This window comes from Pseudomonas sp. FP2294, from assembly GCF_030687625.1.
Classification (GTDB): Bacteria; Pseudomonadota; Gammaproteobacteria; order Pseudomonadales; family Pseudomonadaceae; genus Aquipseudomonas; species Aquipseudomonas shahriarae.
In genome coordinates this window covers 4,971,685-5,027,547 of record NZ_CP117441.1, presented here as the reverse complement: position 1 = coordinate 5,027,547, position 55,863 = coordinate 4,971,685, and the positions used below count along the sequence as shown (strand labels likewise).

Genomic DNA, 55,863 nt, shown 5'->3' with positions numbered 1-55,863 from the left:
ACCGGTCGCCCCCATGGCGGCAACTCGGCAGAGCGGGTGTTTCCCAGCCCGTATCTCAAGGCTGAAGAGTCGCGGGATTGGGAGATGGGCGTCAATGTGTTCAAGGAGGGGCTGTTTTTCAACGACGACCGCCTGGGCATCTGCGGTTACAACCCGGCATTTGAAGCGGTGCCAGTCGTTACTAGTCTGTGAGGCAGCTCTGGCAATTTGAAGAGGCCGGCTGTCGGCTGGGGCTGGATAAAGCATTGGTCGGCGACAAATAACCTAACGGATGGGTTACGATGAAAGTAGGCACTTACAAGGGATATGTGATTGCAGTGTTGCTCAGGGATGAGCATTGCCCGCCGCACGTACATGTCATGGGCAAGGACTGGGATGCGCGTTTTCGCTTCAGTTTCCTGGATGGGGACGTGGCGTTGTGGGATGTGTATCCCGAGCGGCGGCGACCAGCCACTAGCGTTCTGGAAGGCATTCGCCAGACCTTGATGCAGCCGCATTATCTGGCGCGGGCACAAAGGATCTGGTGGGAGAAGCTGCAAACAGTCTGCCTGGAGAACCATTCCTGGGATTGGGAGGCCGACGAGGTCGTGCCGGGGTTGGTCATCCGGCGAGGTGTCTACGTGATCGCCAGGGCCCGGCACGATGTGGCGGGGCGGCGAACCATCTTGAACCTGGTGAGGGCGCCAGGATCCGTGGAGATTGAGTTATGAAAACGGTAAAAGCCAAAGTCCGGCCTGATGCACCGATCACTGACGCCGATGTTGATAAGGCCGTGGCCCGTGGGCGCAAGCTCAAGCGGGTGTACGCCAATGCCAGCTCCGTGCACTACCAGGACGACTGCATTTCCATCGGCTTCGGCGACGGCAGCCGCATCCTGTTGCCGGTGGCCGGTCTCTCTGAATTCGAAGGTTTTTCTGCGCAGGACTTCCAGGCGCTGGAGGTCGGTTTTGGCGGCAAGGCACTGTGCTGTGAAGCTCGTGATCTGCATGTTTCCATCACTGGCCTGGTCGCTACGAGTCAGCCCCTGATGGACCTGGCGGCGAGCATGGTGGCATCGCGCAACGGCCGTAAAACCAGCGCCGCCAAGTCCGCAGCCGCCCGTGCTAATGGCAAGAAGGGCGGGCGGCCACGCAAGGAGGAGTGATGCACAGCCGGGGGAGTGGGCTTATGTGGGAGCGGGCAAGCCCACTCCCACATTTTTCTAGGTGTGCCGGGGCAGAGGGTTAGCGCCGGGTCAGCAGCACGCCTGATTCCATATGGTGGGTCCACGGGAACTGGTCAAACATTGCACACTGGGTAATGCGGTGCGTGTCGTGCAGTTGCGCGATGTTCGCCGCCAGCGTCTCCGGGTTGCAGGAGATGTACAGGATGTTCTCGAAGCGCCGGGTCAATTCGCAGGTGTCCGGGTCCATGCCTGCGCGGGGCGGGTCGACGAAGACGCTGCCGAACGCGTAGCTCTTGAGGTCGATACCGTGCAAGCGTCGGAACGGCCGTACTTCGTTCAGGGCTTGGGTCAGTTCTTCAGCGGACAGGCGCACCAGGGTGACGTTATCCACCGCGTTTTCATCGAGGTTGCTCAGGGCGGCGTTGACCGAGGTCTTGCTGATCTCGGTGGCCAGCACTTTGCGCACGCGGGTGGCCAGGGGCAGGGTGAAGTTGCCGTTGCCGCAATACAGCTCCAGCAGGTCATCGCTGCGATCGCCGAGGGCCCCATAGGCCCAGTTGAGCATCTTCTGGTTCACCGTGCCGTTGGGCTGGGTGAAGGCACCTTCGGGCTGACGATAGCTGAAGGTGCGACCGCCGACATCGAGTTTCTCGACCACGTAGTCGTGGCCGATCACATCGCGCTTGCCCTTGGAGCGGCCGATGATGCTGACGTTCAGATCGGCAGCCAGTTTGTTGGCCGCCGTGTGCCAATGCTCGTCCAGCGGGCGGTGATAGCACAGCGTGATCATCGCGTCGCCGGCCAGGGTGGTGAGGAACTCCACCTGGAACAGTTTGTGGCTCAGGGCAGCGCTGGCTTGCCAGGCGGCCTTGAGTTGCGGCATCAACTGGTTGATGCGCAGGCTGGCGATGGGGAATTCTTCGATCAGGATCGGCGTGCGCTTGTCATCCTGGGAGAACATCGCGTAATGGCGCTGACCCCCTTCGCGCCACAGGCGAAACTCGGCGCGCAGGCGGAAGTTCTGCAGGGGCGAATCGAACACCTGCGGCTCGGGCGCGTCGAACGGCGCGAGCAGGTCACGCAAGCGCGTGACCTTTTCTTGCAGTTGCAGGGCGTAACTTGCTGCGTCAAAAGTCATGCGGGGAACCAGCCTAGCTTGATCACGAACAGAATCGACAGGATCACCAGCGCTGGGTTGAGTTCACGGTAGCGGCCCGTAAGCAGCTTGATACCGGTCCAGGCGATGAAGCCGAAGGCGATGCCGTTGGCGATGGAGTAAGTGAAGGGCATCGCCAGGGCGGTGATTACCACGGGCGCTGCAACGGTGATGTCGTCCCAGTCGATTTCCGCCAGGCCCGAGGTCATCAGCACCGCGACAAACAGCAGCGCGGGGGCGGTGGCAAACGCCGGGACGCTGGCCGCCAGCGGCGAGAAGAACAGTGCCAGCAGGAACAGGATTGCCACGACGATGGCGGTCAGCCCGGTGCGGCCACCGGCACTCACGCCAGCAGCCGACTCGATGTAGCTGGTGGTGGTCGAGGTACCCAGCAGCGAGCCGGCCATGGCTGCGGTACTGTCGGCGATCAGGGCGCGGCCCATTTTCGGCATGTGACCGTCCTTGCCCATCAGGCCGGCGCGCTTGGCAACGCCGATCAGGGTGCCGGAGTTGTCGAACAGGTCCACGAACAGGAAGGCGAAGATCACGCTGATCAAGCCCACGTCCAGGGCGCCGGCGATATCCAGTTGCAGGAAGGTCGGGGCCAGGGAAGGTGGCATTGATACCACGCCGCCAAAGGGGGTGACGCCCAGCGCGATGGCGGCGATGGTCACCGCGAGGATGCCGATCAGTACTGCACCGCGCACTTTTAGCGCTTCCAGGGCCACGATCAGGAAGAAACCCAGGGTGGCGAGGATCGGTGCCGGCTTCGCCAGGTCGCCCATGCCCAGCATGGTCGCTGGGTTGCTGACCACGATCCCGGCGTTATGCAGGGCGATCAGCGCCAGGAACAGGCCGATACCGGCAGCAATCGCCGAACGCAGGGGCAGGGGGATGGCATTGATGATCCATTCGCGGATGCGGAAGATCGACAGCAGGAAAAACAGCACGGCAGAGATAAATACCGCACCCAGCGCCACCTGCCAGGTATGGCCCAGGTGCAGGACCACGGTGTAGGTAAAGAAGGCGTTCAGGCCCATGCCCGGTGCCAGGGCAATCGGGTAGTTGGCGATCAGACCCATGATCGTCGAGCCGATGGCCGCTGCCAGGCAGGTGGCGACAAACAGCGCGCCCTTGTCCATGCCGGTCTCGCCGAGAATGCTCGGGTTGACGAACAGGATGTAGGCCATGGCCAGGAATGTCGTGATACCGGCCAGAATCTCGGTACGCACGTTAGTGTTGTGTGCCTTGAGTTGAAACAGCTTTTCCAGCATGCCTGCTCCCTGTGGCGCATTCGGCGCCGTGATTTGTTGACCTCAAAGTCAAAGCACAAACTGCGCCAAGCGCCGCGTGTTTTCTACAGAGGATCGGAAAAAGCGGCGCATCATACCAGCAGGTCGACGACCTGTGGCGCCCGGCCTCGGTTTTGTTGAGTGTGGCCTTGAGGCATACTCCGTCGACGTTCAGTCCAGGGTCATCCAGAGCATGAAAAAAGCCATCGCGTGGAGTCTAGCTCCGTTCGCCTGTCTCGGCCTGTGGCTGGCGGTGGCACCGGCGTGGGGCGCGCCTGCACCGGCCTTGAGCGAAGTGCGGGTGTTCCAGGTGCAGTCCCAGGGCTGCAGCGAGTCCATCGCCGAGGGCGCCGACCGTACCCGGCAGTGCCAGCACCGTGGGGCGACGCGGGTCTCGGTGATGGAAGTGGGGCTGGGCAACAATTCCATCGCGACCTTTGATGGGGCGCGGCTTGCGGGACAAAAGACGGCGATTTGCCAGGTCGGCTCCGTCAGCCAGGCCTGCAATGGCGCTGGTACATTGATGGGCTACATCTATGTATTTGACGTGGATATCCGCGCCGCAGGCTGGTTCGAGTACAGCAACACGTCGATCAACGCGCCCCGCAATACCCTGGTGACTCAGTTACGCATCCAGTGATGGCTCCTGCAGGTTCAGGGCGCTTCGGCCGGCATATGCATGCGGTCCCGATTGGCCAGGGTCGGGAACAGCTTGATCCACACCCCGGTCACCACCAGCGTCCCGACCCCGCCCAGCACCACGGCGGGTACCGTGCCCAGCCAGTGGGCCGTGACGCCGGACTCAAATTCGCCCAACTGATTGGACGCGCCAATAAACAGCCCATTGACCGCGCTGACCCGCCCGCGCATTTCATCGGGGGTTTCCAGCTGTACGAATGAGGCACGGATCACCATGCTGATCATGTCCGCCGCCCCCAGCACCACCAGCACCGCCAGGGAGAACCAGAACGAGGTGGACAGGCCAAAGGCAATGGTCGCCACGCCAAACACGCCGACCGCGGTAAACATCACCCGGCCCACACGCCGGTCCACGGCAAACCGTGCCAGCCACAATGACATCAACAGCGCGCCGACTGCCGGAGCCGAGCGCAGCAGCCCCAGGCCCCAGGGGCCGGTCAACAGGATGTCCTTGGCAAACACCGGCAGCAACGCCGTGGCGCCGCCCAACAACACGGCAAACAGGTCCAGGGAAATTGCCCCGAGGATGTCCGGCCGGCTGCGGATAAAACGAATCCCGGCGAGCAGCGAGTCGAGGGTGGCCTTGCCCTTGTTCAGCGGGGTCTGCCGCGCGGGGAGGTTGAGGGTCAGCATGCAGGCAATCAGGTACAGCAGCACCGTCGGGCCATACACCCAGGCGCTGCCGAAGGCATAAAGCAGGCCGCCCAGGGCCGGCGCGACGATGGTTGCCGATTGCTGGGCCGACTGCGCCGCCGCCACTGCCCGAGGGAACAGGGCGCTGGGCACGATGCTCGGCAGCAGGGCCTGGGTTGTGGGCATTTCGAAGGAGCGGGCAGAGCCCAGCAGGAAGGCGAGGATAAAAATCATCTCGCGGGTGACATTGTCCGTCAGGCTGCCAATCACCAGCGCCAGAGCAATCAATGCTTGCAACGTCTGGCAAATGGCAGCGACTTTACGCCGTTCATAACGGTCCGCCACATGCCCGGTGTGCAGCATAAACAGCACCCGCGGCACAAATTCCACCAGGCCCACCAGCCCCAGGTCCAGCACATTGCCAGTCAGTTGGTAGAGGTTCCAGCCGATGGCCACGGTGAGCATCTGGAAGCCGCTGGCGGTAAAAATCCGCGCCAGCCAGAACGCGATGAAAGGGCGGTGATGACGTAACAGCAGCGGGGTTTCACTGGGCATCGGCAAGGACTGGACTGAACCTGGGAAGCGCCGAGATTAGCATCAAGCTGTAACAAATAGTTGCTGGAAAAGAAATATCCTTAGCAAGACATCTATTTCGCTGAGTCAACCTGTCACGCGGCAAAAGACCACACAGTCCAACCTGGAAAATGGGACTACTCTTTCATCGATGCTTGATCCAGATCAATGCTGATTGCAGCGCTGGTGTGGCGGCCAACAGGCCAGAATCCCTACGTGGTTGGTAAAAAAAGAACGAATTGCAATTCGCCACACTCCATATCCGTGGGGGCAGTGGGTGCAGGCCCCCAGCCAGCAGCCGGTATTACCTGACAGAGGAAGACTTATGTTCGGTTTGGAGGCGCTAGATCTCGCCCGAATTCAATTCGCATTCACCATCTCGTTCCATATCCTGTTCCCGGCCATCACCATTGGCCTGGCCAGTTACCTTGCGGTGCTGGAAGGTCTGTGGCTCAAGACCCACAACGATACCTACCGTGACCTCTACCATTTCTGGTCGAAGATCTTTGCCGTCAACTTCGGCATGGGGGTGGTCTCGGGCCTGGTCATGGCCTATCAGTTCGGTACCAACTGGAGTCGTTTCTCGGACTTCGCCGGCTCCGTCACGGGGCCCTTGCTGACCTATGAAGTACTCACCGCGTTCTTCCTCGAAGCCGGCTTTCTTGGGGTGATGCTGTTCGGCTGGAACAAGGTCGGGCGCAAGCTGCACTTCTTTGCCACGGTGATGGTGGCCGTCGGTACGTTGATCTCGACCTTCTGGATCCTCGCCTCCAACAGTTGGATGCAGACCCCCCAAGGTTTTGAAATCGTCAATGGTCAGGTGATTCCAACCGACTGGATGGCGGTGATTTTCAACCCTTCGTTCCCCTATCGCCTGGCCCACATGGCCACGGCAGCGTTTGTCGCCACCGCGTTCTTCGTCGGCTCCTCGGCGGCCTGGCACCTGCTGCGGGGCAAGGACAACCCGGCGATCCGCACCATGTTGTCGATGGCGATGTGGATGGCCTTGATCGTTGCGCCGATCCAGGCGGTGATCGGTGACTTCCACGGCCTCAACACCCTCAAGCACCAGCCGGCGAAAATTGCGGCGATTGAAGGCCACTGGGAAAACGTCGGTAACGAGCCGACCCCGCTGATCCTGTTCGGCTGGCCGGACATGAAGGAAGAGCGCACCAAGTACAAAGTGGAAATCCCCTACCTGGGCAGCCTGATCCTTACCCACTCCCTGGACAAGCAAGTGCCGGCCCTCAAGGAGTTCCCGCCTGAGGATCGCGCCAACTCGACCATCGTGTTCTGGTCGTTCCGCATCATGGTCGGCCTGGGCCTGTTGATGATCTTCACCGGCCTGTTCAGCCTCTGGCTGCGCAAGGGCGACAGGCTGTACACCAACAAACCGTTCCTGTACCTGGCGCTGTGGATGGGCCCGTCGGGGTTGATTGCGATCCTGGCCGGCTGGTTCACCACCGAAATCGGGCGCCAGCCCTGGGTGGTCTACGGCTTGATGCGCACGGCGGACGCGTCCTCCAACCACAGTGTGATGCAGATGAGCATCACCCTGGTGCTGTTTGTGGTGGTGTACTTCGCCCTGTTTGGCGCCGGCCTGGGCTACATGATGCGCCTGGTGCGCAAAGGCCCGGTCACCCACGAAAGTACCGAACCGGCCCACGGCGGCCCCGGGCAGAAACGCACCCCGGCGCGTCCATTGTCGGCGGCCGATGACAGCGGCGACGCCGATCACGGCGACACTCTGAACAAGGGGAATTGAGTCATGGGTATTGATCTTCCGCTGATCTGGGCCGTGATCATCATCTTCGGCATCATGATGTACGTGGTCATGGACGGTTTTGACCTGGGGATCGGCATTCTCTTCCCGTTTATCCCGGGCAAGACCGACCGTGACGTAATGATGAACACCGTCGCCCCGGTGTGGGACGGCAACGAGACCTGGCTGGTGCTGGGGGGCGCGGCGTTGTTCGGCGCGTTCCCGCTGGCCTACTCGGTGGTGCTCTCGGCGCTGTACCTGCCGCTGATCCTGATGCTGATCGGCCTGATCTTCCGTGGTGTGGCTTTTGAGTTCCGTTTCAAGGCCAAGGATGACAAACGCCACCTGTGGGACAAGGCGTTTATCGGCGGCTCGCTGGCGGCGACTTTCTTTCAGGGCGTGGCGCTGGGGGCATTCATTGAAGGCATCCCGGTGGTTGACCGCCAGTTCGCCGGCGGCTCACTGGACTGGCTCTCGCCGTTTGCCCTGTTCTGCGGCGTGGCCCTGATCGTGGCGTATGCGCTGCTGGGCTGCACCTGGCTGATCATGAAGACCGAAGGCAAGTTGCAGGAGCAGATGCACAACCTGGCGCGGCCCCTGGCGTTCGTGGTGTTGGCGGTAATTGGCATTGTCAGCATCTGGACGCCCCTGGCCCACCCGGATATCGCCTCGCGCTGGTTCACCCTGCCGAACCTGTTCTGGTTCCTGCCGGTGCCGATCCTGGTGTTGGTGACCATGTATGCGCTGGTGCGTGCCGTGGCCCGCAATGCCCATTACGCGCCGTTCCTGTTGACGCTGGTGTTGATCTTCCTGGGCTACAGCGGCCTGGGCATCAGCCTGTGGCCGAACATCATCCCGCCGTCGGTCTCGATCTGGGAGGCTGCCGCGCCGCCACAGAGCCAGGGCTTTATGCTGGTGGGCACGCTGTTCATCATCCCGTTCATCCTGGGTTACACCTTCTGGAGCTACTACGTGTTCCGCGGCAAGGTGACCCATGAAGACGGCTATCACTAGGAGGCTTGGACCATGACCGGTAAACCTTCACTGGACGAGATCGAACAGGCCGAGAAAAAGCCGCTGTGGCAGCGCCTGGGCTGGCTGGCGATGATCTGGACCGGCAGCGTCCTGGCCCTGTTCGTGGTGGCCAGCCTGATGCGCATGTTCATGAACGCCGCGGGCCTGAGCACCCACTGAAATCCCGCACCTTTATGACCCTCCTTGCGGAGGGTTTTTTTTGCCTGGGTTTACTTGCGTGCCTTGAGGATCACGAACTTGGGCGTCGCCGCGACCTGCTCCACACCACGGAACAGCCGCGCCAGCTTGCTGTGATAACCCAGGTGACGGTTGCCGACGATATACAAGGCGCCGCCCACCACCAGTGCCTCGCGGGCCTGCTGGAACATGCGCCAGGCGAGGAAGTCCCCCACCACCTGTTGCTGGTGGAACGGTGGGTTGCACAGCACCACGTCCAACGATTGCGGCTCCTGGTCCGCCAGGCCGTCGCCGGGGCGAATCGTCACTGGCCGCTCACCCAGCGCCGCGCGCCAGTTCTCGGCGGCCGATTGCACAGCCATATAGGATTCGTCCACCAAGGTGTACTGCGCCTCGGGGTTTTGCAGGGCACTGGCGATGGCCAGGACCCCATTGCCGCAACCCAGGTCCGCCACGCGGGCGCTGCCCAGGTTGGATGGCAGGTGCGGCAGAAAGGCACGGGTGCCGATGTCCAGGCCCTCACGGCAGAACACATTGGCGTGGTTGAGCAGCTCGATGGCCGGCGCGTCCAGGCGATAACGCGTGGGGTAGGGCGAGACCACCCGGGGCCGATCAGCCAGGGTGGCAATCAGCAACCGGGCCTTTTTCACAGCCAGCGACGCGTGCATCGGCCCGATGTAGCGCTCCAGCAGTTCACCGGCGGCGCGGGGCAGATGCTTGACCATGGCGCCTGCGATCACTTCGGCGCCGGGCGCCAGTTGGCCTTGCAGGCGGATCAGTTGTTCTTCCAGCAGCGCCAGGGTTTTCGGCACTCGGATCAGCACGCGGTCGAAGGGCCCGCTCGGCACCTGGCTGGCAGGCACGAACGACACGGCATCGAAGGTCTTGTGGTTGCGTACCAGGTTTTTTTGCAACGCTTGGGTGCCTAGAAACGAATCGCCACTGGTGGTGACACGCATCTGCCCTTCAAGGCTGGCCGCCAGCGCGCCAAAGCTGTCATTGAGCACCAGCACGCGGGTGCTGCTGGCCGGTTGCTGCTCCGCCAGATAGGCGAGCAGATACTCGTCAGCCGCATCGAAGGCTTGCAGCGGTTCGTTTGGCTGCTCGGGCTGGCGGATCAGGTCGAGTTGGGCGAAGGGGCTATCGAGCAGGGGCATGGCGGGGGAAACTCTGGATAATCGACGGGTGTTCCAGGCTAGGCGAGGAACCTTCTGAGTGGACTGCGACGCGGGCTTTGACGAGCGGCGTCATCACTCAGAACTGGCCGTAAATGTTACGTTTTTTTCTCCGGGATTACATTCGGTGTTTTCAAGAGGATTTGAGCCGGTTGCGCTTAAAAAAGACCGTTTCTCACGGCGCTGATCACGGCGGCGATTTTATTGCTGACCCCCAGCTTTCTCATCGCACTGCTGATGTGAAAACCGACGGTACGTTCCGATAGGCAGAGAATTGTGGCGATATCAGCCGCAGTTTTGCCCAGTGCCGACCATTGCAGGATCTCTGTCTCGCGGCTGGTGAGTTTGGCGGGGCACTGGAAGGTCGGCCCCTGGCTGTAGGTTTGCGCCGCCACCGTATGCAAGGCATGGCATATCCACAGAACCTGGCCCGCTTTTTCATAGAGCTCATGGGCCTGCACCGGCCCCTTGCGTCGTCCCAGGTTGATCATACTGAAGAAGCCCCGGAAGTCGTGCACCGACTGGGCCCAGCCGAAATTCAGGCCTTGGGCATGTACGTGAGCCCACATGTCAGGTACTGCGGAAAAGGTTTTCTCTTCCCATACAAGCGGTAGCACATCGCGCTTACAGTGAATAACCAAAGGGTCCATTTCAAAGTAGTTTTCTGTTTTGTAGATTTTGTTCCATTCATCCGGATAGTTGTTGAGATGGATGCTTCTGTTAGGGCGGTAGAGAGCATTGGAACCCATTATAAAACCGCAGTATTCGAAGCCTAGCTCATAGGTAATGTTCAGAGCGGCTTCAAACATCGTTGTTACCTCATCTTCACCTTCAAGTTTGGGTAACCGTGTGTTTCGCCAGTTGACCATCGGTAACACTCCCTGAGTTTTACGCTGATTGTTTGCGACGCACGTCCTCATAGCGCCAACGAATCGAGTGTAGGACAGCATGCAATGCTGGGGTGGGAATTTTCGCACTTAGCAGGGCGTTTTTTATTGGTAATAATCTTCCTCGCACCTTGTGAGACGTGGCGGGCGGTGGCCGTGATTCAGATTTAATATCTTGTTTTTCATTGATTTGCCGAGAAGTCTGGCAGCGTGCCACCGATGATTGTTAGTGGGAAGTAGCGCCTGTGGGGAGAAGGTAATAGCTAAATGTTTTTAGTTGGAATCATATTGCTATCGCTCTGTTTTTTTCATATTCAAGTGTAGGGCGTTCGGCTTTTCTGCTCGGATAAATCCCCTGGATGGGGATGTCACTACAAACCAGCGGTGTTTCCAGGCTCCGCTTTGGGCCACACTAGGGGTCACCTGTAGACCGGAGCCCCCCATGACGGCCAGTGCGGAAAAATTCACACGCCAGACCTTGCTTGATGTGCAGTCATTGACCCCCAGCCTGTTTACCCTGCGGACCACCCGCGACGCGGGTTTTCGCTTTGTCGCCGGGCAGTTTGTGCGCCTGGGTGTGACCAAGCCCGATGGAAGCCTGGTGTGGCGCGCCTATTCGGTGGTGTCGTCGCCCTTCGACGAGTTCCTCGAGTTTTTCTCGATTGTGGTGCCGGGCGGTGAGTTCACCAGTGAGTTGAGCCGCCTGCGGGTGGGTGATGAGCTGCTGGTGGAGCGACAGGCCACGGGTTTCTTGACCCTGAACCGCTTTGTCGATGGCCGCGACTTGTGGCTGCTGGGCACGGGCACCGGGATTGCGCCGTTTCTGTCGATCCTGCAGGACTTTGAAGTCTGGGAAAAATTCGAGCGCATCATCCTGGTCTATAGCGCCAGGGAAGCCAGGGAGCTGGCTTACCAGACCCTTATCAAGGAACTGGCTGAGCGTGAGTACCTGAGCGAACACGCCCATAAGCTCACCTACCTGCCCATCGTCACCCGGGAGCAGCACCCAGGGGCATTGAATGGGCGTATCACCACCCTGATCGAAAATGGCGAATTGGAACGCGCGGCAGGCGTGGCGCTGACACCGGAACATTCGCGGGTGATGATTTGCGGCAACCCGCAGATGATTGATGACACCCGGCAATTGCTCAAGCAACGCGATATGCAGTTAAGCCTGACGCGTCGGCCAGGGCAGGTGGCGGTAGAAAACTACTGGTAAAAAAAGGCGCCCGGTGAGAGGCGCCTTTTTAGTGGCTGACAGGTATTGCGGATCGGCTACAGCGGCTTGTTGTTCTGGGCCTTGAGCAGATCGCGGATCTCCCCCAGCAATTCCTCTTCCTTGGTGGGCACCGGTGGCAGGCTTGGCGCAGCCGCTTCTTCACGCTTGAGGCGGTTGATGGCCTTGACGCCCATGAAGATCGCGAACGCGACGATCACGAAGTCGATGATGCTCTGGATGAATTTGCCGTAGGCCAGGACCACCGCCGGAATATCGCCCTGGGCCGCCTTGAGCGTTACTGCCAGATCACCGAAGTCCACACCGCCGATCAGCAGACCTATAGGCGGCATCACCACGTCGCCTACAAAGGACGAAACAATTTTGCCGAAGGCGGCGCCGATGATAATACCGACCGCCATGTCGACCACATTACCTTTGACCGCGAAGGCCTTGAACTCACTGATCACGCCCATAGGTTATTCCTTGTTACAGTTGAGAGGAGAGGAACTCAGTGTAAATCAGTCTGCAAGAGCTTGCTCGACACAACGGTTAACACTGTTCGTTGTAATCGACACATTAAAACGCAAATAGTTTGCAAAGTGCCATCAGTCGCGCGCGAAATACCCGTTATTTCAGGGCCTTACCACACTATTTTTTTAATCGTGATGGTGTGGGTTTTCTATTTATCTTCTGGCGTCAGCATCACTAGCCTCTGGCAAGCACCCATAAAAGTGCATTAAAAAAACCAGAGGATTGCATGATGAAAAACCTTATTAGTCGCAGGTCTATTGCTGCGCGCAATGTACTTTTGATTGCCAGTACCAGCCTGTTGTCGTTAGCCGTCAGTGCCGCCAACCTGACCCGCGATAATGGTGCAGCGGTGGGTGATAACCAGAACTCGCAGACCGCCGGCGCAAACGGCCCGGTCTTGCTGCAGGATGTGCAACTGATCCAGAAGCTGCAGCGTTTTGATCGTGAGCGTATCCCCGAGCGCGTGGTGCATGCCCGCGGCACCGGCGCCCACGGCACCTTCACCGTCACCGACAACCTCAGCGACCTGACCAAGGCCAAAGTGTTTGCCGCCGGTGAGGCCACGCCGGTGTTTGTGCGTTTCTCTGCCGTCGTCCACGGCAACCACTCCCCGGAAACCCTGCGCGATCCGCGCGGCTTCGCCACCAAGTTCTATACCGCCGAAGGTAACTGGGACCTGGTCGGCAACAACTTCCCGACGTTCTTTATCCGCGATGCCATCAAGTTCCCGGACATGGTGCATGCCTTCAAGCCCGACCCGCGCACTAACCTGGATGACGACTCCCGTCGTTTCGACTTCTTCTCCCATGTTCCAGAGTCCACCCGCACCCTCACCGAGTTGTACTCGGACTCCGGCACACCGGCCAGTTACCGGGAGATGGACGGCAATGGCGTACATGCCTACAAGTTGATCAATGCCAAGGGTGAAGTGCACTACGTCAAGTTTCACTGGAAGAGCCTGCAAGGCATCAAGAACCTGGACCCCAAGGAGGTCGTGCAAGTGCAAGGGCGTGATTACAGCCATATGACCAACGACTTGGTTACTCACATCAACAAGGGCGACTTCCCCAAGTGGGACTTGTATGTGCAAGTGCTCAAGCCTGAAGAACTGGCCAAGTTTGATTTCGATCCCCTGGATGCCACTAAGATCTGGCCCGATGTTCCCGAGCGCAAAGTCGGGCAAATGGTGCTGAACCGCAATCCGGCCAATGTCTTCCAGGAAACCGAGCAAGTGGCCATGGCCCCGGCCAACCTGGTACCAGGTATCGAACCGTCGGAGGACCGTTTGTTACAAGGTCGGGTGTTCTCCTATGCCGATACGCAAATGTACCGTCTGGGCGCCAATGCCCTGCAACTGCCGATCAATGCTCCACGGGTCACCGTCAACAACGGCAACCAGGATGGTGCGATGAACTTTGGCAAGACCAGCACGGGCGTGAACTACCAGCCAAGCCGCCTGATGCCTCGGGAAGAGCCGCAAAGTGCGCGTTACAGCCAGATGCTCCTGGCCGGCAGCACCCAGCAGGCGAAAATCCAGCGCGAGCAGAACTTCAAGCAGGCGGGCGACTTGTATCGGTCCTACAGCAAGAAAGAGCGCCAGGACTTGATCGAAAACTTCGGTGGCTCCCTGGCAACCACGGATGACGTCAGCAAGCACATCATCCTGTCGTTCCTCTACAAGGCCGACCCGGAGTACGGCACGGGTGTGGCCAAAGTGGCCAAGGGCGATCTGGCGCGGGTCAAGGCACTGGCTGAAAAGCTGACCGACTAATCCACCCCTCCTGTAGGAACGAGCTTGTCGCCGCCAGTTCAAGCTCGCTCCTACAGGGACCTGCAGAGGATGTTGATGATGCGTAACTTTATAGGGGCACTACTGGCCTGCTGGTCCTTGAGTGTGTTCGCCGACCCGCTGGCCCTCAAGGCGCAGTTACAGGATTACTACTTCGACGCTGCCCGACGTGGCGACGTGGAAATGCTCAAGACTTTTATCGAATCCGGCTATTCCCTGAATACCGTCGATGACAAGGGCTACACCGCGCTGATCCTCAGCGCCTATCACGGGCACGAACCGGCCGTGGAGCAACTGCTGGCAGCCGGTGCCGATGCCTGTGTGCAGGATAAACGCGGCAATACGGCGCTGATGGGCGCGATCTTCAAGGGCGAGTTGAGCATTGCCCGGCGTTTGCTGGGCACCGCCTGCAACCCCGACCAACGCAACGGCGCCGGACAGACGGCGGCCATGTACGCCGGGCTGTTCAAGCGTATCGAACTGCTCGATGCACTCAAGGCCCAGGGCGCCGACCTGAATGCCGAAGACCCGCTGGGCAATAGCGCTACACGATTGGCCAACGGTGAAATCCGTACCGCAGCGCCACGCTGAGCTATCATCGCGGTTTTTCGGTTGGAGGTTCTCAGATGGCAAAGGCCAAGCGCATGTACGGCTGCACAGAGTGCGGCGCGACCTTTCCCAAATGGGCGGGCCAGTGTGGCGAGTGTGGGGCGTGGAATACCCTCACGGAAACTATGATTGAAAGCGGTGGCGCCGCAGCTCCCAGCGGGCGCTCCGGCTGGACCGGGCAACAAGCCCAGATCAAGACCCTGGCGGAAGTCAGCGTCGAGGAAATCCCGCGCTTTTCCACGGCGTCCGGCGAGCTCGACCGGGTACTCGGTGGCGGCCTGGTGGACGGCTCGGTGGTGCTGATCGGTGGCGATCCAGGCATCGGCAAGTCGACCATCCTCTTGCAGACCCTATGCAGCATCGCCAGCCGCATGCCAGCCCTGTACGTCACCGGCGAAGAATCCCAGCAACAGGTGGCCATGCGCGCCCGCCGCCTGGGCTTGCCCCAGGACCAATTGCGGGTCATGACCGAGACCTGTATCGAAAGCATTATCGCCACCGCCCGCGTGGAAAAACCCAAGGTGATGGTGATCGACTCGATCCAGACGATCTTCACCGAGCAACTGCAATCGGCGCCGGGAGGGGTGTCCCAGGTGCGGGAAAGTGCGGCGTTGCTGGTGCGCTACGCGAAACAGAGCGGCACGGCGATTTTCCTGGTGGGCCATGTCACCAAGGAGGGCGCACTGGCCGGCCCGCGCGTGCTGGAGCATATGGTGGATACGGTGCTGTATTTCGAGGGCGAGTCCGATGGGCGCCTGCGCCTGTTGCGGGCAGTGAAGAACCGTTTCGGCGCGGTCAACGAGCTGGGTGTGTTTGCCATGACGGACCGGGGGCTGAAAGAAGTCTCCAACCCTTCGGCGATCTTTCTGACCCGCGCCCAGGAAGAAGTACCGGGCAGCGTGGTAATGGCTACGTGGGAGGGCACCCGGCCAATGCTGGTGGAAGTCCAGGCCCTGGTGGACGACAGCCACCTGGCCAACCCGCGCCGCGTGACCCTGGGCCTGGATCAGAACCGCCTGGCGATGTTGCTGGCGGTATTGCATCGCCATGGCGGGATTCCGACCCATGACCAGGACGTGTTCCTCAACGTGGTCGGCGGCGTCAAGGTGCTGGAAACCGCGTCGGACCTGGCCTTGATGGCGGCGGTCATGTCGAGCCTGCGCAATCGGCCGCTGCCCCATGACCTGTTGGTATTTGGTGAAGTGGGCCTGTCGGGCGAGGTACGCCCGGTGCCCAGCGGCCAGGAGCGCCTCAAGGAAGCCGCCAAGCATGGTTTCAAGCGTGCCATCGTGCCCAAGGGCAACGCGCCGAAGGAGGCGCCGCCTGGGTTGCAGGTGATTGCGGTGACGCGGCTCGAACAGGCACTGGATGCCTTGTTCGAATAACCCGAAATACCACAGAACCCTGTAGGAGATGGCTTGCTTGCAATGGTGTCGAATCAGTCGCTGCGTCCCTGACTGACACGCCGCCATCGCAGGCAAGCCAGCTCCTACATTGATGTGTGCACATCGTCAGATGTTCAGCAGCTCGCCCAGCTCCCGATGCAGCTCCTCCTCATCCCCCAGGTTCAGCTCGATCAGCCTGCGCAAATGGCTGATCGAGTCCAGGTCGATATATTCGCAGACGAACCCCAGTTGCCCCTTGTCGTCATGGCTCAGCCGCACTTGCATGCTCACGTCCGTGTCGGCGTCCAGGTGAATGTCCACATCAAAGGGCTCGTCACCCTTGCCCAGCCATGGCGCGGGCTTTTGCACCAGCAACCCTTTGAGCGATAAATCCACCAGTTGCACCGGCCATTGCTGGCCGTTTTGCTTAAGCTCGGTCTTGGCATTGAAGGCAATCCGCCGAAAACGGCGTCGATCTGACGGCTGGTCGCTCATGGTGAAACCCTCTGTTGGTCCAGGGATTGTAGCCTTGCGCCATTATCGGGCGTTTATTTCTGTTTTTTTCGCCCCGGCAAGGCTCTAGACCAACGTAGGGGGCTGGTCTTTAGGGCACAGCGCGCTAAACTCGGCCTGGCTGTCTTTCTGTCCACCCTGGCTGGAATATAAAAATGAAAAATAATAATAGCCTGCTCCGCCATCTACCCTGGCTGTTGCTGGCAATCGTAGGAGCGTGCGCCCTGGGCGTAGTGGCTTTGCGGCGCGGCGAGGCAATCAACGCCTTGTGGATTGTAGTCGCGGCAGTCGCCATTTATCTGGTGGCTTATCGTTACTACAGCCTGTTCATCGCAAATAACGTGATGCAACTCGATCCACGGCGGGCCACCCCCGCAGTGATCAACAACGACGGTCTGGACTATGTGCCGACCAACAAACATATTCTCTTCGGTCACCACTTTGCCGCCATTGCCGGCGCGGGGCCTCTGGTCGGCCCGGTACTGGCTGCACAGATGGGCTACCTGCCCGGTACCCTGTGGCTGATTGCCGGCGTGGTGCTGGCGGGTGCGGTGCAGGACTTCATGATCCTGTTCCTGTCCACCCGTCGCAACGGCCGCTCCCTGGGGGACATGGTCCGCGAAGAAATGGGCCGCATTCCCGGGACCATCGCGCTGTTTGGCTGCTTCCTGATCATGATCATCATCCTCGCGGTGCTGTCGCTGATCGTGGTCAAGGCCCTGGCCGAAAGCCCGTGGGGCATCTTCACGGTGATGGCGACCATCCCGATCGCGATGTTCATGGGCGTGTACATGCGCTACATCCGTCCGGGCCGCATCGGCGAAATTTCGATCATTGGCGTGCTGTTGCTGTTGGGTTCGATCTGGCTCGGCGGGCAGATTGCCGCTGATCCGGTATGGGCCAAGGCCTTCACCTTCACCGGGATCCAGATCACCTGGATGCTGGTTGGCTACGGATTCGTGGCCGCGGTACTGCCGGTGTGGCTGATCCTGGCCCCGCGCGACTACCTGTCTACCTTCCTGAAAATCGGCACCATTATCGCCCTGGCGATTGGCATCCTGGTCACCATGCCTGACCTGAAAATGCCGGCGCTGACCCAGTTTATCGACGGCACTGGCCCGGTGTGGAAGGGCGGCCTGTTCCCGTTCCTGTTCATCACCATCGCCTGTGGTGCGGTATCGGGTTTCCACGCGCTGATTTCCTCGGGCACCACGCCCAAGCTGTTGGCCAATGAAGCCCACTCGCGCTACATCGGTTATGGCGGCATGTTGATGGAGTCGTTCGTCGCCATCATGGCCATGGTTGCCGCTTCGGTGATCGAGCCAGGCGTGTACTTCGCCATGAACAGCCCTGCGGCGATTGTCGGCAGTGATGTGGTGACTGTTGCGCAAACCGTCAGCAGCTGGGGCTTTGCGATTACCCCGGAAGCGCTGCAAGCGGTGGCCAATGACATCGGTGAAACCACCATCCTGGCCCGTGCCGGCGGTGCGCCGACCCTGGCGGTCGGTATCGCGCAAATCCTGCACAGTGTGTTGCCGGGTGAAAACACCATGGCGTTCTGGTACCACTTTGCAATCCTGTTCGAAGCGCTGTTCATCCTGACCGCTGTGGACGCCGGTACCCGTGCCGGGCGCTTCATGCTCCAGGATCTGCTCGGTTCCTTCGTGCCGGCGCTCAAGCGTACCGAGTCCTGGACGGCCAACCTGATCGCCACTGCAGGCTGTGTGGCGATGTGGGGCTACTTGCTGTACCAGGGCGTGATCGACCCGCTGGGTGGTATCAACACCTTGTGGCCGCTGTTCGGCATCTCCAACCAGATGCTGGCCGGTATCGCGCTGATGCTCGCCACCGTTGTGCTGATCAAAATGAAGCGCCAGCGCTACATCTGGGTGACCCTGCTGCCGGCTGTCTGGCTGCTGATCTGCACCACCACCGCAGGCTTCATCAAGCTGTTCGACGCCAACCCGGCGATCGGCTTCCTGTCGCTGGCCAAGAAGTACAGCGATGCGCTGGCCAATGGGCAGATCCTGGCCCCGGCCAAGAGTATCGACCAGATGCAGCACGTGATCTGGAACGCCTACACCAACGCGACGTTGACGGTGTTGTTCCTGTTCGTGGTCTTCAGCATCCTGTTCTATGCCATCAAGGTCGGCGTTGCCGCCTGGGGCACCAAGGAACGTACGGATAAAGAAGCACCATTCCAAGCCATGCCGGACGCGTGATAGAGGGTTGCAGACATGTTCAATGACATCGGTCGCCTCGGTAAATACCTCGGTCAGGCTGCACGCCTGATGGTCGGCATGCCCGACTACGACACCTACGTCGAGCATATGCAAACCAAGCACCCGGACAAGCCGTTGATGGACTACAAGGCGTTCTTCCGGGAGCGCCAGGAAGCCCGTTACGGCGGCAAGGGCGGGCCCAAGTGCTGTTGATCCAATAGGGTTGGGCCTATGTGATCCCCTGTGGGAGCGGGCTTGTGTGGGAGCGGGCTTGCTCGCGATAGCATCACCTCGGTATACCAGATAGACCGAGTTGCCTGCATCGCGAGCAAGCCCGCTCCCACACAAGCCCGCTCCCACATTTGTTTTGTGTTTCCTCAAGGAGAATATTTTGTCCTCTCCCATCCCCGTCACCGTCCTCAGCGGCTTCCTCGGCGCTGGCAAGACCACCTTGTTGCGCCATCTGCTCAAGGCCGAGCACGGCTTGAAAATCGCCGTGATCGAAAACGAATTCAGTGACGCCGGCATCGACACCCAGCTATTGGGCGATGAGCCGGTCCAGGTCATGACCCTGTCCAACGGTTGCGTGTGCTGCACCATCCACACCGACCTGACCAAAGCCCTGTACCTGCTGCTCGAACGCCTGGACAGCGGCGAGATCGCCTTCGACCGCCTGGTGATCGAGTGCACCGGTCTGGCTGACCCGGCGCCGGTGGCCCAGACCTTTTTTATCGACGAGGAATTGCGCGAGCGCTATCTCCTCGACGGCATCATCACCCTGGTGGACGCGGCCCACGCCGAGCACCACCTGACCCAGACCATCGCCCAGGCCCAGATCGGCTTTGCCGACCGCCTGCTGATAAGCAAGCGCGACCTGGTGGACGACGCCAGCTTCGAGGCGCTCAGTCAACGCCTGACCCGCATCAACCGTCGTGCGCCGATTCGTGTGGTGGAACATGGCAAGATCGACCTGGCTGAGCTGCTGGACGTGCGCGGCTTTAACCTCAACGCCGGCATGACCCTGCGCCCGGTCAGCCAGGCGCCGTCCATCGACCGTATCTCCAGCCTGGTGCTGCGCACCGACCAGCCGCTGGATATCGACCGGCTCAGTGAGTTCATGAACGAACTGTTGGAAGAACACGGCAAACAACTGCTGCGTTACAAGGGCGTGCTGAACATCGCCGGGGAAGATCGGCGCATGGTGTTCCAGGGCGTGCTCAAGCTCTACGGGTTCGATTGGGACACCGAATGGGCCGAGGGTGAGGCGCGGGAGAGTGTGATTGTGTTTATTGCCGATGAGTTGCCGGAAGACAAGATCCGCGAAGGCTTCCAGCGGGTCTACCAACCCTGACTTGAAACGCGGTCAACAGGCATAAAAAAGCCCGGCTCAAGAGCCGGGCTTCTTATTCAAGCAACTGCAATCAAGCGCCGTATACCGGCAGCTTCTTGCAGATGGCCTTGACCTTCTCACGTACCGCGTCAATCACGGCTTCGTTGGAAAGGTCAGCCAGGATGTCGCAGATCCAGCCAGCCAGTTCCTTGCACTCTGCTTCCTTGAAGCCACGAGTGGTCACGGCCGGGGTGCCGAAGCGCAGGCCCGAGGTGACGAACGGCGAACGTGGGTCGTTCGGTACCGAGTTCTTGTTCACGGTGATGAAGGCTTTGCCCAGGGCAGCGTCAGCATCTTTACCGGAGATATCCTGCTTGATCAGCGACAGCAGGAACAGGTGGTTTTCAGTACCGCCGGACACCACGTCAAAACCGCGCTCGATGAACACAGTGGCCATGGCCTGGGCGTTTTTCACCACTTGTTGCTGGTAAGTCTTGAACTCAGGCTGCAAGGCTTCCTTGAAGCAGATCGCTTTAGCGGCGATCACGTGCTCCAGCGGGCCACCTTGGGCGCCTGGGAATACGGCGGAGTTCAGCTTTTTCTCGATATCGGCGTTGGCGCGCGCCAGGATCAGGCCGCCACGTGGACCGCGCAGGGTCTTGTGGGTCGTGGTGGTCACGACGTCAGCGTAAGGCACTGGGTTCGGGTAGACGCCAGCGGCGACCAGACCGGCCACGTGGGCCATGTCGACGAACAGGTAGGCGCCCACTTTGTCAGCGATTTCACGGAAGCGTGGGAAGTCGAGGATCTGCGAGTAGGCAGAGAAACCGGCCACGATCATTTTTGGCTTGTGCTCGACGGCCAGGCGCTCGACTTCGTCGTAGTCGATCAGACCGTTGCCGTCGATGCCGTACTGGACAGCGTTGTACAGCTTGCCGGAGGAGGAAACGCTGGCGCCGTGGGTCAGGTGACCGCCGTGGGCCAGGCTCATGCCCAGGATGGTGTCGCCGCCTTGCAGCAGGGCCAGGTACACGGCCGCGTTGGCTTGGGAGCCGGCGTGTGGCTGGACGTTGGCGTAATCGGCGCCGAACAGTTCCTTGGCGCGGTCGATAGCCAGTTGCTCGACGATATCGACGAATTCGCAACCGCCGTAGTAACGCTTGCCCGGATAACCTTCGGCGTACTTGTTGGTCAGAACCGAACCTTGAGCCTCCATCACGGCAGGGCTGGTGTAGTTTTCCGAAGCGATCAGCTCAATGTGCTCTTCCTGGCGCTGAGCTTCTTGCTCCATGGCGGCAAAGAGATCGGCGTCGTACTTGGCAATAGTCAAATCACGGCTGAACATGGCGGTCCTCAAGGATCGGGGGCAGAAAAGAGGGGCATTCTAACCCAATGGGTTTTAGATGGCATATGAAAGGACATCATGTCGCGGACAAGTGGCGTTCATCCAGAGATGGATGGCGTATTTGATGGCCCCTTCGCGAGCAAGCCCGCTCCCACATTCAACTGTGGGAGCGGGATTGCCCGCGATGAGGCCATCAGCCCCACCGCAAAACCTCAGTCAAACATGAAAAGGGCGTCGTTACTGAACTGCGCCTCAAACCGATTGGCCGGCATCGGCCGCCCGAACAGGTAGCCCTGCACCTCGTCGCAGCCATGCTCGCGCAGGAAGTCCAGTTGCTCATGGGTTTCCACGCCTTCGGCGATCACCGCCAGGTTCAGGCTGTGGGCCATGGCGATGATTGCCCGGGCGATCTGCGCATCCTGTTCGCCGGACGGCAGGCCGTCGACGAAAGTGCGGTCGATCTTCAGCACGTCGATGGGGAATTGCTTGAGGTAATTGAGCGATGAGTAGCCGGTGCCGAAGTCGTCCACAGCGATGCTCAGGCCGAGGTTTTTCAGGCTGGCAAGGATCTGCAGGGCCTCGTTGACCTCGCGCATCAGGATGCTTTCGGTCAATTCCAGCTCCAGGCACGCCGGCGGCAGGCCGGTTTCCTTGAGGATGGTGGCGATCCGCGTGCCCAACTGCCCGTCGGAGAATTGCCGCGCCGAAATATTCACCGAGACCTTGGGCACTCGCACCTTGTTCTGGTGCCAGGTCTTGAGTTGGCGGCACGCCTCGTCGATCACCCAGTCGCCCACGTCCACCACCAGGCCCAGCTCTTCCAGGACCGGGATGAAATCCCCCGGTGGCACCAGGCCACGGCGTGGGTGACGCCAGCGCAGCAGGGCTTCGGCGCCAGTCAAACGTTTGCCATCGCCACTGAACTGCGGCTGGTAATAGAGCACGAATTCGTTCTGGTCCAGGGCATGGCGCAGGTCGCTTTCCAGTTCCAGGCGCTCCAGGGCGCTGGCGTTCATGTCGGCCTGGTAGAACTGGAAGTTGTTCTTGCCGCGTTCCTTGGCGTGGTACATCGCCGTGTCGGCGTTTTTCATCAACTGGCTCAGTTCGTTGCCGTCCTGAGGGCTCAGGGCGATACCGATACTGGCGGTGACAAAAAACTCGCGGCCTTCCAGCACAAACGGCTTCACCAGGCTGGCGAGAATCTGTTCGGCCACATGAATCGCCCGGTTCAGTGCCATTTCGCGGCTGACCCGGGGTTGCAGGAGCAAAGTGAACTCGTCACCGCCCATGCGCGCCACCGTGTCGTCCTCGGCCACACAACCGAGCAGGCGGGTCGCCATTTCCTTGAGCATGCGATCGCCGGCGGCGTGGCCCAGGGAGTCGTTGATCGGTTTGAAGCGGTCGAGGTCGAGGAACATCAGCACCACCCACGACTTTTGTCGTTCGGCCGACTGCAACGCGGTGTGCAGGCGGTCCTGGAACAGCGTGCGGTTGGGCAGGTGGGTCAGGGCGTCGTAGTAGGCCAGGCGGTGGATGCGTTGTTCGCTGGCCTTGCGCTCGCTGATGTCGCTGAAGAAGCACACATAGCTGGCCAGGTCGCCCTCGTCATCGAGCACAGCGGTAATGCCGACCCAGGCCGGGTAGTGCTCGCCGCTGCGGCGCTTGAGCCACACTTCGCCTTCCCAGGTGCTGTGCTGGTGCAGTTGCTTGAGCACATAGCGCAGGTGGGCTTCCTGCTGTTCGTCGACGGTGAGCATGTTCGGCAGTTGGTCGAGCACATCGGCCACGGCATAACCGCTGACCCGGCTGAAGGCTTCGTTGGCCTGCACGATATAGCCGGCCGGGTCGGTGATCAGGATCGCCGAGGTGGAGTGCTCGAATACCGTGGCCGCCATGCGCAGGTCTTTCTCGGCGCGGCGTTGCTGGCTGATATCGCGGCCCACGCCGAGGATGCCTTCGAACGCGCCGTGCTCGTCCCACACCAGTACCAGGCGCAGTTCGATCGGCACCTTGCGCCCGTCGGCCCGCAGGCAATCGAACAGGAACAGCTGGGTCTGCACATCGTCGCGCAACAGGGCCAGGGCTTCGGGCTGGTCGAGGGCGCGGCTGACCCGCTCCACCAGGGTGTAGATGCCGGTCAGTTGCTGCGGGTTGGCGATGGTCGATTGCCAGCCGTTCTTGAAGATCCAGTCGACTTCATAGCCCAGCACCGCATTTACCGACGGGCTGACGTAGTTGAGGGCCAGCTTGCTGTCGGTGGAAAAAATCACGTCGCTGATGCTTTCGGCCAGCATGCGGTAGCGCTGCTCGCTGTCGCGCAGGGATTCGCTGGCCTCGATCTGGTCGGTAATGTCCTTGGCCACCCCGATAATCCGCGTGACCTGGTCGGTCTTGTCCCGTGCCAGGGCCTGTTCGCGGATCTCGAAGCGCCGCCATTGGTTGTTGCGGTGGCGAAAGCGCAACTGGCATTGCAACTGCGCCAGGTACCCGGCGGCGCGTTGTTGCTGGCGCAGGTCGTGATAGCTCTCGGCGTCTTCGGGGTGCAGCAGGATCTCCCAGAAGTACTCGCCCATTTGCTGCAGTTCGTGTTTGTTATAGCCCAGGGTGTGGCCCAGGTGGTGGTTGCTGAAAATCATGCGCTGGCTGATTACATCCTGCACATACAGGTGGTCCGGCACGGTGCGCACCACGTCCGACCAGAACGCTTCGCGCTCCACCAGCGACAGTTCCACCAGTTTGCGGCTGGTGATATCACTGATACTGAGGATCACCGCCTTATAGTCGTGCTGTTCTTCCGGCAGGCGCATGACCAGCCACAGGTACTGGTCGTTGCCCTCGATGTCGCTGAGTTGAATCTCCAGCTCCAGCTGTTTGTGCTGGGTCAGCACCGCTTCAAGCACTGCGTAGCCGATGGCGCTGGTGTTCAGCGGGCAACCGTCGATCAAGCGTTCCCAGGCCTGTTCGCAGGACGCCACGTTCAGCAGGCGCACGGCGACCTGGTTGACCTCGGTGATGCGCAGTTCCTTGAGCAGTTGCTGGCGTTGCTCGGGGCTGTTGTGCAGCCACTCCTGCAATTGCTCGCGGGTGTGCAACTGGGCCTTGTCGAAGAAACCGCGCAGGCCCGACAGGTCGAGCACGCACAAGGCCACACCGGTGCCGTCGAAAATATCCTGATAGCGGCGCCGGCCTTCATTGACCTGGCGCTGGCGCCGCCGCATGTTCAGCAGCACCAGCACCGGGATCAGCGAAAAGGCCAGGCCCAGCAGGCACTTGCCGATAAACGCCGGCAACAGTTGCTCCAGCACAGCGGCGCGATCAAACAGCCCGCGCAGTTGCCAGTCGCTTTTGCTCAAAGGGGTGACCAGTACGGTTTTATTCAGCTCTTCGGGGGTCAGCCCGGCCGACCACTGGCTGGGCATGCCGCTGTCACGGCTGACAACCCGGTGGTTCACCTGGTTTTCAATGGCCCACATCGGGCGTGAGCCCTGGCCGTCCTGGCGCGTCAGGTTGGCCAGGTAATTGGGAGCCAGGCGCAACACCCAGTACATCTTGGCGCCGCCGCTGGGCTGGTGCAGCAGCAGGTAGATGATGGAGCCGTCGCCGTTATTGCTCAAATAATAGGACTGCGCATGGCTGCGCTTGACCAGTTCTTCGAGCCAGGCACTGTCCTGGCTGTTATCGGCGGAGTCACTGAGGATCGCGCCGCTGGGGGCGAGCAGGGCAACGCTGCGCAGTTCCGGCAACGAGCGTTGCAAGCTGCGCATCAGGGCCTGGTGTTGTTCTTCATTGCGTGGCGGTTCGACGATCGGCAGCAGGTTGAGGGCGATTTGCGCGCTCAGGGCCATGTTCAGGCTGATCTGTTCGGCCAGGTCGGCGCTGTAGTTGATGGTGTATTGCTGTTGGTCCTTCTGGTTCTGCTGCAATTGATCCAGCAGTTGCCAGAACAATAGTGCGAGCAGCAACAGGACCAGCGTCGCCAATGCGCCCTTGAGGGGGCCGTGCAGGGGGGCGCCCGGCGCAATATGGGCTGCGCGCAACGGGCTCGGCTTTGTTACGTTGGTCAAGCTGTGATCCTGCGGTTTGGCTGGATTGGCGCGCGACGTGCACTATAAGCCGGACGCCCGAAGGGCGGCTAGCATGCCTTGAGTTGTGGCAAAGTGCCAGCCCCGCCTGGCAGGACTACAGCGCCGGGCCAGTACTGATCAAGCCATCCGCCAGTTTGAATAGAATGGCCAGTGCAAAGCAACTAATAACCACAGAAGCGGTGCGGTTTATGTTCTGCGGCGTCAGCCAGGCATGCCCGCTGCGTCTGATGCGTGCGCCGAACAGCACCCAGGCGCAGCCAACTGGGATCACCACTGCGGTGAATTGCATGACGAACTGCCCATATAAGGCCAGATCGGCAAAGGTCTGCACCGGCACGATGAACGAAACCACCAGTAAACACTTAGGGTTGATCAGCGTCAGTAAAAAGAAGTGCCACCTCGACACCCGCGCTCCGGGCAGCAGGGACAGGTCGACGGCGGGCTCGCGCCACAGGCCGTACGAGGTCTTGACCAGGTAACAAATAGAGACGAACTGCATCACCTTCAGGCACCAGGGCGCATTGGCGCCAATATGGCTGAGGGCGTAGCCCCAAAAAGAGATCTGCAGCAGGTAGGCCAGGCACTCCAGCAGGCTCAGGGTCCAGGCCCGCCTGAAACCCGAGAGCACGCCCGAGCGCAATAGCAGGGTATTGGTCGGCCCCGGCATCAAGAGCAATAGCCCAAGTGCAGACATGACGTTAAGCATCGAAGCTGTCTCCCGGGACAGTCAGGGGGTAAGGCGTGGTCCAGAATGCAGGTGGCATGTGTCTTCTTCATTAGGGGGATGTTGCCGGGTATTGTGTTCCATCTGGCCCACAGCAGGAAAAAGCGCGGCTCAAAAGCGCCTGTCAATCTGCCCGCCGTCGCTGACTTAGGTTAACCTTGATCATTCGATGTGCTACGTACAGCGCCATGACGCTACGCAGGCCCTGTTCTCATCTTTTTACGAGGTCCACATTTTGGCTCAATACGTTTTCACCATGCATCGGTTGGGCAAAGTTGTTCCACCGAAGCGGGAAATCCTGAAAAACATTTCGCTGTCCTTCTTCCCGGGCGCCAAGATCGGCGTACTCGGCCTCAACGGTTCGGGTAAGTCCACGCTGCTGAAAATCATGGCCGGCGTCGACACCGAGTTTGAAGGCGAAGCCCGCCCAATGCCCGAACTGAACATCGGTTACCTGCCGCAAGAGCCGATCCTGGACCCGTCCAAGACCGTGCGTGAAGTGGTCGAGGAAGCCGTCAGCGTGATCAAGGACGCCCAGGCCCGCCTGGACGAAGTCTACGCGGCCTACGCCGAGCCGGATGCCGACTTCGACAAACTGGCCGCCGAACAGGCCAAGCTCGAAGCCATCCTGCAGGCTGGCGACGGTCACAACCTGGAGCGCCAGCTGGAAGTCGCCGCCGATGCGTTGCGCCTGCCGGCCTGGGACGCCAAGGTCGAGCACCTGTCCGGTGGTGAAAAGCGCCGCGTGGCCCTGTGCCGCCTGCTGCTGTCGGCCCCCGACATGCTGCTGCTCGACGAACCGACCAACCACCTGGACGCTGACTCCGTGGCCTGGCTGGAACACTTCCTCCATGACTTCCCGGGCACCGTGGTCGCGATCACGCACGACCGGTACTTCCTGGACAACGTCGCGGGCTGGATCCTGGAACTCGACCGTGGCGCCGGTATCCCTTACGAGGGTAACTACTCTGGCTGGCTGGAAGCCAAGTCCGACCGTCTGGCGGCCGAATCCAAGCAGCAGTCGGCCCATGAAAAGGCCATGAAGGACGAACTGGAGTGGGTGCGCAAAGGCGCCAAGGCTCGTCAGTCGAAATCCAAGGCCCGTCTGCAACGCTTCGAGGAAATGCAGTCCCAGGAGTTCCAGAAGCGCAGCGAGACCAACGAAATCTACATCCCGGCCGGTCCGCGCCTGGGTGACAAGGTCATCGAATTCAAGAACGTCTGCAAAGGCTATGGCGATCGCGTGCTGATCGACAACCTGTCGTTCTCCATGCCTAAAGGCGCCATCGTCGGCGTGATCGGGGGTAACGGTGCGGGTAAATCCACGCTGTTCCGCATGCTGATGGGCAAGGAACAACCGGATTCGGGCACCATTGAAGTCGGCGAAACCGTGCAGTTGGCCTGCGTGGACCAGAGCCGTGAAGACCTCGACGGCAGCAAGACGGTGTTCCAGCAGATTTCCGACGGTTCCGACCAGATCCGTATCGGCAACTATGAAATCCCGTCGCGCACCTACGTTGGCCGTTTCAACTTCAAGGGGGGCGACCAGCAGAAGTTCGTCAAGGACCTGTCCGGTGGTGAACGCGGGCGCTTGCACCTGGCCCTGACCCTGAAGGAGGGCGGCAACGTCCTGCTGCTCGACGAACCGTCCAACGACCTCGACGTTGAAACCCTGCGTTCCCTGGAAGAAGCCCTGCTGGACTTCCCGGGCGCCGCGATTGTGATCTCTCACGATCGGTGGTTCCTGGACCGCGTGGCAACGCACATCCTGGCGTACGAAGACGACTCGCAAGCGGTGTTCTTCGAAGGTAACTACACCGAGTACGAAGCCGATCGCAAGAAGCGCCTGGGCGAAGCGGCTGCCCAGCCGCATCGTGTACGGCACAAAAAACTGGCCTGATTCGGGTTGGTTTGAACAAAACGGAGCCTTCGGGCTCCGTTTTTTTTGGCGCAATTGAGGTGGCCTGAGGTGCCTGCATTAGCGGTTTAACTATTGGTGCATAGCTCGCGTTGAAATCCCTGTTAAGGGGCAGAAAATCAGGGTTATTTATATCTATTGCACCATTTAAATTCACAAAAGCGACATTTTGCCCTGTCACGGTGCGACATGAATTGATAAAGTCCTGGGCAAATCGCCATTAATGACAATAAATCTGCCGAGACTTTTCATGATTGAATCCGTCGAATCCTTCCTTGCCCGCCTCAAAAAACGCGACCCGGACCAGCCGGAATTCCACCAGGCTGTGGAAGAAGTCCTACGCAGCCTGTGGCCGTTTCTTGAGGCCAATCCCCACTACCTGACTTCGGGCATCCTGGAGCGCATCTGCGAGCCGGAACGCGCGATTACCTTCCGGGTCTCGTGGGTTGATGACCAGGGCAAGGTCCAGGTCAATCGCGGCTTCCGTATCCAGATGAACAGCGCCATCGGCCCTTACAAAGGCGGCCTGCGCTTCCACCCCTCGGTCAACCTGGGGGTGCTGAAATTCCTCGCCTTCGAGCAGACCTTCAAGAACTCCCTGACCTCGCTGCCCATGGGCGGCGGCAAGGGCGGCTCGGACTTTGACCCCAAGGGCAAGAGCGACGCCGAAGTCATGCGGTTCTGCCAGTCGTTCATGAGTGAGCTGTACCGTCATATCGGTGCAGACGTGGACGTCCCGGCCGGTGATATCGGCGTGGGCGCTCGGGAAATCGGTTTTCTGTTTGGCCAGTACAAGCGCCTGAGCAACCAATTCACCTCGGTATTCACCGGCAAGGGCATGAGCTACGGCGGCAGCCTGATCCGCCCGGAAGCCACCGGCTTTGGTTGCGTGTACTTCGCCGAAGAGATGCTCAAGCGCCAGGGTCAGCGGGTTGAAGGCAAGCGCGTGGCAGTCTCTGGCTCCGGCAACGTGGCCCAATACGCGGCACGCAAAGTCATGGACCTGGGCGGCAAGGTGATCTCCCTGTCCGACTCCGAAGGCACCCTGTACTGCGAGACTGGTTTGACCGAGGAACAATGGTCGGCGCTGCTGGAGCTGAAAAACGTGCAGCGCGGGCGCATCAGCGAGTTGGCCTCGCGTTTTGGCCTGGAATTCCGCGCCGGCAAGACCCCATGGGAACTGGCATGCGACATCGCCCTGCCCTGTGCGACCCAGAACGAACTGGACGCCGAAGCCGCCAGCGCTCTGCTGCGTAATGGCTGCATCTGCGTGGCCGAAGGCGCCAATATGCCGACGACCCTGGAGGCTGTGGATATCTTTATCGACGCCGGTATCCTGTTCGCGCCGGGCAAGGCATCGAATGCCGGTGGCGTGGCAGTGAGTGGCCTGGAAATGTCCCAAAATGCCATGCGCCTGCTGTGGACCGCCGGTGAAGTGGACAGCAAGCTGCATAACATCATGCAGTCGATCCACCATGCCTGTGTGCACTATGGCGAAGAAAACGGCCGGATCAACTACGTGAAAGGCGCGAACATCGCCGGTTTTGTGAAAGTGGCGGATGCAATGCTGGCGCAGGGCATCGTCTAGGCTGCGACCTGAGCGCCACCGAGAATCAATTGTGGGGGCTTGCAGCTCCCACATTCGTTCTGGGTGGTGTTACTGGCTGCGATACGCCCGTGCGGCGTCGCGGTCCTTCTCCTGCTGCCAGGCGCGCTCGCGCTCGTCCCAGTGGCGTTCCCTATACTCATCGCGGTCTTCGCTCTCACGCATGGCCTTGCACTGGCGAAAGCCATCCTCCCAACCTTCGGCGTAGGCGCGGTCTTTCAAATAACGCGGGACGTCCTTGCGAAACGTCCCGGTGATCACCCCGGCCGCCTGGCGCCCACTGCTACAGCCATCGTCAAACCCGTCGGCGAAGGGCGGTGGATAACCCTTGGCCAGCAACTCATCGCGGGTGGACTGGCAGCCTGAAAGCGCCATCACCACCCCCAGCATTACGGCGAACCGCCACATCTCATACTCCCAGGCCGTTAAGCGGCTGATAAGGGAAGTCTAGAAGGGGATTCGTCGGGGAGATGTGAAAAGCGGGTGAGTAATGTGTTTGGGCGGCTTACTCGCCACAGGGGCTTATGTGGTGGGTTGCGCGAGAGCGGCGTGTTCGGCCAGTTCCTGCTGGATGAATGCGCCAATCATCGCGCGGTACACCTGCTCAGTGACGTCGGGGTTGGCGCCCAGGGTCTGCGCTAAATCGCGAACCTTGCTGATGACCTGTTCGACGCGCTGAGGGGCCTTGACCCCATCGCTGTCTTTTTTGAAACCGGCGGCCTGGGACACGAAGCTGCCGCGTTCGGCCAGCAGGGCGACGATCTGTCGATCAAGACGGTCGATGTTTTCCCGGACTTGTTCAAGGGTGGTGCAGGTAACGGCCATGTCGTAAAAACTCCTTAATGTGTGGGATAAACGCGGGCCCAATGTGGGAGCGGGCTTGCCCGCGATGGCGGTGGATCAGTCATATCCACAGCGACTGACACACCCCTATCGCGGGCAAGCCCGCTCCCACATTGGATCTTCAATAGGCGTTGGGGCCGGTCAGTAGTGATACCACTTCACTTCAAGCATCACTTCGTTCACCGGCGTTGCCAAGTGGCTGAACTCCCGTTGTGCACTCAGGCGCACACCCAGGTTGCGTGATACTTCCCACTGCTGATTCAGGCTGATACTACGCCTTACCTCGCCATTGGTGAAAAAGTCGCCCTTGGCCTCCAGGCTCAGGTTGCCCAGTGGGTTTTTCCACAGCAGGCCGGTATTAAAGCCGGCCGCAGGGGAGATGAATTCGCTGAAGTCGTTGTTATGTTCCACACGTACCGTGCCGAGGGCGAAGCCGAGCATGTCGTCGTGCAGTTGCCAGGTGCCGCCAGCGCCGCCGTTGACATGGCTGACCAGGGTTTCGTCGTCATGTTTGCCCGGTACCCGTTCCAGGCCGCCGGTGACCTGCCAGGACAACGGCTGCAGCAGCTCATTGCGCGGAGTCAGGGAACGGATGGTCGCCAGGTCCAATTGCTGCAATTGCCAGTTGTTGCCTTCGTACTGGCGCAGTTTCATTTGCAGGATCTCGATCTGCGCGCCCAGGGGGAAGCCTTCGGCGTTGTCGTTGAGGTCGTGGTAGGCCATGCGCAGGCCGTACTCAGCGAAGGCCTTGTCGCCACGGGTGCCGATACCGGCCTGCCAGGTACGTGACTCATGGCCGTTCTCCGGCAGGCCGGGGCGCTCGATCTGCAGGTCGGGCGCCGGGTTCTGGTTGATCGCCCGCAACAACTCGAAGCTGCGCTGGGAGCGTTCGCTGTCGCGTTCCAGGCCGTTGGCGCGGTAGCGGCCCAGGCGGTAGGCGGCGTCGATGATCAGGGCCTGGCGGTCTTTGCCGAGGGCTTTGAATGTCGGGTCTTGCAGCTGCTTCTGGTCATCGCTGATCTTTAGCACCCATTGCTGCTCGTCACTGTCCAGGGGCTTGGCGCGCTCCAGCAATTCGCGTTCGCGGGACGGACGGTAGTCGATTTTTTCCACCAGGCCCGCGTCCTTCACCGCTTTCACGGTGTCGGTGGGGATGGCGGTCAGCGGGAACTGTTCGGTCAGGCGCAGGCCGGGGCGGGCCACTTGCAGCAATTCCAGCAGGCGGTACGAGCAGTTTTCATCGAAGAAGAAGTAGTCGAACTGGATCTGCTTGAGTTCCCACACATGCTCGACCATGCGCTCGGTCTCGACCTGGGTCAGGTTCAGGCGGTATTCCCACAGGTCGCGGTTCTCCAGGCTACGGTATTCCGAGAGTTTTTCCTGGTAGGGCACCAGGGCGAACAGGCCGGGATAACCACCCATCAGGCCTTTCCAGGCGTAGAGGATGCTGTTGTCCGAACCTTCAATGTAGGCGCCGAAGTTGATCGCGTAGCTGAGCAATGCGGTCTTGTTGCTTTGCACGTCAGCCTGGTCGATACGCAGCAAGGTATGGCCGAACATCGACGACGGGCTGTTGAGGTAGGCCGCGGGGAAGATCATCACCGCGCTGTGGGGCGCGACATCCTTGAACCATTGCTTGAATTCGACGCAGTCCACGGCGGGCAGGTCGGTCAGGTGCAACTGGTCCTTGAGCCAGCGGGTGCGGGCCGGGTACACGCATTGAGCATGTTTTTCGCCGAGGCTGGCCGGTGCGTAGAGCGCGTCGACGGTGGCCTTGAGTTCGGCGTCCGGGTGGTGCGCGCCGTCTTTGGCGAGGAAGAATTTCGCGTCGCTGACATAGCTGCGCCAGCCTTTGAGCTTGCCGGCTTCGTAGTGCCCCAGCGAGAGCCAGAACGGATCATTGGCCAGGTGCTGCAAACGTTGATCATCAAGGTGCGGCGCCGCATATAGCGGGGCGCAGGCGAAGAGTGCCAGGCTGGCAAGGCGTTTGAGCATAGGGGCAACTTAAGTCGGAATAAATAAAGACCCAAGAAAGGGGCAGGTCCAAAAAATAAAACCCGCGCCGGGTAAGGGCGCGGGCAGGTCGAGCTTAAGCCTGGGTGGCGTATTTCGCCAGGCGGGCGTCGCCTTTGAGGATTGCCAGGGTGTTGGAATGCACGTCTTCTGCGGTCACGTCAGCCTTGCTGAAGATCTGCTGGAAGTGCTCGTGAGTCACAGCGGCGAAGTGATCACGATCTTCTGGAGCAACGCCCAGGACCACGGCATAGGTGGTCAGAGCTTCGCCATTGCCTTTGGCCATGTCTTCGGACAGCTCGTTCATCATGCCATTCATGGCAATCCACGATTTGCCGCCGTAAGTCAGCGCGCTGTTGGTGCTGCAACCGTTGGTGCCCGAGGTCATGCCGAAGGTGGCGTTACCGGAGGTGCCGTTGGTGGTGGAAGCGAGGAAGTGAGCCGGCGTGCCGCGCTGGCCTTCGAACAACATGTTGCCCCAACCACAGTTCGGGCCACCTGGCGCTTCGGCCATTGCATTGAGGGAGACAACGGTGAAGAGAGTACCGAGAAGGATCCGTTTCATAGCTTTGTTCTCTTAGTGTGCAAACCAATGGACAAGGGTTCAGGCGCCGCAAAGCACCCTAGGGGCCAGTTATTAGTCCAACCCGCGCAGTTTGGAGTTTAGGCATGTTCCAAGGGTTCCGTGGTTTTTTGTAAAACAATCAATGCAGACTGGTTTTTTTGCAGGCGGCATCCCGTGTCTATGCTTTACCTCAGTCGTGCCTTGCCAGCCGGCTACGCACGGCGCCAGAATGCCGCCATTGCCCCGCCTGATGTAAGGAAGCCCGATGCCTGATCCTGTTGCTGCCAGCTTGCGTCTAGCGCCCGAAGCGCTGACCCGTCCTTTCTCCGCTGAACAGTTCAGCTTCTCGACCACCAATGATTTGGAGCCCTTTCGCGGTGTGCTTGGCCAGGAACGCGCGGTTGAAGCCTTGCAGTTCGGTGTGGCCATGCCGCGCCCCGGTTACAACGTATTTGTCATGGGCGAGCCCGGTACCGGCCGTTTCTCGTTCGTCAAACGCTACCTCAAGGCCGAAGGCAAGCGCCTGCAGACCCCGGCAGACTGGGTCTACGTCAATAACTTCGACGAGCCTCGCGAGCCCCGCGCCCTGGAGTTGCCTGCGGGCGGTGCGGCGCCCTTTATCGCCGATATCAGTAGCCTGATCGACAACCTTGTCGCCACCTTTCCGGCAGTGTTCGAGCACCCAACGTATCAACAGCGCAAAAGTGCTATCGACCGTGCCTTCAACCAGCGCTACGACCGTGCCCTGGATGTGATCGAGCGCCTGGCCCTGGAAAAGGACGTGGCGCTGTACCGTGACAGCACCAACATCGCGTTTACCCCGATGCTCGATGGCAAGGCCCTGGACGAGGCCGAGTTCTCGCAGTTGCCGGAAGCCGACCGCGAGCGTTTCCACACGGATATTTCCGCGTTGGAAGAGCGCCTCAACGAAGAACTCGCCAGCTTGCCGCAGTGGAAGCGCGAGTCCAACAACCAGATGCGCCATTTCAACGAAGAGACCATCACCCTGGCCTTGCAGCCGTTGCTGGCGCCGTTGTCGGAAAAGTACGCCGAGAACGCCGGGGTGTGCGGCTACCTGCAAGCCATGCAGGTCTATCTGCTCAAGACCGTGGTCGAGCTGCTGGTGGATGACGCGAAAACCGACGCCCAGGCGCGCAAGTTGCTCGAAGAGCAGTACTGCCCGAGCCTGGTGGTAGGCCATCCGCTCAATGGTGGGGCGCCGGTGGTGTTCGAACCGCACCCGACCTACGACAACCTGTTTGGCCGTATCGAATACAGCACTGACCAGGGCGCGCTTTACACCACCTATCGCCAACTGCGCCCGGGGGCGTTGCACCGCGCCAACGGTGGGTTCCTGATCCTTGAAGCCGAGAAAATGCTCAGCGAGCCATTTGTCTGGGATGCGCTCAAGCGAGCCCTGCAATCGCGCAAGCTGAAGATGGAGTCGCCCCTGGGCGAGTTGGGCCGCCTGGCCACTGTGACCCTCAACCCGCAAGTGATCCCGTTGCAGGTCAAGGTCATCATCATCGGCGCCCGTTCGCTGTACTACACCCTGCAAGACCTGGATCCGGACTTCCAGGAGATGTTCCGGGTGCTGGTGGATTTCGATGAAGATATCCCGATGGTCGATGAGAGCCTGGAGCAATTCGCCCAGTTGCTCAAAACCCGCACCTCGGAAGAAGGCATGGCGCCGCTGACCTCGGATGCCGTGGCGCGGCTGGCGACCTACAGCGCCCGCCTGGCGGAGCACCAGGCGCGCCTGTCGGCGCGGATCGGCGACCTGTTCCAACTGGTCAGCGAGGCGGACTTCATCCGTCATCTGGCGGGCGACGAACGCACCGACGCCGGGCATATCGAGCGTGCACTGAAAGCCAAGGCCACGCGCACCGGGCGGGTCTCGGCGCGGATTCTCGACGACATGCTCGCCGGGGTAATCCTCATCGACACGGCGGGTGCCGCAGTGGGCAAATGCAACGGGCTGACCGTGCTGGAGGTCGGTGATTCGGCGTTCGGTGTGCCTGCGCGGATTTCCGCCACGGTGTACCCCGGCGGCAGCGGCATCGTCGATATCGAGCGCGAGGTCAACCTCGGCCAGCCGATCCACTCCAAGGGCGTGATGATCCTCACCGGTTACCTGGGTAGCCGTTATGCCCAGGAATTCCCCCTGGCGATCTCCGCAAGTATCGCCCTGGAGCAATCCTACGGTTATGTCGATGGCGACAGCGCTTCGTTGGGCGAGGCCTGCACGTTGATTTCGGCACTGTCGAAGACGCCGCTCAAGCAGTGCTTTGCCATCACCGGCTCGATCAACCAGTTCGGCGAAGTGCAGGCGGTGGGTGGGGTCAACGAGAAGATCGAAGGTTTCTTCCGCCTGTGCGAGGCCCGTGGTTTGACCGGGGAGCAGGGTGCGATCATTCCCCAGGCCAACGTCGCGACGTTGATGCTCGACGAGAAGGTCTTGCAGGCGGTAAGGCAAGGGCAGTTCCACGTGTATGCCGTGCGCCAGGCCGACGAAGCCTTGAGCCTGTTGGTGGGCGAGCCTGCCGGTGAGCCGGATGCCGAAGGGCAATTCCCCGAGGGCAGCGTCAATGCCCGCGTGGTTGAGCGTCTGCGGGCCATTGCCGAGATGATCAGCGAAGAAGACCTCAAGGAGGCGGAAAAGGAGCTGGCGCAGCAGGCGTTGGCCGCAGCCAAGCCAAGCTGAGGTTTCCACTGTAGGTGCGCGAGCTTGCTCGCCCCTACAGACAGCGTGTCATGATTTTGACTGGGTTTTTCGGGGCCAACCGCCGTTGGTCCCTACGGCCTTGGTTTGTACCGGTTTTCTTCTATTCTCAGCTCTAGGGATAGCTACAGGGGTCATGGGATAGAGACAGCCTTGTGTCTGGAGGCTGAACACCGGATCTACCGAGGGTCGCCGCCATGCCGCGCAGCCTTTGCCTCACTCGCCAGTGCCTGGGCCTGGTCACCCGAATTGAATGTTCCATTCGCCCTCTTGCGGGGGATACCGGGATGTGGACGTTGCTGTTTGCCGCCGGAATGACCGGCGAGCAGCCCTCGACCATCAAGTCCCAGGGGCCCTTCCCTGGGCCGTTCGTCGCAGAAAATATGCTGGAATCCATCGTGCAAAGCCTGACCCTGCACGGCTATGAACTGGCCGACGATCCGCAGATATGGTGCCTGCACCTGCAGGCACACCTGCGCCAGCTCAATGGCGGGCGGGTTCATGCGGTTCACCTCTAGCCCACGGCTTATTTGGTCTCGGGCTTGTCCAGCTTGACCTCAAAGCCGTATTGCAGCGTGTTCAGCGCAGTGCGCTGGTAGGTTTCAAGCACGGTCGGCTGGCCATAAAAGTAATGCACGTCAAACAGTGCGGTGCCGTATTCCTCGGCGCGGTGGCTGACGCCTAGGATTTCCTTCAGGTAGTTGCCGCTGGCATCCTTGGCAAAGAACCGCCAGCTATCGGAAGGGAACAGCGCCTGGTCGACGATCAGGGCGTTATCTTTCAGCAACAGGCCCTTGGGCAAGTGCGTGGTGTCGAGGGTGTTTTTTTCGATCGTGGCCAGGAACAGCGGGATGGATCCCACCGCATAGGCCGGGGTTTCCGGGAATAAATTGAGATCGTAGGTGATGGCGCCGCGCCATGGGTCGACTTCAAAGGCTTCGGTGGGCAACTCGATGGGTTCCCCGCGGTTGCCTTCATCATCTGCGGTAAAGAACGTCAGCGGGGCGTCGCTGCTGGTGCGTGTCGAGCCGACCAGGTCGTCATTGAAGGTGAAAGGATGGTCGAAGGTGATGTGGGCGGCGCTGGCGTCCTCTACTGACTGGCTGATGGTGATGCTGCTTTTGAGCTGGTCTTCGGAGAGCGTGGCACTTTTGAGCCAGTCCGCAGCTTGGTCGTCATACACGGTGACCGGCATGGGCAGGCCCTGGACGGTCTTTTCCAGGCTGTTCTTGTCGAAGCGCCGTACAGGCAGCTCCAGATCCTTATGGGTGACTGTCGCGTCGGAGAAATCCAGCACGTTGACCTGCAGCGTATCGATCACCCCATTGAAGTAGACCTTGGCGTAGTGGCTGGCCTGCTTTTGTTCAAAGGCTTTTTGCGCGTCCTCCAACTGTTTCTCAAAGGCCTCGGACCAGGTGTTCTGCTTGCGCATCTGTGCCAGTTGCTGCTCGTAGAAGGCGACCTGGGCGGCACTTTCGTTGATCGAACCGGAGCGGGAAAGAAACTGCCCCGTGGTGTCCCGGGCCTGGACCAGCAGCGGGTTGGGTGATTCATCCGCCACCTGTGGCGCCAGGGGGCTGGTGTTGCTCAGCTCGATCTCTGCGTAGTTGTTTTCCAGGGCCAGCAGGGTCAGCGTGATGTTTTCCTGAGTGCGTTTCTGGCCCACGTCCTGGCGGGTCAGGTCGAAGGCCAGGACTTTACTCGGGGCAATCACCTCGACCTGGCCTTTGAGCATGACAGGCTGCGGCTGGCTCTTGTTGTCCGTCTCGATACCTTCGATGAACGGATAGGTCACGGTCAGGTCGTCCGGATTGGTCAGGTTGGAGCTGCTGGGGCTCAACTGAATGCCGGGGTCGGTTTCCGACCATTCCGGCTGGAACGGGATGATCTTGTTGTTGCTCAGGGTCACCGACTGCCATTCCAGGCCATGGGGAAAGGGGAATTGGTCCGGCATATTGAAACTGAACGGGAACACCGGTTGCAGATCGGTCAGGTAGTCCGAGTGCGAGTTCTTGCGCAGGACAAACAGCCCGTTGATGTAGGTATCTACCAGGGCTTGCGGGGTAGGGTAGTGGGCAAGCACGGCCAGGGCGTTTTCCCCGTACTCGGTCTCGACAGGCCTGGTGTCGAGCTTGATGCGCGCCCGCTCCAGTAGCAGCAGCGAGCCGCCCAGTTCGCCTACGGCCTCTTTGAGGCGGGGATCCTGGATGGTATCCAGGGACTGTTCGAACTGGGCGGTTTTTTCTTCGAGAGTGGCTTGCTTGTGCTCGTCGCTGGGGGAGCAGCCGCTGGCCGCCAGCAATGCCACACACAGGCCAAGACTGGCCAAGGGAGATCGCACATCCATTATTTGAGATTCCTGTCCGGCAGCATCGAGCCACGTTGATGGGGCCGACACTAGCAGAAAAATTGTCTTACAGAAGCGCTACAGGTCAGTTTCCGGGTGGTTATGGCGCGATGCGCGCGGCTGATATACTCGCCGCCATTTCTAGCCAAGCTGTGTGAGATTCCATGGAACGCTTTATCGAAAATGCAATGTACGCCTCCCGCTGGCTGCTGGCGCCGATCTATTTCGGCTTGTCCCTCGGGCTGCTGGCGTTGGCGCTGAAATTCTTCCAGGAAGTGATCCATCTGCTGCCCAATGTCTTTGCGATGGCCGAGTCGGAGCTGATCCTGGTGCTGCTGTCGTTGATCGACATGGCCCTGGTGGGTGGCTTGCTGGTGATGGTGATGATCTCCGGCTACGAGAACTTCGTCTCGCAACTGGATATCGACGACAACAAGGAAAAGCTCAACTGGCTGGGCACCATGGACTCTTCGTCGCTGAAGATGAAAGTGGCGGCCTCCATCGTGGCGATTTCCTCGATCCACCTGCTGCGTATCTTCATGGATGCCAAGAATGTCGATCCACAGCACCTGATGTGGTACGTGATCATTCACATGACCTTCGTGATCTCGGCGTTTGCCATGGGCTACCTGGATAAACTCACCAAGCATTGATCCGCGCCGGGCGCCTGTTTGCCTGGGATTTTGGGCTGATCAAGCGTAGGGCGAGTGTGCTAGTCTGCTCGCCCTTTTAGTTTGGATGACACGCAAGAAACTGCGCTTTTGCAGGATCTTGGGGTTGTCCTACAGCGGAGCCTTTCCATGTCCGAAGTCAATCTGTCCACCGACGAAACCCGCGTCAGCTACGGCATTGGCCGTCAGTTGGGTGACCAACTGCGCGACAACCCGCCACCGGGCGTCAGCCTGGACGCGATCCTGGCCGGCCTGACCGACGCGTTCGGCGGCAAGCCAAGCCGTGTTGACCAGGAACAAATGGCTGCCAGCTTCAAAGTGATCCGCGACATCATGCAAGCCGAAGCAGCCGCCAAGGCTGAAGCGGCCGCGGGTGCTGGCCTGGCTTTCCTGGCTGAAAACGCCAAGCGTGACGGCATCACCACCCTGGCTTCCGGCCTGCAATTTGAAGTGCTGACCGCTGGCGACGGCGCCAAGCCGACCCGTGAAGACCAGGTGCGTACCCACTACCATGGCACCCTGATCGACGGCACTGTGTTCGACAGTTCCTACGAGCGTGGTCAGCCGGCAGAATTCCCGGTCGGCGGCGTGATCGCTGGCTGGACCGAAGCCCTGCAACTGATGAATGCCGGCAGCAAATGGCGCCTGTACGTGCCGAGCGAACTGGCTTACGGCGCACAAGGCGTTGGCAGCATCCCGCCGCACAGCGTTCTGGTATTTGACGTCGAGCTGCTCGACGTTCTGTAAGACCCGCTGCAGGTTACGCCTGGCTCTCTATAGGGCCGGGCTTGTGTGGGGGCTGGCTTGCCTGCATCGCGAGCAAGCCAGTTCACACATAAAGCGGGTGGTGGCTCATGGGTGAAACTTGCCATTGAGCTCCGTCACCGGGCGCAACGCTCTGGCATAGCAGAACAGAAACAGATTCCTCACCACCTCCTTCAGCACTCCAGGCTCACTGGAACTCAGGCCGTTGACGTCCAGGTCGCCCTGGTCCTGCAGTTCATTCAGCGCTTCTTCTTCCAGCACCGCACACACTTCGCCGGTTTCCCGATGAAGGATCCGCAGGTAAGGGTGCGGACGGTCCAGCCAGGCATCAATCAAATAAGTCATGGGTCGCATCTCCTTGAAGGATTTCAATGAGAATAATTCTTATTCGTAGAATAGCAAGTGCCTATTGGCAATTTCCTGGTTTTTCGGAGTGGACATTGTGCAAGGTCAACAGGGCTGGCCTTTTGCTACTGGGGAGGTCATGGGGGGAGGGTGAAACGCCATCCCGCATCAGGCGCGGGATGGGGGGCAGGCCGGTCAGACCTTGCGGACGAACTCGGACTTGAGCTTCATCGGGCCGATACCGTCGATCTTGCAGTCGATATCGTGGTCGCCATCGCACAGGCGGATGTTCTTGACCTTGGTGCCGACCTTGACCACCAGCGAGGTGCCCTTGACCTTGAGGTCCTTGATCACGGTGATGGTGTCGCCGTCTTGCAGGACGTTACCAACAGAGTCTTTTTTTACGGTTTCATCGCTGGTTGTTTCGGCTTCACCGCCGGCGGACCACTCATGGGCGCATTCCGGGCAGATCAGCTGGGCGCCGTCTTCGTAGGTGTATTCGGAATTGCATTTTGGGCAGGGTGGCAACGTGCTCACTAAAGCTCCTTGAAAGTCAGGATGGCTAAAAGTCGCACATTATATAGGGTTTTGTCGGGGGGAGGGGCGATGCGGTCTAAATGTGGAAGCTGGCTTGCCTGCGATGCAGACACCTCGGTCTATCAGCTGTAGCGAGGTGATGCTATCGCAGGCAAGCCAGCTCCCACAGAGCGTTAGTGAGTACGGGCTACCGCAAACTCACTCAGCTCCACCAGGGCATCCCGGTATTCGCTGGCTGGAAGGGCTTCCAGGCATTTGATGGCGCGGGCCACGTAGTCACGGGCCAGTTGTGCGGTGTAGTCGAGCGAGCCCGAGGCTTCCACGGCGGCGCGGATGCTTTCCAGGTCTTCGATGCCGCCTTTCTGGATCGCCTTGCGCACCAGTGCCGCTTGTTCCGGGGTGCCTTCGCGCATGGTGTAGATCAGCGGCAGGGTCGGCTTGCCTTCGGCCAGGTCGTCACCGACGTTCTTGCCCAGGGTTTCTGCGTCGCCGCGATAATCGAGCAGGTCATCCACCAACTGGAAGGCCACGCCCAGGTGATCGCCAAAGGTGCGCAGGGCTTCGGCCTGTTCGGCGGTCGCCTCGCACAGGGCAGCGGCGCTGTGGGTCGAAGCTTCGAAGAGCATCGCGGTCTTGCCGCGAATCACTTCCATGTAGGTTTCTTCGGTGGTGCTGGCGTCGCGTACCTTGGACAGTTGCAGCACTTCGCCTTCGGCGATGATGCGCGTGGCCTGGGACAGGATCTTCATCACCGGCATCGAGCCCAGTTCGACCATCATTTCGAACGAACGCGAATACAGGAAATCACCCACCAGCACGCTGGGCGCGTTGCCCCACATGGCATTGGCGGTCTCGCGACCCCGGCGCATGCCAGACATATCGACCACGTCGTCGTGCAGCAGAGTGGCGGTGTGCAGGAACTCGATAGTGGCGGCCAGCAGGCGCAGGTCATCGCCTTCGCGGCCCAGGGCCTTGCCACACAGCAGCACTAATAAAGGACGCAGGCGTTTACCGCCGGCCGAAGTAATGTAGTCGCCAATTTTGGAGACCAGCGGCACTTTAGAAGTCAGCTGCTTCTTGATGATGCCGTCGACGGCGCTAAAATCGTCCGCCACCGCGCGGTAGAAAGCTTGGGGTTGCATCAGCGACTGTCGCTCCAGAAGGGTTGCGCGGCATGCTAGGACCCGCGCCCCTGGGTGTCAAGGCGCGATAGACGGCTACTTGCAAGCCTTCCACAGCTTGCGTACAATCGCGCACCCTGAACTTCCTGGGCAGCACCTGCCTTACGCAATTGCATTCGGGACGTCCATCCCATGCAGCCATGCCAGCCAATACCTCTTCTTATAAAGCGCTGGGTGAGCAGGATTATCGGAGAAATACCATGTCGTACGCAGTAATTGTTACTGGTGGCAAGCAATACAAGGTCGCCCCAGGTGAATACCTGAAGATCGAAAAACTGGAAATCGCTACCGGCGAATCCGTTACTTTTGATCGCGTTCTGTTGGTCGCCAATGGCGATGACGTGAACATCGGCGCTCCAGTTGTTGCTGGCGCTACCGTTGTGGCTGAAGTGATCTCCCAAGGTCGTCACGATAAAGTCCGCATCATCAAGTTCCGTCGTCGTAAGCACCACATGAAGCGTATGGGCCACCGCCAGTGGTACACCGAGATCAAAATCACCGGTATTCAGGCTTAATTTCAGCCTAATTCCTCACTAGGAGAATTGACTCATGGCACACAAAAAAGCTGGTGGTAGTACCCGTAACGGTCGCGACTCAGAAGCCAAACGCCTTGGCGTTAAGATGTATGGCGGCCAGAAAATCATTCCGGGCAACATCATCGTGCGTCAGCGCGGCACCCAATTCCACGCCGGTTACGGTGTAGGCATGGGTAAAGATCACACCCTCTTCGCGAAAATCGAAGGCGTGATCAAGTTTGAAGTAAAAGGCGCGTTCAACCGCCGTTACGTGAGCGTTGTCTCGGCTTAATTGCGAGCTCGCTGGAAAAGCCCTGTCTTGCGACGGGGCTTTTTCGTTTGTGGGGTGAGTCTCTTGCAAAGCTGTTTGTGGTGGGCGAAGGCAGCGGGATTTGCGGTCGCTGATTGAGGTTGCTGCGCTCATTTTTGCAAGAGTCTTATGTCTTGGTTTCTTAAGCTCGTCCGTGCGGCGAGAGGCGTTTTGTTATGAAGTTCGTTGATGAAGTTTCGATCCGAGTAAAAGCTGGCGACGGCGGCAATGGTTGCATGAGTTTCCGTCGCGAAAAGTTCATCGAAAACGGTGGCCCGAACGGCGGCGACGGTGGTGATGGCGGTTCCATCTACATGATGGCCGACGAAAACCTCAATACCCTGGTGGACTACCGTTACACCCGGCACTTCGATGCCGAGCGCGGCTCCAACGGCGGCAGCACTGACTGCACTGGTAAAAAGGGTGAGGATCTGGTGCTGCGTGTACCGGTCGGCACCACGATCATCGACTCTGCCACCCAGGAAGTGATTGGCGACCTGACCAAGGCCGGCCAGAAACTGATGGTTGTGCAGGGTGGCTGGCACGGTCTGGGTAACACCCGATTCAAGTCCAGTACCAACCGTGCGCCGCGCCAGACCACGCCGGGCAAGCCGGGCGAGCAGCGTGACCTGAAGCTGGAAATGAAAGTGCTGGCGGATGTGGGCCTGCTGGGTCTGCCAAACGCGGGCAAAAGTACCTTCATTCGCTCGGTGTCGGCCGCTAAGCCGAAAGTTGCGGATTACCCGTTCACCACTCTGGTGCCAAACCTGGGTGTGGTCAGCGTCGATCGCTGGAAGAGCTTCGTGATCGCGGATATTCCGGGCCTGATCGAAGGTGCTTCCGATGGCGCGGGTCTGGGGATTCGCTTCCTCAAGCACTTGTCCCGTACCCGTCTGTTGCTGCACCTCGTCGACATGGCGCCGCTGGATGAAACCAGTGCGCCGGACGCGGCTGAAGTGATCGTCAACGAATTGACCAAGTTCAGTCCGTCCCTGGCTGAGCGTGACCGTTGGCTGGTGCTGAACAAGTGCGACCAGATCCTCGAGGAAGAGCACGAAGAGCGGGTCAAGGAAATCGTTGACCGCCTACAGTGGGAAGGTCCGGTCTACGTGATCTCCGCCATTGCCAAAGAAGGCACTGAGCGTTTGACTCGCGACATCATGCGCTACCTGGAAGATCGTGCTGATCGCCTGGCTGCCGACCCGGCCTACAAGGCTGAATTGGCTGACCTCGATCAGCGTATCGAAGACGAGGCGCGTGCCCAGTTGCAGGCGCTGGATGATCAGCGTGCCCTGCGTCGCAGTGGCGTCAAGTCGGTCCATGACATCGGTGACGATGATTGGGACGAGGAAGATGTGGATGATGAAGATGGTCCAGAAATCATTTACGTGCGTGACTGATCTGTTGCGATAAACTTAAGCGCCGCTCAATAGAGCGGCGTTTTAGTATCTGGAAATCGGTAGTCACGAATAACGTTATGGGCGGCGCTGGGTCGCGTGGCCCTCAATCTAAGGTTGAAGATGATGCGGAGCAAAGTGACGGGTGCGCAACGCTGGGTCGTAAAGATCGGGAGTGCGCTGCTGACGGCGGATGGCAAGGGGCTGGATCGCGCAGCCATGAGCGTCTGGGTTGAACAGATGGTGGCCTTGCATGAGGCAGGTGTCGAGTTGGTGCTGGTGTCGTCCGGGGCGGTTGCCGCCGGGATGAGCCGCCTTGGCTGGACCGCGCGACCCAGCGCGATGCATGAGTTGCAGGCCGCTGCTGCGATTGGTCAGATGGGGTTGGTGCAGGCCTGGGAATCCAGTTTTGCCGAGCACGGCCGCCATACCGCGCAGATTCTGCTGACCCATGACGATCTGTCCGACCGCAAGCGCTACCTCAATGCCCGTAGCACCTTGCGTGCCCTGGTCGAGCTCAAGGTGATCCCGGTGATCAACGAGAACGACACCGTGGTGACCGACGAAATCCGCTTTGGCGATAACGACACCCTGGCGGCCCTGGTGGCCAACCTGGTGGAGGCTGACCTGCTGGTGATACTCACGGATCGCGATGGCATGTTTGACGCCGATCCGCGCAACAATCCTGACGCTCAGCTGATTTACGAAGCGCGGGCCGATGATCCGGCGCTCGATGCGGTGGCGGGCAGTGTCGGTGGTGCATTGGGGCGTGGTGGCATGCAGACCAAGCTACGCGCGGCGCGCCTGGCGGCCCGTTCGGGTGCCCATACCATCATCGTCGGCGGGCGCCTGGAGCGCGTGCTGGATCGCCTCAAGGCAGGCGAGCGCATCGGCACATTGCTGTCGCCCGAGCGTGGCATGCTGGCGGCGCGTAAGCAGTGGCTGGCTGGCCATCTGCAGACCCGTGGCACCCTGGTGCTGGATGCGGGTGCGGTGTCGGCGCTGTCCCAGGGCAACAAGAGCTTGTTGCCGGTAGGTGTCAAGCTGGTCCAGGGTAGCTTCCGGCGCGGTGAAATGGTGGTGTGTGTCGCGCCGGACGGTCGTGAGATTGCCCGTGGGCTGGCCAACTACAGTGCCCTTGAGGCGCAGAAAATCATTGGGCAGTCGTCTGAGTCGATTGTCGGTCTGTTGGGTTACATGGCTGAGCCGGAACTGGTTCACCGCGATAACCTGATTCTGGTCTAAAGGGAAAATTGCGATGCGCGTAATGAAGGGGTTGCTGGGGCTGCTGATGGCGATGCCGCTGCTGGCTTCGGCCGAAGAGATTGGCCAGGTGTCGACCGTGTTCAAGTTTGTCGGCCCCAATGATCGGATCGTGGTCGAGGCTTTTGATGATCCCAAGGTAGATGGCGTGACTTGCTACCTGTCTCGCGCCAAGACGGGTGGGGTGAAGGGTGGTCTGGGCTTGGCCGAGGATCGTGCCGAGGCATCCATTGCCTGTCGTCAGGTGGGGCCGATTCGCTTCAAGGGCGAGCTCAAGGATGGTGATGAGGTGTTCAAGGAGCGCACCTCGCTGGTGTTCAAGACCATGCAGGTGGTGCGTTTCCTCGACAAGAAGCGCAATACCCTGGTGTACCTGGTCTACAGCGACCGTCTGATCGAAGGCAGCCCGCAGAATGCGGTGACGGCGATTCCAATCCTGCCGTGGCCTGGCGCGCAATAAGCCTGGCAGCTCCGCTCTGCTTTATGTGGGGGCTGGCTTGCCTGCGATAGCGGTTTAACAGTCGACATCAATGTTGAGTGTTATGTATCCGTCGCGGGCAAGCCAGCTCCCACATTTGTTTTGGGGGAGGGCATAAATCGTAGGCAATAAAAAACCGACCCTGGGGTCGGTTTTTTAACAAGCTTATCGCTTAGGCTGCAGCAGCAAGGTTCAGAGCCTTGATGTGGCCATTCAGACGACCTTTATGGCGAGCAGCTTTGTTCTTGTGGATGATGCCTTTATCGGCCATACGGTCGATAACTGGCACGGCCAGAACGTAAGCAGCTTGAGCTTTTTCAGCGTCTTTTGCGTCAATGGCCTTAACTACATTCTTGATGTAGGTACGAACCATGGAACGCAGGCTGGCGTTGTGGCTGCGACGCTTCTCAGCCTGTTTTGCACGTTTTTTGGCGGAAGGTGTGTTGGCCACCGTCGAGCTCCTCGAAAGACTTTTTAGGAAATAGCAAACAAAATAGGCCGCGAATCATGCCGATGAGTTGAAGTCTTGTCAAGGGCGGCTGATGCGAACTGCTGAGTGGTCGATCTGAAGAGGCGGGTGATTTATTTCCGGCGCTTGACCTGTAAACTCGCGAGCTTTGGCTCTGTGCTGTTGCAGGCGCGCAGTATCGCATAAGTAGGCGCTTTGTTCGCCTGCTCTTTATCTATAGGCAAAAACTCTTTCAATGAATCTGCTCAAGTCGTTGGCCGCCGTCAGCTCGATCACCATGATTTCCCGGGTTCTGGGGTTTGTGCGTGACACCCTCATCGCACGTATTTTTGGCGCGAGCATGGCCACGGATGCCTTCTTTATCGCGTTCAAACTGCCCAACCTGCTGCGGCGGATCTTCGCCGAGGGCGCGTTTTCCCAGGCGTTCGTGCCGATCCTGGCGGAATACAAGACCCAGCAGGGCGAGGAGGCCACCCGCACCTTTATCGCCTATGTCTCGGGCCTGCTGACCCTGGTGCTGATGCTGGTGACCGTCGCCGGGATGCTCGCTGCGCCCTGGATTATCTGGGCCACGGCGCCCGGGTTTGCCAACACTCCGGAAAAATTCGCCCTGACCAGTGATCTGTTGCGGGTGACCTTTCCTTATATATTGCTGATTTCCCTGTCTTCCCTGGCGGGCGCGATCCTCAATACCTGGAACCGGTTCTCGGTGCCGGCGTTTGTGCCGACCCTGCTTAACGTCAGCATGATCATCTTTGCCCTGTTCCTCACGCCGTACTTCGATCCGCCGGTGATGGCGCTCGGCTGGGCGGTGCTGGCCGGTGGCCTGGCGCAACTGTTGTATCAACTGCCGCACCTGAAAAAGATTGGCATGCTTGTGCTGCCGCGCCTGAACCTCAAGGACACGGGTGTGTGGCGGGTGATGAAAAACATGCTGCCGGCGATTCTCGGGGTATCGGTCAGCCAGATTTCCCTGATTATCAACACCGCATTCGCTTCGTTGCTGGTCTCCGGTTCCGTGTCGTGGATGTATTACGCCGATCGCCTGATGGAGTTGCCCTCCGGTGTGCTGGGCGTGGCGCTGGGTACCATTTTGCTGCCGACCCTGGCTCGCACCTATGCCAGCAAGGACCGCCACGAATACTCGCGTATTCTCGATTGGGGCCTGCGCCTGTGCTTTGTGCTGGTGCTGCCATGCTCCCTGGCCCTGGGGATCCTGGCCGAGCCGCTGACCGTTTCGCTGTTCCAGTACGGCCAGTTCAGCGCGTTCGACGCCTTGATGACCCAGCGTGCATTGGTCGCCTATTCGGTGGGGTTGCTGGGGATTATCGTGATCAAGGTCCTCGCGCCGGGCTTTTACGCCCAGCAAAACATCCGGACCCCGGTGAAAATTGCGATTTTCACCCTGGTGGTCACCCAGCTGTTCAACCTGATCTTCATCGGGCCGCTGGCTCACGCGGGCCTGGCCCTGGCGATCAGTGCCGGGGCGTGCATCAATGCCGGCCTGTTGTTCTATCAATTGCGCAAACAAAAAATGTACCAGCCGCAGCCAGGCTGGGGCATGTTCGCCCTCAAATTGCTGGTAGCGGTGGCGGTGATGTCAGCGGTATTGCTGGGGTTGATGCACTGGATGCCTGCGTGGGGCGAGGGGCAGATGCTTGAGCGATTCCTGCGCCTGGGCCTGCTGGTGGTGGCCGGGGTGATCGCCTACTTTGGCATGTTGCTGCTGCTGGGCTTCCGCCTGCGGGATTTCAATCGCAAGGCGCTGAATTGATCGCAATCAACAATAAGCCGGCTGTTTTTTCGATTCGAATCATTTGGCCTGTGCTGTTGCCTGTCGTCCGGGGCCGGGTGTGGTTATAATCGACCACTTTATGAGCAAGAAGCGCGTTATGCAGCTGGTTCGAGGTCTCCACAACCTGCGCCCCGAGCATCGGGGCTGCGTCGCCACTATTGGCAACTTTGACGGTGTTCACCGTGGCCACCAGGCGATCCTGGCGCGGCTGCGCGAGCGCGCAGTCGAGTTGGGCGTGCCCAGCTGCGTGGTGATTTTCGAGCCGCAGCCCCGTGAGTTCTTCACTCCCGAGACGGCTCCAGCCCGTTTGGCCCGCTTGCGGGACAAGCTGCAACTGCTGGCCGAAGAGGGCGTGGACCGGGTTCTGTGCCTGGCCTTCAACCAGCGTTTGCGCAGTCTCAGCGCCACCGAGTTCGTCGACCGTATCCTCGTCGATGGCTTGGGCGTGCAGCATCTGGAGGTCGGCGACGACTTCCGCTTCGGTTGCGACCGGGTAGGGGATTTCGATTTCCTGCAGCAGGCCGGCGTGACCCAGGGGTTTACTGTCGAAGCCGCGCAAACCGTCGAACTGGACGGCCTGCGCGTGAGTAGCACCCAGGTGCGAAATGCCTTGGCCGCTGCCGACTTCGCCTTGGCCGAGCGTTTGCTCGGTCGCCCGTTCCGGATTGCCGGGCGGGTCCTGCACGGCCAGAAGCTGGCGCGCCAACTGGGCACGCCAACCGCCAACGTGCAACTCAAGCGCCGTCGCGTGCCACTGACCGGGGTGTACCTGGTGAGTGTCGATATTGACGGTAAACCCTGGCCCGGAGTCGCCAATATAGGCGTCAGGCCAACGGTTGCAGGTGATGGCAAGGCCCACCTGGAAGTTCACCTTTTGGATTTTGCCGGGGATTTGTATGACCGGCGTTTGACGGTGGTTTTCCACCAAAAGCTGCGTGAAGAGCAGCGATTCGCCTCCCTGGAGGCGCTGAAAACGGCGATCAATGCGGATGTCGCCGCCGCCCGTGCACTAGCCGCACCTAGCGCCCATCGCTAATGAAGAGCCTTAAATGACCGACTATAAAGCCACGCTAAACCTTCCGGACACCGCCTTCCCAATGAAGGCCGGCCTGCCACAGCGCGAACCGCAGATCCTGCAGCGCTGGGACAGTATTGGCCTGTACGGAAAGTTGCGCGAGATTGGCAAGGATCGTCCGAAATTCGTCCTGCACGACGGCCCTCCTTATGCCAACGGCACGATTCACATCGGTCATGCGCTGAACAAGATTCTCAAGGACATGATCATCCGCTCGAAAACCCTTTCGGGCTTCGACGCGCCTTATGTCCCGGGTTGGGACTGCCATGGCCTGCCGATTGAACACAAAGTCGAAGTGACCCACGGCAAGAACCTGGGCGCCGACAAGACCCGCGAGCTGTGCCGCGCCTACGCCACCGAGCAGATCGAAGGGCAGAAGTCCGAATTCATCCGCCTGGGTGTGCTGGGTGACTGGGACAACCCGTACAAGACCATGAACTTCAAGAACGAGGCCGGGGAAATCCGTGCCTTGGCCGAGATCGTCAAGGGCGGCTTCGTGTTCAAGGGCCTCAAGCCCGTGAACTGGTGCTTTGACTGCGGCTCGGCCCTGGCCGAAGCGGAAGTCGAGTACGAAGACAAGAAGTCCTCGACCATCGACGTCGCGTTCCCGATCGCCGACGACGCCAAGCTGGCCGAGGCCTTTGGCCTGGCAAGCCTGGCCAAGCCCGCCGCCATCGTGATCTGGACCACCACCCCGTGGACCATCCCGGCCAACCAGGCGCTGAACGTGCACCCGGAATTCACCTACGCCCTGGTGGACGTCGGTGACCGCCTGCTGGTGCTGGCCGAGGAAATGGTCGAGGCCTGCCTGACTCGCTACGAGTTGCAAGGCTCGGTGATCGCCACGACCACGGGCTCCGCGCTGGAGCTGATCAACTTCCGTCACCCGTTCTACGACCGTCTGTCGCCGGTGTACCTGGCTGACTACGTCGAACTGGGCTCGGGTACTGGGGTGGTTCACTCCGCGCCGGCCTACGGTGTGGACGACTTCGTGACCTGCAAAGCCTATGGCATGGTCAACGATGACATCCTCAACCCGGTGCAGAGCAATGGCGTATACGTGCCGTCGCTGGAGTTCTTCGGTGGCCAGTTCATCTTCAAGGCCAACCAGCCGATCATCGACAAACTGTCGGAAGTCGGTGCGCTGCTGCACACCGAAACCATCAAGCACAGTTACATGCACTGCTGGCGCCACAAGACCCCGCTGATCTACCGCGCCACCGCGCAGTGGTTCATCGGCATGGACAAAGAGCCTGTCGCCGGCGAAACCCTGCGCAAGCGTGCGATCAAAGCCATCGAAGACACCAAGTTCGTACCGGCCTGGGGCCAGGCACGCCTGCACTCGATGATTGCCAACCGTCCCGACTGGTGCATCTCCCGCCAGCGTAACTGGGGCGTGCCGATCCCGTTCTTCCTGAACAAGGAAAGCGGCGAACTGCACCCACGCACCGTCGAACTGATGGAAGTGGTGGCCCAGCGTGTGGAGCAGGAAGGTATCGAAGCCTGGTTCAAGCTGGACGCTGCCGAGCTGCTTGGTGACGAAGCGCCGCTGTACGACAAGATCAGCGACACCCTCGACGTGTGGTTCGACTCGGGTACCACCCACTGGCACGTGCTGCGCGGCTCGCACCTGATGGGTCACGAGACCGGCCCGCGCGCCGACCTGTATCTGGAAGGCTCGGACCAACACCGTGGCTGGTTCCACTCGTCCCTGCTGACCGGTTGCGCCATCGACGATCACGCCCCGTACCGCGAGCTGCTGACCCACGGGTTCACCGTCGACGAGAACGGTCGCAAGATGTCCAAGTCCCTGGGCAACGTGATTGCGCCGCAGAAGGTCAACGACACCCTGGGCGCCGACATCATGCGTCTGTGGGTGGCTTCCACCGACTATTCCGGTGAAATGGCCGTTTCGGAGCAGATCCTGCAACGCAGCGCCGATGCCTACCGCCGTATCCGCAATACCGCACGCTTCATGTTGTCGAACCTGACCGGCTTCAACCCGGCCACCGACATCCTGCCGGCCGAGGAAATGCTCGCCCTGGACCGTTGGGCTGTGGACCGTACCCTGTTGCTGCAACGTGAGTTGCAGGAGCACTACGGCGAATACCGCTTCTGGAACGTCTACTCGAAGATCCACAACTTCTGCGTGCAGGAGCTGGGTGGTTTCTACCTCGACATCATCAAGGACCGCCAGTACACCACCGGCGCCAACAGCAAGGCCCGCCGCTCGGCGCAGACCGCGCTGTACCACATCTCCGAAGCGCTGGTGCGCTGGATCGCGCCGATCCTGGCCTTCACTGCCGACGAGCTGTGGGAATACCTGCCGGGCGAGCGTAACGAGTCCGTAATGCTCAACACCTGGTACGAAGGCCTGACCGAATTGCCGGCCGACTTCGAACTGGGCCGCGAGTATTGGGAAGGTGTGATGGCCGTCAAGGTTGCGGTGAACAAGGAACTGGAAGTCCAGCGTGCGGCCAAGGCCGTCGGTGGCAACCTGCAGGCTGAAGTCACCCTGTTTGCCGAGGAAGGCCTGACCGCCGACCTGGGCAAATTGAGCAACGAACTGCGCTTCGTGCTGATTACCTCCACGGCTAGCCTGGCACCCTTCGCCCAGGCCCCGGCTGATGCGGTCGCGACCGAAGTCCCGGGCCTCAAGCTCAAGGTCGTCAAGTCCGCCTTCGCCAAGTGCGCCCGTTGCTGGCACTGCCGTGAAGACGTTGGCGTGAACCCGGAGCATCCGGAAATCTGCGGTCGTTGCGTCGACAACATCAGCGGTGCCGGTGAGGTTCGCCACTATGCCTAAATCCAGCCGTTTCGGACGTCTGGGTTGGCTCGTACTGAGCTTGCTGGTCCTGGTCATCGACCAGGTCAGCAAGGCTCACTTCGAGGGCACCCTGGAAATGTTCCAGCAGATCGTGGTGATTCCTGACTACTTCAGCTGGACCCTGGCCTATAACACCGGTGCCGCTTTCAGCTTCCTCGCTGACGGTGGTGGCTGGCAGCGTTGGCTGTTCGCCCTGATCGCTGTGGTGGTCAGTGCGGTGCTGGTGGTCTGGCTCAAGCGCCTTGGCCGCAATGACACCTGGCTGGCTATCGCCTTGGCACTGGTGCTGGGCGGTGCGCTGGGCAATCTGTACGACCGCATCGCCTTGGGCCATGTGATCGACTTCATTCTGGTGCATTGGCAGAACCGCCATTACTTCCCGGCGTTCAACTTTGCCGACAGCGCCATCTGCGTTGGCGCAATCATGCTGGCGCTGGATATGTTCAAGGGCAACAAGCCCGGAGAAGCCGTAAATGACTGAACAAGTATTGGCCGAACAACGCATTGGCCAGAACACGGAAGTCACCTTGCATTTCGCACTGCGCCTGGAGAATGGCGACACGGTCGACAGCACGTTCGATAAAGCCCCGGCGACCTTCAAGGTCGGCGATGGCAACCTGCTGCCGGGTTTTGAGACGGCGCTGTTCGGCTTCAAGGCCGGTGACAAGCGCAACCTGCAGATCCCGCCGGAAAACGCCTTTGGCCAGCCCAACCCGCAGAACGTACAAATCATCCCGCGTTCGCAGTTCCAGGACATGGAGCTGTCGGAAGGCTTGCTGGTGATCTTCAACGATGCGGCGAATACCGAACTGCCCGGAGTGGTCAAAACCTTCGATGACACTCAGGTGACCATCGACTTCAATCACCCGTTGGCCGGCAAGACCTTGACCTTTGATGTTGAAATCATCGACGTTAAAGCGCTCTAACTGACGAAACCGGTTCCTGTAGGCGCTGGCTGGCCTGCGATAGCAACGCCTCGGTGTACCAGTTGCACCGAGCGCAGGCAGACCAGCTCCCACAAAGACACGAGGCCCAGCATGCAAATCAAACTCGCCAACCCCCGTGGCTTCTGCGCCGGGGTGGACCGGGCGATCGAAATCGTCAATCGCGCCCTGGAAGTCTTCGGCCCGCCGATCTACGTGCGCCATGAAGTGGTCCATAACAAGTTCGTGGTCGAAGACCTGCGCGCCCGTGGCGCCATTTTTGTCGAAGAACTGGATCAGGTGCCGGACGACGTCATCGTTATCTTCAGCGCCCATGGCGTTTCCCAGGCAGTGCGCACCGAAGCCGCAGGCCGTGGCCTGAAAGTCTTCGATGCGACCTGCCCGCTGGTGACCAAGGTGCATATCGAAGTGGCGCGCTATAGCCGCGACGGCCGTGAGTGCATCCTGATCGGCCACGCCGGTCACCCCGAAGTCGAAGGCACCATGGGTCAGTACGACGCCCGCAATGGCGGCGCGATCTACCTGGTGGAAGACGAAAAAGACGTCGCCGAGTTGCAAGTGCATAACCCTGAGAAGTTGGCATTCGTGACCCAGACCACCTTGTCGATGGATGACACCAGCCGGGTCATCGACGCCCTGCGTACCCGTTTCCCTGCCATCGGTGGGCCGCGCAAGGACGACATCTGCTATGCCACGCAAAACCGCCAGGACGCCGTCAAGCAACTGGCCGACGAGTGTGACGTGGTGCTGGTCGTCGGTAGCCCTAACAGCTCCAACTCCAATCGTCTGCGTGAACTGGCCGAACGCATGGCTACCCCGGCGTACCTGATTGACGGTGCCGAAGACCTGCAGCGCAGTTGGTTCGACGGTGTCGAGCGCATTGGCATCACTGCGGGCGCCTCGGCGCCGGAAGTCCTGGTACGTGGCGTGATCCAGCAGTTGCAGGCGTGGGGCGCGACAGGTGCCGACGAGTTGTCAGGGCGCGAAGAGAACATCACTTTCTCCATGCCCAAGGAGCTGCGGGTTCGTTCGCTGCTCTGAGCCCCAGATCATCGTAGCCCCGGCACAATGCCTGCTCGGCCTTGTCGCTGCGCAGGCTGATGCGGCCGGTGGGCGCCAGCACCACTTGATGCAGGCTCAGCGGCTGGTCCGTTGAGCACACATGCACGGTGCCGGCGCGAAACCCACCCGCAGACAGCAGGGGTTCGCCCAAACCGCTGAAGCGAATCTGCGTGCGCACCGGGGTATTGCCCACAATGGGGATCCGCCCATTGTCCTGGCGTTCCAGCAGTACGGGGTTGTCGTCGTCCAGATGACCGCGGCCATTCATGTCCACCACCACCCTCCAGCCCCGACTCCAGTCATCATCCAGCGCGTGGATGATCACCGTTCGATTGCGCGCAATAGCCTGGGTGCGGGCGTAGCGCAAGCCTGACGCCAGTGTCTGCGCGGCGCTCAGTCGCGTTTGTGAGTCCAGCAGGCTCTTGAAGCCGGGTACCGCCAATTGCGCCAGGATGCCGCTGACGATCAAGCCGAGCAGCAATTCGATCAATGTGAAACCGCGTTGTTTCATACCTCGTCCCTCCGTGGACCGTGTGCCTGAACTAGTTATAGCGGCACTGCGTGGGGGGGGCAGTGATGGCCTTCCTGTCCAAAGTATTTCCCTTTATTCCGAGGGGCAGCGCGACGACAACAGCGGCGCTAGTCTTGGGCAACGCACGGCTATCTCGGCCGTCTGGATGACCCTCGACAAGGATGACGATGGCTATGCGAGCTTGCCTGGTAACGTCTTGTACACCCCCGACCGACACACAACAGATCGGTATGAGCCTGATCGAAGTGCTGGTTTCGCTGTTGATTCTCGGCGTTGGCCTGTTGGGGGCCGGGCTGATCCAGCTGAATGCGCTCAAGTACACCGACAGTTCCAGGATGATCAGCCAGGCGAGCTTCGTTGCCTACGACATGCTTGACCGGATTCGCGCCAATGCCGCCGCCGACTATTCCTGGGGAGGCGAGGATATCTCGCTCGCCAACACCTTGGCCGCGAGTGTCCGGGACCTGGACTTGCACGACTTCGAGGCCAATATCCGCCACTTGGCCGGCGATACCGCCAAAGGTTCGATTGCGATCAGCCAGCGCGAAGTCACCATCAGCATCAGTTGGGACGACTCACGCGCAGCCCATGCCGGCGGCGCCCGGGAAACATTCACCCTGACCAGTCGCGTCGCGGTCGATCCGAGGCCTGCGCGATGAGGCGCTCCAGTACGGGTTTTGGCCTGGTCGAGGCATTGCTGGCGGCGACCCTGGGGTTGGTGGTGGTCCTGGCGGCCGTCCAGGTAACGCTGGCCGCCCGAAGCACCGCAGCCAGCCAGCATGCCTCGGCGTTGTTGCAGGATGATGGGCGATTTGTCCTGGGCAAGATGATTCAGGAGATTCGCCTGGCGGGGATGTTCGGTTGCCTGTCCCTTCCCGCGATTGTTCAGGCGCCGGCTGACTTTTCCACGCCGATCAGTGTGGCGGTCAGCGGTGCCTCAACCAACCTGACCCTGGTCACTGGCGATGTCGGCGGTCAGGGCAGTCGGCCCGACTGGACCGTGCTCAGTAATTGTGTCGACAGCGCCCAGGCCTACTCGGGGGTACCGCCCAAGCCTGGTCCTGGGCAGATTGCTTTCCCGGTTCGCAAACTGACCTACACCTTTGAGTCAGGGCAGTTGAAGCTCAGCACACCGACAGCGCCGGCCAGGGCGGTGCTGGTGGATAACGTGGGGGCGTTTGAGTTGAGTTTCGGGGTGGCCAGCCGGCCAGGGTCCAGTGTCGTGAGCCGCTATGACAGCCATCCCGGCGACGAGTCGCTGATCCGCAGTGTGCGGGTGATGTTGACGCTGCGCGATCCGCTTGGTCGCGTGCGGGACCAGGTCTACAGCGTCGTCGCTGCCGTGCGTAATCGTCTTGAATAGCGAGTGCCGGGTAC

53 protein-coding genes are annotated in these 55,863 nt (G+C 60.3%); 33 read left to right on the top strand and 20 right to left on the bottom strand.

The features are described from left to right. Window positions 1–36: 36 nt before the first annotated feature. The 3 genes from PSH73_RS22595 to PSH73_RS22585 all read left to right on the top strand — a co-directional run bounded on the left by PSH73_RS22595 (window position 37) and on the right by PSH73_RS22585 (window position 1,144). Window positions 37–192, top strand: coding sequence for a hypothetical protein (locus tag PSH73_RS22595; protein WP_164844804.1), 156 nt, complete (start codon window positions 37–39; stop codon window positions 190–192). Between the two features lie 89 nt (window positions 193–281). Further along, the gene (locus PSH73_RS22590) at window positions 282–710 is read left to right on the top strand and encodes a hypothetical protein (RefSeq protein WP_057958371.1); all 429 of its coding nucleotides are present in this window, start codon (window positions 282–284) and stop codon (window positions 708–710) included. Further along, entirely contained in the window at window positions 707–1,144 is a 438-nt protein-coding gene (locus tag PSH73_RS22585) for a DUF2442 domain-containing protein (RefSeq protein ID WP_057958372.1), read from the top strand. Before PSH73_RS22590 ends, PSH73_RS22585 begins: the two co-directional genes overlap by 4 nt. 79 nt (window positions 1,145–1,223) lie before the next feature. Here the strand turns inward: PSH73_RS22585 and trmA are convergent, their stop codons facing one another. Then, entirely contained in the window at window positions 1,224–2,303 is a 1,080-nt protein-coding gene (gene trmA / locus PSH73_RS22580; protein WP_128592783.1) for a tRNA (uridine(54)-C5)-methyltransferase TrmA, read from the bottom strand. Then, window positions 2,300–3,595 (bottom strand): NCS2 family permease, encoded by a 1,296-nt coding sequence (locus PSH73_RS22575; protein ID WP_032861840.1) that lies wholly within the window; start codon window positions 3,593–3,595, stop codon window positions 2,300–2,302. Before PSH73_RS22575 ends, trmA begins: the two co-directional genes overlap by 4 nt. A 211-nt stretch (window positions 3,596–3,806) precedes the next feature. Between PSH73_RS22575 and PSH73_RS22570 the strand changes: the two genes are divergently transcribed. After that, complete coding sequence (locus PSH73_RS22570) at window positions 3,807–4,253, top strand: DUF4879 domain-containing protein (protein ID WP_169990511.1); 447 nt, start codon at window positions 3,807–3,809, stop codon at window positions 4,251–4,253. Window positions 4,254–4,267: 14 nt separating this feature from the next. On the opposite strand, the gene PSH73_RS22565 is transcribed toward PSH73_RS22570, so the two are convergent. Continuing rightward, the gene (locus PSH73_RS22565; protein ID WP_057958374.1) at window positions 4,268–5,500 is read right to left on the bottom strand and encodes an MFS transporter; all 1,233 of its coding nucleotides are present in this window, start codon (window positions 5,498–5,500) and stop codon (window positions 4,268–4,270) included. Between the two features lie 343 nt (window positions 5,501–5,843). Here PSH73_RS22565 and PSH73_RS22560 point away from each other — a divergent pair, with 343 nt between their 5' ends. From PSH73_RS22560 to PSH73_RS22550, 3 genes are read left to right on the top strand one after another with little or no spacing between them, the layout of a single operon-like run. Next, complete coding sequence (locus tag PSH73_RS22560; protein ID WP_057958375.1) at window positions 5,844–7,283, top strand: cytochrome ubiquinol oxidase subunit I; 1,440 nt, start codon at window positions 5,844–5,846, stop codon at window positions 7,281–7,283. A 3-nt stretch (window positions 7,284–7,286) separates the two neighbouring features. Continuing rightward, entirely contained in the window at window positions 7,287–8,294 is a 1,008-nt protein-coding gene (gene cydB, locus PSH73_RS22555) for a cytochrome d ubiquinol oxidase subunit II (RefSeq protein ID WP_057958376.1), read from the top strand. Between the two features lie 12 nt (window positions 8,295–8,306). Continuing rightward, window positions 8,307–8,474: a DUF2474 domain-containing protein gene (locus tag PSH73_RS22550; RefSeq protein WP_081044180.1), complete on the top strand. Its 168-nt coding sequence runs from the start codon at window positions 8,307–8,309 to the stop codon at window positions 8,472–8,474. Between the two features lie 50 nt (window positions 8,475–8,524). Here PSH73_RS22550 and PSH73_RS22545 read toward each other — a convergent pair whose 3' ends face one another. Further along, window positions 8,525–9,649 carry a class I SAM-dependent methyltransferase gene (locus tag PSH73_RS22545; RefSeq protein WP_057958377.1) on the bottom strand — a complete coding sequence of 375 codons (1,125 nt, stop codon included), beginning with the start codon at window positions 9,647–9,649 and terminating at the stop codon, window positions 8,525–8,527. Window positions 9,650–9,825: 176 nt separating this feature from the next. Continuing rightward, window positions 9,826–10,536: a LuxR family transcriptional regulator gene (locus PSH73_RS22540; protein WP_128592784.1), complete on the bottom strand. Its 711-nt coding sequence runs from the start codon at window positions 10,534–10,536 to the stop codon at window positions 9,826–9,828. 460 nt (window positions 10,537–10,996) lie between these two features. On the opposite strand from PSH73_RS22540, the gene PSH73_RS22535 reads away from it, so the two are divergent. Then, a complete protein-coding gene (locus tag PSH73_RS22535) occupies window positions 10,997–11,773 on the top strand; it encodes a ferredoxin--NADP reductase (RefSeq protein ID WP_057441142.1) in 777 nt (258 codons plus the stop codon). A 56-nt stretch (window positions 11,774–11,829) separates the two neighbouring features. Here PSH73_RS22535 and mscL read toward each other — a convergent pair whose 3' ends face one another. Beyond that, complete coding sequence (gene mscL / locus PSH73_RS22530; RefSeq protein WP_057441140.1) at window positions 11,830–12,246, bottom strand: large-conductance mechanosensitive channel protein MscL; 417 nt, start codon at window positions 12,244–12,246, stop codon at window positions 11,830–11,832. 287 nt (window positions 12,247–12,533) lie between these two features. Here mscL and PSH73_RS22525 point away from each other — a divergent pair, with 287 nt between their 5' ends. The 3 genes from PSH73_RS22525 to radA all read left to right on the top strand — a co-directional run bounded on the left by PSH73_RS22525 (window position 12,534) and on the right by radA (window position 16,087). Continuing rightward, window positions 12,534–14,075 carry a catalase gene (locus tag PSH73_RS22525; protein WP_057958378.1) on the top strand — a complete coding sequence of 514 codons (1,542 nt, stop codon included), beginning with the start codon at window positions 12,534–12,536 and terminating at the stop codon, window positions 14,073–14,075. 78 nt (window positions 14,076–14,153) lie between these two features. Then, entirely contained in the window at window positions 14,154–14,684 is a 531-nt protein-coding gene (locus PSH73_RS22520; protein WP_305461381.1) for an ankyrin repeat domain-containing protein, read from the top strand. Window positions 14,685–14,719: 35 nt separating this feature from the next. Beyond that, a complete protein-coding gene (radA, locus tag PSH73_RS22515; RefSeq protein ID WP_057441136.1) occupies window positions 14,720–16,087 on the top strand; it encodes a DNA repair protein RadA in 1,368 nt (455 codons plus the stop codon). A gap of 126 nt (window positions 16,088–16,213) precedes the next feature. Here the strand turns inward: radA and PSH73_RS22510 are convergent, their stop codons facing one another. Then, window positions 16,214–16,582: a PilZ domain-containing protein gene (locus PSH73_RS22510; protein WP_057958379.1), complete on the bottom strand. Its 369-nt coding sequence runs from the start codon at window positions 16,580–16,582 to the stop codon at window positions 16,214–16,216. 173 nt (window positions 16,583–16,755) lie between these two features. Here PSH73_RS22510 and PSH73_RS22505 point away from each other — a divergent pair, with 173 nt between their 5' ends. The 3 genes from PSH73_RS22505 to yjiA all read left to right on the top strand — a co-directional run bounded on the left by PSH73_RS22505 (window position 16,756) and on the right by yjiA (window position 20,173). Further along, a complete protein-coding gene (locus tag PSH73_RS22505) occupies window positions 16,756–18,822 on the top strand; it encodes a carbon starvation CstA family protein (RefSeq protein WP_057958380.1) in 2,067 nt (688 codons plus the stop codon). A 15-nt stretch (window positions 18,823–18,837) separates the two neighbouring features. Then, on the top strand, window positions 18,838–19,035 hold the full coding sequence (locus PSH73_RS22500) for a YbdD/YjiX family protein (protein ID WP_057441132.1): 198 nt from the start codon (window positions 18,838–18,840) through the stop codon (window positions 19,033–19,035). 178 nt (window positions 19,036–19,213) lie between these two features. Further along, the gene (yjiA, locus tag PSH73_RS22495; protein ID WP_169990509.1) at window positions 19,214–20,173 is read left to right on the top strand and encodes a GTPase; all 960 of its coding nucleotides are present in this window, start codon (window positions 19,214–19,216) and stop codon (window positions 20,171–20,173) included. 70 nt (window positions 20,174–20,243) lie between these two features. On the opposite strand, the gene glyA is transcribed toward yjiA, so the two are convergent. The 3 genes from glyA to PSH73_RS22480 all read right to left on the bottom strand — a co-directional run bounded on the left by glyA (window position 20,244) and on the right by PSH73_RS22480 (window position 26,288). Next, on the bottom strand, window positions 20,244–21,497 hold the full coding sequence (gene glyA / locus PSH73_RS22490; RefSeq protein WP_057441128.1) for a serine hydroxymethyltransferase: 1,254 nt from the start codon (window positions 21,495–21,497) through the stop codon (window positions 20,244–20,246). Window positions 21,498–21,709: 212 nt separating this feature from the next. Continuing rightward, window positions 21,710–25,561, bottom strand: coding sequence for a bifunctional diguanylate cyclase/phosphodiesterase (locus PSH73_RS22485; protein ID WP_057958381.1), 3,852 nt, complete (start codon window positions 25,559–25,561; stop codon window positions 21,710–21,712). Between the two features lie 115 nt (window positions 25,562–25,676). Then, window positions 25,677–26,288 carry a LysE family translocator gene (locus tag PSH73_RS22480; protein ID WP_305461379.1) on the bottom strand — a complete coding sequence of 204 codons (612 nt, stop codon included), beginning with the start codon at window positions 26,286–26,288 and terminating at the stop codon, window positions 25,677–25,679. A gap of 253 nt (window positions 26,289–26,541) precedes the next feature. On the opposite strand from PSH73_RS22480, the gene ettA reads away from it, so the two are divergent. Beyond that, a complete protein-coding gene (gene ettA, locus PSH73_RS22475) occupies window positions 26,542–28,206 on the top strand; it encodes an energy-dependent translational throttle protein EttA (protein WP_029292090.1) in 1,665 nt (554 codons plus the stop codon). 268 nt (window positions 28,207–28,474) lie between these two features. After that, window positions 28,475–29,812 carry an NADP-specific glutamate dehydrogenase gene (gdhA, locus tag PSH73_RS22470; protein ID WP_057441126.1) on the top strand — a complete coding sequence of 446 codons (1,338 nt, stop codon included), beginning with the start codon at window positions 28,475–28,477 and terminating at the stop codon, window positions 29,810–29,812. 69 nt (window positions 29,813–29,881) lie between these two features. Here gdhA and PSH73_RS22465 read toward each other — a convergent pair whose 3' ends face one another. From PSH73_RS22465 to PSH73_RS22450, 4 genes are all read right to left on the bottom strand, one after another. Continuing rightward, the gene (locus PSH73_RS22465; RefSeq protein ID WP_057441124.1) at window positions 29,882–30,238 is read right to left on the bottom strand and encodes a hypothetical protein; all 357 of its coding nucleotides are present in this window, start codon (window positions 30,236–30,238) and stop codon (window positions 29,882–29,884) included. Window positions 30,239–30,352: 114 nt separating this feature from the next. Beyond that, window positions 30,353–30,655: a chorismate mutase gene (locus PSH73_RS22460; protein ID WP_198792026.1), complete on the bottom strand. Its 303-nt coding sequence runs from the start codon at window positions 30,653–30,655 to the stop codon at window positions 30,353–30,355. A 159-nt stretch (window positions 30,656–30,814) separates the two neighbouring features. After that, complete coding sequence (locus PSH73_RS22455) at window positions 30,815–32,668, bottom strand: DUF4105 domain-containing protein (protein ID WP_169959792.1); 1,854 nt, start codon at window positions 32,666–32,668, stop codon at window positions 30,815–30,817. Window positions 32,669–32,762: 94 nt separating this feature from the next. Further along, window positions 32,763–33,251: a DUF3015 domain-containing protein gene (locus PSH73_RS22450; protein WP_057441118.1), complete on the bottom strand. Its 489-nt coding sequence runs from the start codon at window positions 33,249–33,251 to the stop codon at window positions 32,763–32,765. 265 nt (window positions 33,252–33,516) lie between these two features. On the opposite strand from PSH73_RS22450, the gene PSH73_RS22445 reads away from it, so the two are divergent. Beyond that, the gene (locus PSH73_RS22445) at window positions 33,517–35,955 is read left to right on the top strand and encodes a Lon protease family protein (protein ID WP_057958386.1); all 2,439 of its coding nucleotides are present in this window, start codon (window positions 33,517–33,519) and stop codon (window positions 35,953–35,955) included. 215 nt (window positions 35,956–36,170) lie between these two features. Beyond that, window positions 36,171–36,491, top strand: coding sequence for a hypothetical protein (locus tag PSH73_RS22440; RefSeq protein ID WP_057958387.1), 321 nt, complete (start codon window positions 36,171–36,173; stop codon window positions 36,489–36,491). A gap of 8 nt (window positions 36,492–36,499) precedes the next feature. Here PSH73_RS22440 and PSH73_RS22435 read toward each other — a convergent pair whose 3' ends face one another. Beyond that, window positions 36,500–38,320 carry a hypothetical protein gene (locus tag PSH73_RS22435; RefSeq protein WP_120734173.1) on the bottom strand — a complete coding sequence of 607 codons (1,821 nt, stop codon included), beginning with the start codon at window positions 38,318–38,320 and terminating at the stop codon, window positions 36,500–36,502. Between the two features lie 164 nt (window positions 38,321–38,484). Between PSH73_RS22435 and PSH73_RS22430 the strand changes: the two genes are divergently transcribed. Then, window positions 38,485–38,973, top strand: a complete 489-nt coding sequence (locus tag PSH73_RS22430) for a TIGR00645 family protein (RefSeq protein ID WP_057441112.1) — start codon at window positions 38,485–38,487, stop codon at window positions 38,971–38,973. A gap of 147 nt (window positions 38,974–39,120) precedes the next feature. Beyond that, window positions 39,121–39,738 carry an FKBP-type peptidyl-prolyl cis-trans isomerase gene (locus tag PSH73_RS22425; protein ID WP_038443496.1) on the top strand — a complete coding sequence of 206 codons (618 nt, stop codon included), beginning with the start codon at window positions 39,121–39,123 and terminating at the stop codon, window positions 39,736–39,738. A 105-nt stretch (window positions 39,739–39,843) separates the two neighbouring features. On the opposite strand, the gene PSH73_RS22420 is transcribed toward PSH73_RS22425, so the two are convergent. The 3 genes from PSH73_RS22420 to PSH73_RS22410 all read right to left on the bottom strand — a co-directional run bounded on the left by PSH73_RS22420 (window position 39,844) and on the right by PSH73_RS22410 (window position 41,780). Beyond that, on the bottom strand, window positions 39,844–40,101 hold the full coding sequence (locus PSH73_RS22420) for a hypothetical protein (protein ID WP_038443494.1): 258 nt from the start codon (window positions 40,099–40,101) through the stop codon (window positions 39,844–39,846). Window positions 40,102–40,296: 195 nt separating this feature from the next. Then, complete coding sequence (locus PSH73_RS22415) at window positions 40,297–40,638, bottom strand: zinc ribbon domain-containing protein YjdM (protein ID WP_115129038.1); 342 nt, start codon at window positions 40,636–40,638, stop codon at window positions 40,297–40,299. Between the two features lie 173 nt (window positions 40,639–40,811). After that, complete coding sequence (locus tag PSH73_RS22410; RefSeq protein WP_032861875.1) at window positions 40,812–41,780, bottom strand: polyprenyl synthetase family protein; 969 nt, start codon at window positions 41,778–41,780, stop codon at window positions 40,812–40,814. A gap of 239 nt (window positions 41,781–42,019) precedes the next feature. Between PSH73_RS22410 and rplU the strand changes: the two genes are divergently transcribed. From rplU to PSH73_RS22385, 5 genes are all read left to right on the top strand, one after another. Beyond that, window positions 42,020–42,334, top strand: a complete 315-nt coding sequence (gene rplU, locus PSH73_RS22405) for a 50S ribosomal protein L21 (protein ID WP_003176051.1) — start codon at window positions 42,020–42,022, stop codon at window positions 42,332–42,334. Between the two features lie 34 nt (window positions 42,335–42,368). After that, window positions 42,369–42,626 carry a 50S ribosomal protein L27 gene (gene rpmA / locus PSH73_RS22400; protein ID WP_029292052.1) on the top strand — a complete coding sequence of 86 codons (258 nt, stop codon included), beginning with the start codon at window positions 42,369–42,371 and terminating at the stop codon, window positions 42,624–42,626. Between the two features lie 194 nt (window positions 42,627–42,820). Beyond that, the gene (gene cgtA, locus PSH73_RS22395) at window positions 42,821–44,044 is read left to right on the top strand and encodes an Obg family GTPase CgtA (RefSeq protein ID WP_057441108.1); all 1,224 of its coding nucleotides are present in this window, start codon (window positions 42,821–42,823) and stop codon (window positions 44,042–44,044) included. A gap of 123 nt (window positions 44,045–44,167) precedes the next feature. Continuing rightward, window positions 44,168–45,286: a glutamate 5-kinase gene (gene proB, locus PSH73_RS22390; protein WP_057441105.1), complete on the top strand. Its 1,119-nt coding sequence runs from the start codon at window positions 44,168–44,170 to the stop codon at window positions 45,284–45,286. 13 nt (window positions 45,287–45,299) lie between these two features. After that, window positions 45,300–45,764 (top strand): CreA family protein, encoded by a 465-nt coding sequence (locus tag PSH73_RS22385; RefSeq protein WP_038443485.1) that lies wholly within the window; start codon window positions 45,300–45,302, stop codon window positions 45,762–45,764. A gap of 190 nt (window positions 45,765–45,954) precedes the next feature. Here the strand turns inward: PSH73_RS22385 and rpsT are convergent, their stop codons facing one another. After that, window positions 45,955–46,233, bottom strand: coding sequence for a 30S ribosomal protein S20 (rpsT, locus tag PSH73_RS22380; protein WP_003215870.1), 279 nt, complete (start codon window positions 46,231–46,233; stop codon window positions 45,955–45,957). A 253-nt stretch (window positions 46,234–46,486) separates the two neighbouring features. Between rpsT and murJ the strand changes: the two genes are divergently transcribed. The 6 genes from murJ to ispH all read left to right on the top strand — a co-directional run bounded on the left by murJ (window position 46,487) and on the right by ispH (window position 53,933). Continuing rightward, window positions 46,487–48,025 carry a murein biosynthesis integral membrane protein MurJ gene (gene murJ / locus PSH73_RS22375; protein ID WP_115129037.1) on the top strand — a complete coding sequence of 513 codons (1,539 nt, stop codon included), beginning with the start codon at window positions 46,487–46,489 and terminating at the stop codon, window positions 48,023–48,025. A gap of 118 nt (window positions 48,026–48,143) precedes the next feature. Beyond that, a complete protein-coding gene (gene ribF / locus PSH73_RS22370; RefSeq protein ID WP_169989537.1) occupies window positions 48,144–49,082 on the top strand; it encodes a bifunctional riboflavin kinase/FAD synthetase in 939 nt (312 codons plus the stop codon). A gap of 13 nt (window positions 49,083–49,095) precedes the next feature. Then, window positions 49,096–51,927 carry an isoleucine--tRNA ligase gene (gene ileS / locus PSH73_RS22365; protein WP_057441098.1) on the top strand — a complete coding sequence of 944 codons (2,832 nt, stop codon included), beginning with the start codon at window positions 49,096–49,098 and terminating at the stop codon, window positions 51,925–51,927. After that, window positions 51,920–52,429 (top strand): signal peptidase II, encoded by a 510-nt coding sequence (gene lspA / locus PSH73_RS22360; RefSeq protein ID WP_057958393.1) that lies wholly within the window; start codon window positions 51,920–51,922, stop codon window positions 52,427–52,429. The genes ileS and lspA overlap by 8 nt, the downstream gene beginning before the upstream one ends. A gap of 7 nt (window positions 52,430–52,436) precedes the next feature. Then, on the top strand, window positions 52,437–52,874 hold the full coding sequence (gene fkpB, locus PSH73_RS22355) for an FKBP-type peptidyl-prolyl cis-trans isomerase (protein ID WP_169959852.1): 438 nt from the start codon (window positions 52,437–52,439) through the stop codon (window positions 52,872–52,874). A 111-nt stretch (window positions 52,875–52,985) separates the two neighbouring features. Further along, window positions 52,986–53,933: a 4-hydroxy-3-methylbut-2-enyl diphosphate reductase gene (gene ispH / locus PSH73_RS22350; RefSeq protein ID WP_057441092.1), complete on the top strand. Its 948-nt coding sequence runs from the start codon at window positions 52,986–52,988 to the stop codon at window positions 53,931–53,933. On the opposite strand, the gene PSH73_RS22345 is transcribed toward ispH, so the two are convergent. Next, window positions 53,887–54,465, bottom strand: a complete 579-nt coding sequence (locus tag PSH73_RS22345; protein WP_057444403.1) for a GspH/FimT family pseudopilin — start codon at window positions 54,463–54,465, stop codon at window positions 53,887–53,889. The two genes, ispH and PSH73_RS22345, sit on opposite strands and share 47 nt — an antisense overlap. A gap of 194 nt (window positions 54,466–54,659) precedes the next feature. On the opposite strand from PSH73_RS22345, the gene pilV reads away from it, so the two are divergent. Continuing rightward, on the top strand, window positions 54,660–55,145 hold the full coding sequence (pilV, locus tag PSH73_RS22340) for a type IV pilus modification protein PilV (RefSeq protein WP_350338785.1): 486 nt from the start codon (window positions 54,660–54,662) through the stop codon (window positions 55,143–55,145). Next, window positions 55,142–55,849: a PilW family protein gene (locus PSH73_RS22335; RefSeq protein WP_169989535.1), complete on the top strand. Its 708-nt coding sequence runs from the start codon at window positions 55,142–55,144 to the stop codon at window positions 55,847–55,849. The genes pilV and PSH73_RS22335 overlap by 4 nt, the downstream gene beginning before the upstream one ends. Window positions 55,850–55,863: the final 14 nt, after the last annotated feature.

Bases quoted from the DNA above. Each gene is read 5' to 3' on its own strand.
- PSH73_RS22480 (WP_305461379.1), bottom strand. From the start codon at position 26,288: ATGCTTAACGTCATGTCTGCACTTGGGCTATTGCTCTTGATGCCGGGG.
- PSH73_RS22460 (WP_198792026.1), bottom strand. From the start codon at position 30,655: ATGGCCGTTACCTGCACCACCCTTGAACAAGTCCGGGAAAACATCGAC.
- PSH73_RS22570 (WP_169990511.1), top strand. From the start codon at position 3,807: ATGAAAAAAGCCATCGCGTGGAGTCTAGCTCCGTTCGCCTGTCTCGGC.
- ribF (WP_169989537.1), top strand. From the start codon at position 48,144: ATGCAGCTGGTTCGAGGTCTCCACAACCTGCGCCCCGAGCATCGGGGC.
- glyA (WP_057441128.1), bottom strand. From the start codon at position 21,497: ATGTTCAGCCGTGATTTGACTATTGCCAAGTACGACGCCGATCTCTTT.
- PSH73_RS22535 (WP_057441142.1), top strand. From the start codon at position 10,997: ATGACGGCCAGTGCGGAAAAATTCACACGCCAGACCTTGCTTGATGTG.
- PSH73_RS22540 (WP_128592784.1), bottom strand. From the start codon at position 10,536: ATGGTCAACTGGCGAAACACACGGTTACCCAAACTTGAAGGTGAAGAT.
- PSH73_RS22565 (WP_057958374.1), bottom strand. From the start codon at position 5,500: ATGCCCAGTGAAACCCCGCTGCTGTTACGTCATCACCGCCCTTTCATC.
- PSH73_RS22550 (WP_081044180.1), top strand. From the start codon at position 8,307: ATGACCGGTAAACCTTCACTGGACGAGATCGAACAGGCCGAGAAAAAG.
- PSH73_RS22545 (WP_057958377.1), bottom strand. From the start codon at position 9,649: ATGCCCCTGCTCGATAGCCCCTTCGCCCAACTCGACCTGATCCGCCAG.
- PSH73_RS22585 (WP_057958372.1), top strand. From the start codon at position 707: ATGAAAACGGTAAAAGCCAAAGTCCGGCCTGATGCACCGATCACTGAC.
- rplU (WP_003176051.1), top strand. From the start codon at position 42,020: ATGTCGTACGCAGTAATTGTTACTGGTGGCAAGCAATACAAGGTCGCC.
- PSH73_RS22525 (WP_057958378.1), top strand. From the start codon at position 12,534: ATGAAAAACCTTATTAGTCGCAGGTCTATTGCTGCGCGCAATGTACTT.
- ispH (WP_057441092.1), top strand. From the start codon at position 52,986: ATGCAAATCAAACTCGCCAACCCCCGTGGCTTCTGCGCCGGGGTGGAC.
- PSH73_RS22335 (WP_169989535.1), top strand. From the start codon at position 55,142: ATGAGGCGCTCCAGTACGGGTTTTGGCCTGGTCGAGGCATTGCTGGCG.
- murJ (WP_115129037.1), top strand. From the start codon at position 46,487: ATGAATCTGCTCAAGTCGTTGGCCGCCGTCAGCTCGATCACCATGATT.
- PSH73_RS22520 (WP_305461381.1), top strand. From the start codon at position 14,154: ATGCGTAACTTTATAGGGGCACTACTGGCCTGCTGGTCCTTGAGTGTG.
- mscL (WP_057441140.1), bottom strand. From the start codon at position 12,246: ATGGGCGTGATCAGTGAGTTCAAGGCCTTCGCGGTCAAAGGTAATGTG.
- PSH73_RS22505 (WP_057958380.1), top strand. From the start codon at position 16,756: ATGAAAAATAATAATAGCCTGCTCCGCCATCTACCCTGGCTGTTGCTG.
- PSH73_RS22450 (WP_057441118.1), bottom strand. From the start codon at position 33,251: ATGAAACGGATCCTTCTCGGTACTCTCTTCACCGTTGTCTCCCTCAAT.
- PSH73_RS22345 (WP_057444403.1), bottom strand. From the start codon at position 54,465: ATGAAACAACGCGGTTTCACATTGATCGAATTGCTGCTCGGCTTGATC.
- PSH73_RS22420 (WP_038443494.1), bottom strand. From the start codon at position 40,101: ATGACTTATTTGATTGATGCCTGGCTGGACCGTCCGCACCCTTACCTG.
- PSH73_RS22445 (WP_057958386.1), top strand. From the start codon at position 33,517: ATGCCTGATCCTGTTGCTGCCAGCTTGCGTCTAGCGCCCGAAGCGCTG.
- PSH73_RS22510 (WP_057958379.1), bottom strand. From the start codon at position 16,582: ATGAGCGACCAGCCGTCAGATCGACGCCGTTTTCGGCGGATTGCCTTC.
- ileS (WP_057441098.1), top strand. From the start codon at position 49,096: ATGACCGACTATAAAGCCACGCTAAACCTTCCGGACACCGCCTTCCCA.
- cydB (WP_057958376.1), top strand. From the start codon at position 7,287: ATGGGTATTGATCTTCCGCTGATCTGGGCCGTGATCATCATCTTCGGC.
- PSH73_RS22465 (WP_057441124.1), bottom strand. From the start codon at position 30,238: ATGTGGCGGTTCGCCGTAATGCTGGGGGTGGTGATGGCGCTTTCAGGC.
- gdhA (WP_057441126.1), top strand. From the start codon at position 28,475: ATGATTGAATCCGTCGAATCCTTCCTTGCCCGCCTCAAAAAACGCGAC.
- PSH73_RS22590 (WP_057958371.1), top strand. From the start codon at position 282: ATGAAAGTAGGCACTTACAAGGGATATGTGATTGCAGTGTTGCTCAGG.
- PSH73_RS22575 (WP_032861840.1), bottom strand. From the start codon at position 3,595: ATGCTGGAAAAGCTGTTTCAACTCAAGGCACACAACACTAACGTGCGT.
- PSH73_RS22425 (WP_038443496.1), top strand. From the start codon at position 39,121: ATGTCCGAAGTCAATCTGTCCACCGACGAAACCCGCGTCAGCTACGGC.
- radA (WP_057441136.1), top strand. From the start codon at position 14,720: ATGGCAAAGGCCAAGCGCATGTACGGCTGCACAGAGTGCGGCGCGACC.
- PSH73_RS22410 (WP_032861875.1), bottom strand. From the start codon at position 41,780: ATGCAACCCCAAGCTTTCTACCGCGCGGTGGCGGACGATTTTAGCGCC.
- proB (WP_057441105.1), top strand. From the start codon at position 44,168: ATGCGGAGCAAAGTGACGGGTGCGCAACGCTGGGTCGTAAAGATCGGG.
- PSH73_RS22430 (WP_057441112.1), top strand. From the start codon at position 38,485: ATGGAACGCTTTATCGAAAATGCAATGTACGCCTCCCGCTGGCTGCTG.
- PSH73_RS22455 (WP_169959792.1), bottom strand. From the start codon at position 32,668: ATGCTCAAACGCCTTGCCAGCCTGGCACTCTTCGCCTGCGCCCCGCTA.
- cgtA (WP_057441108.1), top strand. From the start codon at position 42,821: ATGAAGTTCGTTGATGAAGTTTCGATCCGAGTAAAAGCTGGCGACGGC.
- PSH73_RS22435 (WP_120734173.1), bottom strand. From the start codon at position 38,320: ATGGATGTGCGATCTCCCTTGGCCAGTCTTGGCCTGTGTGTGGCATTG.
- PSH73_RS22500 (WP_057441132.1), top strand. From the start codon at position 18,838: ATGTTCAATGACATCGGTCGCCTCGGTAAATACCTCGGTCAGGCTGCA.
- trmA (WP_128592783.1), bottom strand. From the start codon at position 2,303: ATGACTTTTGACGCAGCAAGTTACGCCCTGCAACTGCAAGAAAAGGTC.
- pilV (WP_350338785.1), top strand. From the start codon at position 54,660: ATGCGAGCTTGCCTGGTAACGTCTTGTACACCCCCGACCGACACACAA.
- rpmA (WP_029292052.1), top strand. From the start codon at position 42,369: ATGGCACACAAAAAAGCTGGTGGTAGTACCCGTAACGGTCGCGACTCA.
- PSH73_RS22440 (WP_057958387.1), top strand. From the start codon at position 36,171: ATGCCGCGCAGCCTTTGCCTCACTCGCCAGTGCCTGGGCCTGGTCACC.
- lspA (WP_057958393.1), top strand. From the start codon at position 51,920: ATGCCTAAATCCAGCCGTTTCGGACGTCTGGGTTGGCTCGTACTGAGC.
- PSH73_RS22385 (WP_038443485.1), top strand. From the start codon at position 45,300: ATGCGCGTAATGAAGGGGTTGCTGGGGCTGCTGATGGCGATGCCGCTG.
- PSH73_RS22560 (WP_057958375.1), top strand. From the start codon at position 5,844: ATGTTCGGTTTGGAGGCGCTAGATCTCGCCCGAATTCAATTCGCATTC.